Annotated in this window: 43 protein-coding genes and 1 tRNA gene (1 of these 44 running past the window's edge); 18 read left to right on the forward strand and 26 right to left on the reverse strand. The window is 66.6% G+C overall.

From position 1 onward, the window contains the following. Positions 1-178: 178 nt before the first annotated feature. From kduD to Q9Q95_RS11095, 4 genes are all read left to right on the forward strand, one after another. A complete protein-coding gene (gene kduD, locus Q9Q95_RS11080; RefSeq protein WP_306096965.1) occupies positions 179-934 on the forward strand; it encodes a 2-dehydro-3-deoxy-D-gluconate 5-dehydrogenase KduD in 756 nt (251 codons plus the stop codon). A gap of 157 nt (positions 935-1,091) precedes the next feature. Further along, the gene (locus Q9Q95_RS11085) at positions 1,092-2,099 is read left to right on the forward strand and encodes a sugar kinase (protein WP_306096967.1); all 1,008 of its coding nucleotides are present in this window, start codon (positions 1,092-1,094) and stop codon (positions 2,097-2,099) included. A gap of 36 nt (positions 2,100-2,135) precedes the next feature. Continuing rightward, positions 2,136-3,467, forward strand: a complete 1,332-nt coding sequence (locus Q9Q95_RS11090) for a methyl-accepting chemotaxis protein (protein WP_306096969.1) — start codon at positions 2,136-2,138, stop codon at positions 3,465-3,467. A gap of 10 nt (positions 3,468-3,477) precedes the next feature. After that, the gene (locus Q9Q95_RS11095) at positions 3,478-4,431 is read left to right on the forward strand and encodes an alpha/beta hydrolase (protein WP_306096970.1); all 954 of its coding nucleotides are present in this window, start codon (positions 3,478-3,480) and stop codon (positions 4,429-4,431) included. A 169-nt stretch (positions 4,432-4,600) separates the two neighbouring features. Here Q9Q95_RS11095 and Q9Q95_RS11100 read toward each other — a convergent pair whose 3' ends face one another. The 5 genes from Q9Q95_RS11100 to Q9Q95_RS11120 form a co-directional block, all read right to left on the reverse strand. Beyond that, positions 4,601-6,304 (reverse strand): DUF4157 domain-containing protein, encoded by a 1,704-nt coding sequence (locus Q9Q95_RS11100; protein WP_306096972.1) that lies wholly within the window; start codon positions 6,302-6,304, stop codon positions 4,601-4,603. 294 nt (positions 6,305-6,598) lie between these two features. Beyond that, positions 6,599-7,720 carry a glycosidase gene (locus Q9Q95_RS11105; RefSeq protein WP_306096975.1) on the reverse strand — a complete coding sequence of 374 codons (1,122 nt, stop codon included), beginning with the start codon at positions 7,718-7,720 and terminating at the stop codon, positions 6,599-6,601. Next, positions 7,717-8,475 carry an SDR family oxidoreductase gene (locus tag Q9Q95_RS11110; protein ID WP_306096977.1) on the reverse strand — a complete coding sequence of 253 codons (759 nt, stop codon included), beginning with the start codon at positions 8,473-8,475 and terminating at the stop codon, positions 7,717-7,719. Before Q9Q95_RS11110 ends, Q9Q95_RS11105 begins: the two co-directional genes overlap by 4 nt. Positions 8,476-8,507: 32 nt before the next feature. Beyond that, the gene (locus Q9Q95_RS11115; RefSeq protein WP_306096979.1) at positions 8,508-8,765 is read right to left on the reverse strand and encodes a hypothetical protein; all 258 of its coding nucleotides are present in this window, start codon (positions 8,763-8,765) and stop codon (positions 8,508-8,510) included. A 241-nt stretch (positions 8,766-9,006) separates the two neighbouring features. Then, positions 9,007-9,082 (reverse strand) — tRNA-Thr (locus tag Q9Q95_RS11120). A 192-nt stretch (positions 9,083-9,274) separates the two neighbouring features. Between Q9Q95_RS11120 and Q9Q95_RS11125 the strand changes: the two genes are divergently transcribed. Together Q9Q95_RS11125 and Q9Q95_RS11130 are read left to right on the forward strand one after the other, a co-directional pair. Continuing rightward, the gene (locus Q9Q95_RS11125) at positions 9,275-10,477 is read left to right on the forward strand and encodes a winged helix-turn-helix domain-containing protein (RefSeq protein WP_306096982.1); all 1,203 of its coding nucleotides are present in this window, start codon (positions 9,275-9,277) and stop codon (positions 10,475-10,477) included. Positions 10,478-10,685: 208 nt separating this feature from the next. Next, positions 10,686-12,311 carry an NAD(P)/FAD-dependent oxidoreductase gene (locus tag Q9Q95_RS11130; RefSeq protein ID WP_306096984.1) on the forward strand — a complete coding sequence of 542 codons (1,626 nt, stop codon included), beginning with the start codon at positions 10,686-10,688 and terminating at the stop codon, positions 12,309-12,311. Positions 12,312-12,549: 238 nt separating this feature from the next. Here Q9Q95_RS11130 and Q9Q95_RS11135 read toward each other — a convergent pair whose 3' ends face one another. The 3 genes from Q9Q95_RS11135 to Q9Q95_RS11145 all read right to left on the reverse strand — a co-directional run bounded on the left by Q9Q95_RS11135 (position 12,550) and on the right by Q9Q95_RS11145 (position 15,278). Then, the gene (locus tag Q9Q95_RS11135) at positions 12,550-13,320 is read right to left on the reverse strand and encodes a DUF1080 domain-containing protein (protein ID WP_306096986.1); all 771 of its coding nucleotides are present in this window, start codon (positions 13,318-13,320) and stop codon (positions 12,550-12,552) included. Positions 13,321-13,638: 318 nt separating this feature from the next. Continuing rightward, positions 13,639-14,577, reverse strand: coding sequence for an SDR family NAD(P)-dependent oxidoreductase (locus Q9Q95_RS11140; RefSeq protein WP_306096987.1), 939 nt, complete (start codon positions 14,575-14,577; stop codon positions 13,639-13,641). An 86-nt stretch (positions 14,578-14,663) separates the two neighbouring features. After that, complete coding sequence (locus Q9Q95_RS11145) at positions 14,664-15,278, reverse strand: TetR/AcrR family transcriptional regulator (protein WP_371876749.1); 615 nt, start codon at positions 15,276-15,278, stop codon at positions 14,664-14,666. 201 nt (positions 15,279-15,479) lie between these two features. On the opposite strand from Q9Q95_RS11145, the gene Q9Q95_RS11150 reads away from it, so the two are divergent. Then, positions 15,480-16,763 carry an MFS transporter gene (locus Q9Q95_RS11150; RefSeq protein ID WP_306096992.1) on the forward strand — a complete coding sequence of 428 codons (1,284 nt, stop codon included), beginning with the start codon at positions 15,480-15,482 and terminating at the stop codon, positions 16,761-16,763. Beyond that, positions 16,760-18,367, forward strand: a complete 1,608-nt coding sequence (locus tag Q9Q95_RS11155) for a carboxylesterase/lipase family protein (RefSeq protein WP_306096993.1) — start codon at positions 16,760-16,762, stop codon at positions 18,365-18,367. The genes Q9Q95_RS11150 and Q9Q95_RS11155 overlap by 4 nt, the downstream gene beginning before the upstream one ends. Before the next feature lie 39 nt (positions 18,368-18,406). Here the strand turns inward: Q9Q95_RS11155 and Q9Q95_RS11160 are convergent, their stop codons facing one another. The 4 genes from Q9Q95_RS11160 to Q9Q95_RS11175 form a co-directional block, all read right to left on the reverse strand. Next, positions 18,407-20,008, reverse strand: coding sequence for an AMP-binding protein (locus tag Q9Q95_RS11160; RefSeq protein WP_306096995.1), 1,602 nt, complete (start codon positions 20,006-20,008; stop codon positions 18,407-18,409). Between the two features lie 67 nt (positions 20,009-20,075). Then, entirely contained in the window at positions 20,076-22,301 is a 2,226-nt protein-coding gene (locus tag Q9Q95_RS11165; RefSeq protein WP_306096997.1) for a TonB-dependent receptor, read from the reverse strand. Positions 22,302-22,420: 119 nt separating this feature from the next. Then, the gene (locus Q9Q95_RS11170) at positions 22,421-23,602 is read right to left on the reverse strand and encodes an MFS transporter (protein WP_306096999.1); all 1,182 of its coding nucleotides are present in this window, start codon (positions 23,600-23,602) and stop codon (positions 22,421-22,423) included. Positions 23,603-23,612: 10 nt separating this feature from the next. Continuing rightward, positions 23,613-24,647, reverse strand: coding sequence for an aldo/keto reductase (locus tag Q9Q95_RS11175; protein WP_306097001.1), 1,035 nt, complete (start codon positions 24,645-24,647; stop codon positions 23,613-23,615). Between the two features lie 87 nt (positions 24,648-24,734). Between Q9Q95_RS11175 and Q9Q95_RS11180 the strand changes: the two genes are divergently transcribed. Further along, on the forward strand, positions 24,735-25,640 hold the full coding sequence (locus Q9Q95_RS11180) for a LysR family transcriptional regulator (protein WP_306097003.1): 906 nt from the start codon (positions 24,735-24,737) through the stop codon (positions 25,638-25,640). 31 nt (positions 25,641-25,671) lie between these two features. Here Q9Q95_RS11180 and nusG read toward each other — a convergent pair whose 3' ends face one another. From nusG to Q9Q95_RS11200, 4 genes are all read right to left on the reverse strand, one after another. Then, positions 25,672-26,211, reverse strand: a complete 540-nt coding sequence (gene nusG / locus Q9Q95_RS11185) for a transcription termination/antitermination protein NusG (RefSeq protein ID WP_306097005.1) — start codon at positions 26,209-26,211, stop codon at positions 25,672-25,674. 14 nt (positions 26,212-26,225) lie between these two features. Then, positions 26,226-26,423 carry a preprotein translocase subunit SecE gene (gene secE, locus Q9Q95_RS11190; protein WP_306097007.1) on the reverse strand — a complete coding sequence of 66 codons (198 nt, stop codon included), beginning with the start codon at positions 26,421-26,423 and terminating at the stop codon, positions 26,226-26,228. A gap of 320 nt (positions 26,424-26,743) precedes the next feature. Next, on the reverse strand, positions 26,744-27,007 hold the full coding sequence (locus Q9Q95_RS11195; RefSeq protein ID WP_306097009.1) for a hypothetical protein: 264 nt from the start codon (positions 27,005-27,007) through the stop codon (positions 26,744-26,746). 97 nt (positions 27,008-27,104) lie between these two features. After that, on the reverse strand, positions 27,105-27,683 hold the full coding sequence (locus Q9Q95_RS11200; RefSeq protein ID WP_306097011.1) for a YqaA family protein: 579 nt from the start codon (positions 27,681-27,683) through the stop codon (positions 27,105-27,107). Positions 27,684-28,016: 333 nt separating this feature from the next. On the opposite strand from Q9Q95_RS11200, the gene Q9Q95_RS11205 reads away from it, so the two are divergent. From Q9Q95_RS11205 to Q9Q95_RS11215, 3 genes are read left to right on the forward strand one after another with little or no spacing between them, the layout of a single operon-like run. Then, positions 28,017-29,150 (forward strand): 8-amino-7-oxononanoate synthase, encoded by a 1,134-nt coding sequence (locus tag Q9Q95_RS11205; RefSeq protein ID WP_306097013.1) that lies wholly within the window; start codon positions 28,017-28,019, stop codon positions 29,148-29,150. After that, positions 29,147-29,764, forward strand: coding sequence for a dethiobiotin synthase (gene bioD, locus Q9Q95_RS11210; RefSeq protein ID WP_306097014.1), 618 nt, complete (start codon positions 29,147-29,149; stop codon positions 29,762-29,764). Before Q9Q95_RS11205 ends, bioD begins: the two co-directional genes overlap by 4 nt. After that, a complete protein-coding gene (locus tag Q9Q95_RS11215) occupies positions 29,761-31,014 on the forward strand; it encodes an adenosylmethionine--8-amino-7-oxononanoate transaminase (RefSeq protein WP_306097015.1) in 1,254 nt (417 codons plus the stop codon). The genes bioD and Q9Q95_RS11215 overlap by 4 nt, the downstream gene beginning before the upstream one ends. Here Q9Q95_RS11215 and Q9Q95_RS11220 read toward each other — a convergent pair. From Q9Q95_RS11220 to Q9Q95_RS11245, 6 genes are all read right to left on the reverse strand, one after another. Beyond that, entirely contained in the window at positions 31,004-31,765 is a 762-nt protein-coding gene (locus Q9Q95_RS11220; RefSeq protein ID WP_306097017.1) for an AcvB/VirJ family lysyl-phosphatidylglycerol hydrolase, read from the reverse strand. The two genes, Q9Q95_RS11215 and Q9Q95_RS11220, sit on opposite strands and share 11 nt — an antisense overlap. Beyond that, a complete protein-coding gene (gene mprF / locus Q9Q95_RS11225) occupies positions 31,759-34,380 on the reverse strand; it encodes a bifunctional lysylphosphatidylglycerol flippase/synthetase MprF (protein WP_306097019.1) in 2,622 nt (873 codons plus the stop codon). The genes Q9Q95_RS11220 and mprF overlap by 7 nt, the downstream gene beginning before the upstream one ends. Continuing rightward, positions 34,377-34,778 carry a DUF2147 domain-containing protein gene (locus Q9Q95_RS11230; protein WP_306097021.1) on the reverse strand — a complete coding sequence of 134 codons (402 nt, stop codon included), beginning with the start codon at positions 34,776-34,778 and terminating at the stop codon, positions 34,377-34,379. Before Q9Q95_RS11230 ends, mprF begins: the two co-directional genes overlap by 4 nt. Before the next feature lie 10 nt (positions 34,779-34,788). After that, positions 34,789-35,133 carry a hypothetical protein gene (locus Q9Q95_RS11235; RefSeq protein ID WP_306097022.1) on the reverse strand — a complete coding sequence of 115 codons (345 nt, stop codon included), beginning with the start codon at positions 35,131-35,133 and terminating at the stop codon, positions 34,789-34,791. Between the two features lie 233 nt (positions 35,134-35,366). Further along, positions 35,367-38,852, reverse strand: a complete 3,486-nt coding sequence (locus tag Q9Q95_RS11240; RefSeq protein WP_306097024.1) for a calcium-binding protein — start codon at positions 38,850-38,852, stop codon at positions 35,367-35,369. A gap of 116 nt (positions 38,853-38,968) precedes the next feature. Further along, positions 38,969-40,975 (reverse strand): calcineurin-like phosphoesterase family protein, encoded by a 2,007-nt coding sequence (locus Q9Q95_RS11245; protein ID WP_306097026.1) that lies wholly within the window; start codon positions 40,973-40,975, stop codon positions 38,969-38,971. 392 nt (positions 40,976-41,367) lie between these two features. Between Q9Q95_RS11245 and Q9Q95_RS11250 the strand changes: the two genes are divergently transcribed. Then, positions 41,368-44,379: a TonB-dependent receptor gene (locus Q9Q95_RS11250; RefSeq protein ID WP_306097027.1), complete on the forward strand. Its 3,012-nt coding sequence runs from the start codon at positions 41,368-41,370 to the stop codon at positions 44,377-44,379. Between the two features lie 124 nt (positions 44,380-44,503). After that, positions 44,504-45,259, forward strand: coding sequence for a DeoR/GlpR family DNA-binding transcription regulator (locus Q9Q95_RS11255; protein ID WP_306097028.1), 756 nt, complete (start codon positions 44,504-44,506; stop codon positions 45,257-45,259). A gap of 159 nt (positions 45,260-45,418) precedes the next feature. On the opposite strand, the gene Q9Q95_RS11260 is transcribed toward Q9Q95_RS11255, so the two are convergent. Further along, positions 45,419-48,580: a TonB-dependent receptor gene (locus tag Q9Q95_RS11260; RefSeq protein ID WP_306097030.1), complete on the reverse strand. Its 3,162-nt coding sequence runs from the start codon at positions 48,578-48,580 to the stop codon at positions 45,419-45,421. A gap of 253 nt (positions 48,581-48,833) precedes the next feature. Here Q9Q95_RS11260 and galB point away from each other — a divergent pair, with 253 nt between their 5' ends. Then, positions 48,834-51,503 (forward strand): beta-galactosidase GalB, encoded by a 2,670-nt coding sequence (gene galB / locus Q9Q95_RS11265; RefSeq protein WP_306097032.1) that lies wholly within the window; start codon positions 48,834-48,836, stop codon positions 51,501-51,503. A gap of 217 nt (positions 51,504-51,720) precedes the next feature. Here galB and Q9Q95_RS11270 read toward each other — a convergent pair whose 3' ends face one another. After that, a complete protein-coding gene (locus Q9Q95_RS11270; protein ID WP_306097034.1) occupies positions 51,721-52,203 on the reverse strand; it encodes a carboxymuconolactone decarboxylase family protein in 483 nt (160 codons plus the stop codon). 11 nt (positions 52,204-52,214) lie between these two features. Beyond that, positions 52,215-52,934, reverse strand: a complete 720-nt coding sequence (locus Q9Q95_RS11275) for an SDR family oxidoreductase (protein WP_306097036.1) — start codon at positions 52,932-52,934, stop codon at positions 52,215-52,217. Between the two features lie 111 nt (positions 52,935-53,045). On the opposite strand from Q9Q95_RS11275, the gene Q9Q95_RS11280 reads away from it, so the two are divergent. From Q9Q95_RS11280 to Q9Q95_RS11290, 3 genes are all read left to right on the forward strand, one after another. Continuing rightward, entirely contained in the window at positions 53,046-53,939 is an 894-nt protein-coding gene (locus Q9Q95_RS11280) for a LysR family transcriptional regulator (RefSeq protein WP_306097037.1), read from the forward strand. Positions 53,940-54,110: 171 nt separating this feature from the next. Next, the gene (locus tag Q9Q95_RS11285; RefSeq protein ID WP_306097039.1) at positions 54,111-55,616 is read left to right on the forward strand and encodes a tryptophan halogenase family protein; all 1,506 of its coding nucleotides are present in this window, start codon (positions 54,111-54,113) and stop codon (positions 55,614-55,616) included. Further along, on the forward strand, positions 55,613-56,284 hold the full coding sequence (locus Q9Q95_RS11290; RefSeq protein ID WP_306097041.1) for a DUF6445 family protein: 672 nt from the start codon (positions 55,613-55,615) through the stop codon (positions 56,282-56,284). The genes Q9Q95_RS11285 and Q9Q95_RS11290 overlap by 4 nt, the downstream gene beginning before the upstream one ends. Positions 56,285-56,326: 42 nt before the next feature. Here Q9Q95_RS11290 and Q9Q95_RS11295 read toward each other — a convergent pair whose 3' ends face one another. Then, positions 56,327-57,671 carry the 3' portion of a hypothetical protein gene (locus Q9Q95_RS11295; RefSeq protein WP_306097043.1) on the reverse strand. The gene runs 737 nt beyond the window's last position, so the window shows 1,345 of its 2,082 coding nt (coding positions 738-2,082); the start codon falls outside the window, past its right edge; the stop codon is at positions 56,327-56,329.

Here is a 57,671-nt window from a genome sequence, read left to right on the forward strand (position 1 = left end):
ACCGACATGAACGTGCTCGACATCTGCCAGCTGGCGTAACCCATTTCGCTCCCCTCCCGCTCGCGGGAGGGGCGGGGAGGGGCGTGCCGCAAGCGATTCCCTCCCATATTTTCAGGCCCTCCCCGGGCCCCTCCCGCAAGCGGGAGGGGAGCGATGATGGAGAGGGATGGGAGTGAATATGCAGAATCCCTTCGACCTGACCGGCAAGGTCGCAATCGTCACCGGCGCCAACACCGGCATCGGCCAGGGCATCGCGCTGGCGCTGGCGGCGGCCGGCGCGCGCATCGCCGCGGTCGGCCGCTCGGCGGCGACCGAAACCGTCGAGAAGGCCCGCGCGCTCGGCGTGCAGGCCGAGATCGTCTCCGCCGACCTGTCGTCGATCGAGCCTGTGGGCAGAATTGTGGACGAGACTGTGGAAAAGCTCGGCGGGCTCGACATCCTCGTCAACAATGCCGGCATCATCCGCCGCAACGACAGCCTCGATTTCTCCGAAGAGGATTGGGACGCGGTGATCGACACCAACCTCAAATCCACTTTCTTCCTGTGCCAGGCCGCCGGTCGACACATGGTGGCGCAGGGTCGCGGCAAGATCATCAACATCGCCTCGATGCTGAGCTTCCAGGGCGGCATCCGCGTGCCGAGCTACACCGCCAGCAAGTCGGGCGTCGCCGGTCTCACCAAATTGCTCGCCTGCGAATGGGCATCGAAGGGCATCAACGTCAACGCCATCGCCCCCGGCTATATCGCCACCAACAACACCAGCGCGCTCCAGGCCGACGAGACCCGCAACCGCCAGATCGTCGAGCGCATTCCCGCGGGTCGCTGGGGCGATCCGGGCGATCTCGGCGGCGCTGCGGTGTTCCTCGCTTCCTCGGCTTCGGACTATGTCCAGGGCCATGTCCTCGCGGTCGACGGCGGGTGGCTCGCGCGATGATGGGACGGCTGCCCGAGCTTCACGCATTCCCCTCCCGCTTGCGGGAGGGGCCAGGGGAAGGGTGGATGTCTCATCGAGACCGGCGCCTGCCGCCAGCCCCTCCTACGACCTTTCCCGCAAGCGGGAGGGGAGCGATCCTCGCTGGCGGAGTAGCCGCATGACCATCGCATTCTTCGGCGAGCTGATGCTGCGCCTCTCGCCGCCCGGCCGCGAGCTGCTGCTCCAGACGCCCAGGCTCGAAGTCAATGTCGGCGGGGCCGAGGCCAATGTCGCCACCGGCCTCGCCTGTCTCGGCCACGCCACCCGAATGATCAGCGCGGTCGCCGGCAATCCGCTCGGCGGCGCAGTGATCGGCGAGCTGCGCCGGCGCGGTGTCGACACTTCCACGATCGCGAGCGAGGAAGGCCGTCTCGGCCTCTATTTCCTCACCCCCGGCGCAGGGCTGCGCGCGTCCGAAGTCGTCTACGACCGTGCCCGGTCGGTGTTCGCCACCCGCCCGGCCGACAGCTGGGATTGGGACCGGCTGCTCGAAGGCGCGACCCGGCTGCATCTGTCGGGGATCACGCCCGCGCTCGGCCCCAACACCGCTTCTGCGGCGATCGCCGCGGCCGAGGCGGCCTCCGCCAGGGGCATCCCGGTCTCGTTCGACGGCAATTACCGCGCGAAGCTGTGGGAAGCGTGGGACAGCGATCCGCGCGCAGTGCTCAACACGCTGGTCGGCCATGCCGACCTGCTGTTCGGCAATCACCGCGACGTCTCGCTGCTGCTCGGCAAACCCTTTTCGGGCGAAGGCTCGGATCGGCGGCGTGAGGCGGCGGAGGCTGCCTTCGCGCATTTCCCCAAGCTCCAGACGATCGCCTCGACCGCGCGGCATGTCGATGATGCCGACAGCCACCGCGTTTCGGCCCGGGTCGATACGCGCGGCGGTGCGCATCAGACCGACGAGGTGCTGATCGCCGGCATCGTCGACAGGATCGGCGCGGGCGACGCCTTTGCGGCGGGCGTGCTGCACGGGCTGATCGAAAGCGGTGGCGACGCGCGTGTCGCAGCGAAGGCGGGGCTGGCGCTGACTGCGCTCAAGCATTCGCTGCCCGGCGATGCAAGCCTGTTCACGCGTGCCGATCTCGCGGCCTTCGAAGGCGGCGGGCTCGACGTGCGGCGATGATGAGCGAGAGGCGCAAGGACGCCCGGGGGAGGGTGGATGATGAGGGAGAATATCGGCGGCGCCGATGAGGCGGCATTGCCGCGGCAGAACGCCGCGGCGTTACGGCAAAGCTATGCGATCGACGAGAGTTTCGAAGCGGAGCTGCGTGAGGCCTGGACCTTCATCGAGCCGCATATCGCCGGCATCGCCCGCGATTTGCTCGAGCGGCGCGCGGACGGCCCCGTCTCGGACGATCTGGTGGCGTCGCGCGTCGCTTACGCCCGCGCGAAATTGGCTCGGCCGATCGACCAATATTGGCTCGACGCGGTGATCGCGGAGGCCGATCGCATTGCACAGCGCGATCTGGATTTCGCGGTCGTCGCGGCATCGATGCTGGTGGCGCAGATGCGCATCCACGCCTTGTTCTTCGAGCTGACCCGGGATCCGGCGCAGCTCGAGCGGCTCACTCGCTCGACCCAGAAGCTCGCCGGCATCGAGTTCGAGATCATCGCCAGCCGGTTGCGGGCGATCGCCCGGGCGCGCAATCAGGCGGCGGTACGCGCCGAAGCAGCTTCGGTCCGCAAGCAGTTGGGCGAGGCGATCACCACCAGCGCGCGCGCCAGCCGCGACGTCGCGGGCTTCACCGAGCGGACTGCGATCGAGATGCAGGCGCTCAGCAAGCCCGCCGCCGAAGTCGCCACCGCGGCCGATCAGTCGGCGACCGCTATGGGGCAGTCGGCGGAGAGCGCCGCGGTGCTGATCTCGACCTTCGATCGCGCCCGTGAGGGCGCGCTGGCGGCGGCCGAAGTCGCCGGCCGTGCCGATGCCATTGCCGCGCAGGGCGCGGAGAACGCCACCAGTCTCGCATCGCACACCGCCCGGATCGAGTCGGTGTTGACGCTGATCGCCGGGATCGCCCAGCAGACCAAGCTGCTGGCGTTGAACGCCAGCATCGAGGCGGCGCGCGCCGGCGACAGCGGGCATGGTTTCGCGGTGGTCGCGCAGGAGGTCCGCAGCCTCGCCGATCAGGCCGCCGACGCCACCGGCGGCGTCACCATCACGATCCGCCAGGCGCAGAATGCCAGCGAAGTGATGGCGCATACCAATCAGGCGATCCTCGCGATCGTAGGCGAATTGATGGAGCGCGTGCGCGGCCTCTCCTCGGAGATGGAGGCGCAGGTGGCGACGGTGGGCGCGATCCTCGCCTCGATCGACGAGACGGCGATGTCCTCGCGTGAGATCGCGGTGCTGATCGCCCAGATCAGCAGTCGCGTCTCGGAACTCGCCGCGGCCGCGCAGGACGCCGGGCGTCAGGCCGCGCAAGCCGGCGATGCGCTTCACCATGTCGAGGAAACCGTCGGCCAGTTCATGGCCGAAGTGTCGCGATAGGGACCCGAACATGGATCGCCGTACCGTTCTCGCATCCGGAATCGCTCTCGGCGTCGCCGGCGCGGCGCGTGCTTCGGCCGCGCCCGAACCCGAACGGATCGCGCTCTGGCCGGGCACGCCGCCGGGCGGTGAGGGGCTCGCGATCCGCGACGAGACGGTTCCGCGCTCGCCGAAACCCGACGACATCGCCTGGCCGCATGTCGGCACCCCGGCAATGACCGTAGCGCGCGCGACACGCCCGAACGGCGCGGCGGTGCTGCTCATTCCGGGCGGCGGCTATGCGCGGGTCGCAGTGGGGCGGGGTCCCTCCAATCTCGCCCGGCGCTTCGCCGCGCAGGGCGTCACGGCGTTCGAATTGCTCTATCGTCTTCCGCATGACGGCTGGCGCGCGGGGCCGGCCGCGCCGGTGCAGGATGCCCAGCGCGCGATCCGGCTGATCCGCGCGGGCGCGGCTGCGTGGCGGATAGATCCCGCGCGCGTCGCGGCGATCGGCTTTTCCGCCGGCGGACATCTGGTCGGCCAATTGGGCGCGCGTGCCGACAGCGCCATCTATGACCCGATCGACGCGGCCGATGGCCTCCCGGCGCGCCCGCGCGCGATCGGCATGTTCTTCCCGGTGGTCTCGATGCTGCCGCCGGTCGCGCACGGCCAGTCCCGTCGCGAGTTGCTCGGCCAGAACCCGGGCGAAGCGCTCGCCAATGCCTGGTCGCTCGAGCGCAACGTGCCCGCGACGATGCCGCCGACCTTCGTCTGCCATGCTGCCGACGACAGGACGGTGCCTGCCGCCAACAGCCTTGCGATGTTTTCCGCGTTGCAGGCTGTCGGCATCCCCTCGGAGCTGATGATCGGCGAAAAGGGTGGCCACGGGCCGCCGCTGATCGGAGCCGACGGCAAACCGCATATCTGGCTCGACCTGTTCGCCGCGTTTGCCGCGCGCCACGGCTGGCCTGTGGGTCAGGCCTAGCCGAGGGGCCGTTGCCCATGCGTGCTTTCAGCCTGGGGAAGGTGACGCCGGATGCTCGACTCGAGCGCTCCGGGATATCTGATGGCTATCCTTATATCCTCGAAGTCGGGCAAAATCCCCTTGAGTCCAACTACGGTCTGGTCGCCTTCATACGGGTCTTCAGCCTGCTCTAACTGCCGAGCAGGATGGTCCGGATCGCGTCCGCATAGGCCTTCAACTCGAGCTTGCGAGCCGCCGCAGTGAGCTTGTCCAGCCGTTTCGGATCATCGCTCCGATAATTGAGCGGAGGCTCGACCGTGAACACCGATATGCCGCGCGGCGGCGCATATCGGCCCAGCGACACGCCCGGCTTCGTGCCGCCGCCCCAGAAGCCAACATCGAGATTGCCGCTCTTGCCGACATTGCCGGCCACCGAGGGATGTTTGGCGCGCTTCGCGGCCTTGTCTCCTTCGCCGAATCCGCGGCTCTCGCGCCCCTTGATCCCCGATGTCGCCTTGTCGATTTCGGCCGCTGTCTTCAGCGACAGATCGAGGTCGGTCTTCGATGCCGCCGCAAGCATTTCCGCCTCCCGCTGCTTGTGCAGCTCTCGCTCTGCGGCATTCCTCGCATCGCCATAGCCTTCGCTTTCCCAGGACGGCGAGCGGCGCGGTCCGGTGCGCCACGCCGCATTGCTCTCGTCCTCCCGGAGTGCGCGCGGGTCGTAGAACACGCCGGCGGCGCCCGGGTCCCAGGTGCCGTGAACGGTGATGATCCGCTCCGGCCGAAAGCGCTCCATCAGCTCCATCAGCATCTGATTTTCGGGGGAGATGTCGTTGCCGAGTGCGTCTTTCGGCTTGCCGCCGGCATCTCTCGATGCCGCCAGATCCTTCGAAGGCACAGGGAAATTGCGGTTGGTCTCCAGCGTCTTGCCGTCAAGGACGCTTTCGCGCGCCGCCTGCAGGTCCATGCCGCTCTTGCCCTTGCTGACCATGTCGTCCGCCTTCGCCTTGCTGTCCGGAAACAGCGTCGGAACGACGATCACGCTGAGGACGGGCGGCTTCGGCTGCTTGGCCAGGTCGGCGAGGAGCATTTCCACGACCTCCATGCCCTGCCGTTCGGAACCGTGGACGCCTGCGATCACCAGCGCCCGCCGGTCGGTCGAGCCACGGAAGAAATGTGCCTGGACCGGGCGCGCGACAGGTTTGCCCGACGGATCCTTCGGGCCCGCCTCGCCGGTGGTCTTGCCGAGCTCGCGGGCGCGAATCTTGCGCGCGACCCACAAATCGTCGGGGCGGCTGGCGAGCAGCCGCGCGATCTCCGCGTCGACGTCGGCATCGCCTTGCGCGGCCTGGACGTCCGGCTGGGACAAGCGGGCGAGCAAGGCCTCGAGTTTGGGCTCCGCGTCCCACGCGGCCTTGACCGAGTCCGACAGCGGGCTCCGCTGCAGCAAGCCGCGTTGCCCGCCCTGCTGGACGACATGGGTCAACTCATGGCCCAGCAATCTTCGTCCGCCGGCGGAACCCGGATGATATTGCCCTTCGCCGAAGACGATGTGGTGACCGCTGGTATAGGCGCGCGCCCCGAGCGCTCGCGCCGCTTGCCCGGCGCGCGCGTCGCAATGGACCCGCACCGTGCTGAAATCACGCCTGAAACGCGGCTCGAACCAGGCGCGCGCCTGCTGCCCGAGGGGATGGCCGGAGGATGCGAGGACATCCTGGACGACGGACGGCGGCTCGATCCGGCGGAAGCTGCCGGCATCGAGGGGCGTGGCGTGGACGGGTTTGTCGGCGCGATCCAGTCCGGCCGCGACCCCATCCGCCTCTTGTTCGGAGGCGTCCGCGGTGTCGCTGATCGCGAACCCGGCCGGCGCCGTCGGTTGCGCCGGGGCTGGCAACCGCGCGCGCGGACTTTCGGACCTTGGTAGAAATTGCGTCCGTGTCGCCCTGGACATTTCCCCGTTCCTCCCCCGCCACAAATGGCAATGGCCGTCGGTGCAATGTCCGTATAGAATACCCCCGTTCGTGATTTACTGGAAGCGTTCCGTCACCCTCGGCCTTATTGCGCCTCGCCTGACGTTGTCCGCCGCTGCTCTACTTCGGCAACGCAAAGGATTATCGGGCGCCACTGAAAAGCTGCCGGTTGGTGTGCTAGTGAACTGCGCTTGCATGACCCGCATGAAGGCCGAAGGTCACGCCGCGAACCGGCTCTTGGGAATGTGCGTGATGCGGCAGGCCAGATCCGCTTCGCCCGACGCGACGACGTAATGATCGCCGGCGTCGGCGATTCCAGTCGAGAACACTACGTCGCGAATGTACATCTTGTCCTCGAGCGGACGGGTCAGTTCGGGTGCGGCCTCCAGCAGCGGGGCATCGTCGGTACGCAGCACGCGCGAAGGGTCGTCCCTGTCGAGGATCGACCAATAGGTGCGGTAAATGCCGACGATCTCCTTGGGCTCGACGCCGTGCCACAGGGTCAGCCAGCCCTCGTCGGTCAGGATCGGCGGCGTGCCTCCGCCCATTCGCGCGGTGGCCACCGTGCCCGCATGTGGACGGATGCCGGGTTTGAGGTGCGGCCGCCAATGGCGGGCGTCGGGCGACGTTGCGAGATTGATCGACGGCCCTGCGCGCCATTCGCTGCCGGGCGGGTAGGCGAAATAGAGGTCGCCGAGCGGACGGGTCTGCGCCCAATATTGCCCGTCGATCAGGCCCTCGAAGATCAGCATGTCCTTGTTCTGATGATCCAGCACGATGCCGTCGAAGCGCCAGTCGAGCCCGTTGTCCGAGACGTAGAGCGTAGTCGAATGCCGCTCGGGGCTGACCGAGCAGGTCGTCATCAGCCATTCGTCGCCGACGCGGCTGATCCGCGCATCCTCGACGCCATAGCATTGCCAATCGCCCCCGGGGGCGACCGCGCGATCATAATGCACCGCGACCACGCCGAGGCCGTCCGGCGTCAATTCGACCGGGAGCAGCCAGGACAGCGAGGTCAGCGCCATGATCTTCCAGCCGCCGCCATGGAGCAGGAATTTACGTGGGTCGGCGGTATTGGCGTATTCGAGCGGCCAGGCGTCGAGAACATATCTGCCTTCCGCCCAGCGGATCGCGTGGACGTTGCCGCCCCGAACCGGCACCCGCAGCGCTTCCGCCACGCGCACCATCATCAGCAGATTGCCGTTGGGCAGCCGCGTCAGCGCGGGGTTGAACGCGCCGAGCACATAGGTCTCGGCATCGAACTGCCCGGCCAGGGGCGAGCGCGCAAGATCGACGTCGTCGGGCCCGAAGACGAGCCGGTCGACCGCAAACCCGGTCATTCCTCACCCCGCGCCCGCGGCGCGACGACGATCTGCTGGACGTTCGACCGGCGCGGCTGGCGCAGCATGAAGTGCGTAGCCACCGCGATGTCCTCGGCGCGCAGCATCGTCTCCTTGCGGATTTCCTCCGCCTGCTCCTCGGCGGTGAAGCTCATATATTGGAAATCTGCGCCGGTCTTGGCGGGCTCGATGAAGCCGACCTTGATCCCCTTGGGCGCAAGCTCGCGGCGGATGGCCTCGGAGAAGCCGGCGACGCCTGCCTTCATGCCGGCATAGACGCTGCCTTCCGCGCCCAGCAGGTGCGCCGAGACCGAGCCGATCAGGATGATGTCGCCTTTGTCTTTCAGCACTTCGGCGGCAGCATGCGTGGTGGTGAGATAGGCAGTGAAGTCCACGGCGATGGCGTAGCGCAATTCCTCCGCACGCATCGTGGTGATGCCCTTGGCGGGAATTGCCGCGTTGACCACGGCGATGTCGAAGTCGCCGAAATAGTCCTTCGCCGCACCGACGAAGCGCTCGACGGCGTCGGGCTCGGCAAGGTCGAGGCTGATCCCGTCGCCCTTGCCGACTTCGCGGATTCGTTCGAGCCCGTCCTGCAAATGCTGCGGATCGCGCCCGCAGATGAAGACATCGACGCCCTCCGATGCCAGCAGCACCGCGATCGCGCGGCCGATGCCGGTGGTACCGCCCGTAATGATCGCCTTTCGGCCCTGCAGGCTCGGTTGCTCGGTATGTGCGTCGCGAATGTCGGTCATTGGCTACTCCGGGGAGGGGTGGGTTGTACGCGTCACCGGTGCGGCAGGGCGCTGCCGTTGGCGGGGATGCGATAGTCGATCCGGTCGGCCTCGCCGTGCTGCGGGCGAAGCCGATCGCCATCGGCGATGCTGACGGTGAATTGGGGCAAGGTCTGCCGCGGCAGACGGATCAGGCTCGGGCGCGCGTCGCAGGCACCGCCGATGTAGCGATTCTCGAGCGGGAAGGAGCGCTTGAGATCGATATGTCCGTTGCGGGTTTCGGTCGCCAGCGCCTGCGTATCGTCTGCCACTCGCCCTCCGATGCGATGCCGTCTTCGGTCAAAGCCTGCCGCAGCCGATGGTTGCCGCGACTAAAGTAGATCAGCACGATTATGGCGGAGGAAGAGAACGGCACTCGCTTCGACGGATCCCCGCCTCCGGTCGGCGCCGAGGGCGAAGCCGCGGGCAGGGATGTCCAGACCGGCCCGGACGGGATCAGGCCTGTCAGCTCATGCGGGAGTGATGTCTGCCGCGGTATCAACAGGATCCGGGTGGTGCCGAGTGCAGGGATCGAACCCGCGACCTTCGGTTTACAAAACCGCTGCTCTACCAGCTGAGCTAACCCGGCAACCACGCAAAAAACCGCGGAAATCCGCGGGTTTCGTGCTTCTGATCGCAGCCGATGGCAACGTCAAGCCTATTTCGCCGCCGCCTCGAGGAGGATGCGATGCGCGCCGCCGGAACGCGAAAACAGGTGCATCGGTCGCCGCCTGGTCTAGCATCCGGTCCCGAACGGCGTGCGAGACAGAGGCGGAACATCGTGAAGGACACTCTCTCTGCCGCCGAGGCGCGGCGGATCGCCCTCGGTGCGCAAGGCTTCGGCAAGGCGCGCCCGCGCGCTGCAATCGGACCCGCGCATCTCGCCCGCACGATCGCACGCGTCCAGCTCCACCAGATCGACAGCGTCAACGTGCTGGCCCGCGCGCATTATCTGCCGCTCTTCTCCCGTCTCGGCGTCTATCCGCGCGATCTCCTCGACAAGCTCGCCTGGGGCAAGCCCCGGCACCTCTTCGAATATTGGGCGCACGAGGCGTCGCTGTTGCCGTTCGAGCTCCACCCGCTGCTGCGCTGGCGCATGGCGCGGGCCGAGCGTGGGGAGACGATCTGGGGTGGCCTCCGGCGCTGGGCAGGCGAGCAACGCGGCGAGGCCGAGGCATTGCTCGCACGCATCGCGGCCGAGGGACCGCTTGCCGCTTCCGACATTGCCGAGACGCGCGGCGAAGGCGGATGGTGGGGCTGGAGCGACACCAAGAGCGCGCTGGAATGGCTGTTCTGGGCCGGACGCATCACCACCGCGACCCGGCGCGGCAGTTTCGAGCGCGTCTACGATCTCCCTGAACGCGTGCTTCCCGCTGCGGTGCTGGCGCAGCCCACCCCGGACGATGCCGACGCGCATCGCGCGCTTCTCGCGCGGGCGGGTGCGGCGCTCGGCATCGCCACTGCAGGCGATCTGCGCGACTATTTCCGCCAGAAGCCCGACGACGCGCACCCGCGGATCGCCGAGTTGGTCGAAGCGGGGACGCTGGTGCCCGTGCGGGTGCGCGGCTGGGGTCCGCAGGCCTATCTGCACAAGGATGCGAGCGTGCCCCGCCGGGTCACCGGCCAGGCATTGCTCGCGCCGTTCGACCCGCTGATCTGGGAGCGCAGCCGCGCAGAGCGGCTGTTCGGCATCCGCTATCGCATCGAGATCTACACGCCGGCCGAGAAAAGGGTGCATGGCTATTACGTCCTGCCGTTCCTGCTCGATGGACGCATCGTCGCCCGCGTCGACCTGAAGGCGGATCGCAAGGCCGGCAGGCTCCTCGTGCAGGGCGCGCATGGCGAGCCCGGCGCGCCGGACGAGGCAGTGCCGCGACTCAAGGAGGAGCTCGACCTTATGGCGCAATGGCTGGAGTTGGATGTGGTAGAGGTCGCCGGCGGCGGTAGCATGGCGCAGGCGCTGAACGAGCTTGCCACACCATAGCGCGTAATGGGGCCCGCGCGTTCTGGCGCGAGGTGGGTTGGAGAAGCGTGGCGGGGTCCGGTTCTCGAGCCATGGCGGCGCGGTCGGGGTCTCGCGGCGCGCCTTGCGATTTCTAGATCGACGGCGTCGCGGGCCAGCAACATGTCGGTCTTCGAGAGTGGGGGGAGGGAGTTGGCAGCGGGGGCTGCCAATCGCTACAGGCGCTCGCATGTTGCGCATCACCGAATTGACGTTGCCGCTCCACCATCCGGAGGAAGCGCTGCCCGCCGCGATCTGCCGGCGGCTGCGCATCACGCCGCGCGAGCTCGTCCGCTATGTCGTCGCGCGGCGCGCCAACGACGCGCGCGACAAGACCGACATCCGATTGGTCTATTCGGTCGATGTGAACCTCAAGGACGAGGCGGCGGTGCTCGCCCGCTTCCGCAAGGATCGCAGCGTCCAGCGCACGCCCGATACCCGCTATCAATTCGTCGCGAAGGCGCCGGAGGGCGGCGTGTCGCCGCGCCCGGTAGTGATCGGCGCCGGCCCGTGCGGACTGTTCGCAGGGCTGATCCTCGCCCAGATGGGCTTCCGCCCGATCATCCTCGATCGCGGCAAGGTAGTGCGCGAACGCACCAAGGATACCTGGGGGCTGTGGCGGCGCAGCGTGCTCAACCCCGAGAGCAACGTCCAGTTCGGCGAGGGCGGCGCGGGCACCTTCTCGGACGGTAAGCTCTACAGCCGGATCAAGGATTCGCGCCATCTCGATCGCAAGGTGCTGACCGAGTTCGTCAAGGCCGGCGCGCCGCCGGAGATTCTCACCGAGGCGCATCCGCATATCGGCACCTTCCGGCTGGTGACGATGGTCGAGAGCATGCGCGAGACGATCGAGGGGCTGGGCGGCGAATATCGCTTCTCCACCCGGGTCGACGGCCTCGACATCGCGACCGATGCGCAGGGTCATCGTCGCCTCCGCGGCCTTCACCTTCACACCGGCGGCTATCTCGAGGCCGATCATGTCGTGCTGGCGATCGGACACAGCGCGCGCGACACCTTCGCGATGCTTCATGCGGCGGGGGTCTATGTCGAGGCCAAGCCCTTCGCGATCGGCGTGCGGATCGAGCATCCGCAATCATGGATCGATCGGGCCCGGTTCGGCGCCGATGCCGGCAATCCGATCCTCGGCGCCGCCGAATATCATATCTCGCACCACTGCAAGAACGGCCGCACCGTCTACAGCTTCTGCATGTGCCCTGGCGGCACGGTGGTCGCCGCGACCTCGGAGGAAGGCCGGGTCGCGACCAACGGCATGAGCCAATATTCGCGCAACGAGCGCAACGCCAATTCGGGCCTCGTCGTCGCGATCGATCCGGCACGCGACTATCCCGGCGATCCGCTCGCCGGGATCGCGCTGCAACGTCATTGGGAATCGGCCGCCTATGTCGCCGGCGGCTCGAGCTACAAGGCGCCCGCCCAGCGGCTCGGCGATTTTCTCGCCGGGCGCCCCTCGGAGGTTCTGGGAACGGTGATTCCCTCTTATCGTCCGGGCGTGCACCCGACCGATCTCGCGCAGTGCCTGCCCGATTTCGCCGTGACGGCGATGCGCGAGGCGCTGCCGGTGTTCGGTCGCCAGATCCCGGGCTATGATCATCCCGACGTCGTGATGACCGGGGTCGAGACGCGCACCTCTTCGCCGGTGCGCTTCACGCGCGGCGACGACTATCAGAGCCTGAACACCGCCGGCCTGTTCCCCGCCGGCGAGGGCGCCGGCTATGCCGGCGGTATCCTCTCCGCCTCGGTCGATGGCATCAAGGTCGCCGAAGCGGTGGCGCAGAGCCTGGGCCGCCGGGGCTAAGCTTGATCCGCGGGGGATCCGGGTCGGATCTAACGGTCCGTTCCGTAATCCCGGATGTTGGGCTTTCCCGGAAAACCGCAGGTTTTACGTCGGAAAGCCTTCAGTCCGGGATCCACCGCGCCGCTGAATATTTGCCTCGCGATGGGATGGCGACAATGGAGCCTGATGTCATGCCCCTTAAAGCCGCCGGTCTCGTCACATTCCGGAGAGCGCTGGCGCCACCCCTCGACGCCTGCCCTCAATCGAGAAGCTGCAGCTCGATATTCCGAAATTCGATCTGATGGCCTTCGCTCTGCAGGGCGATATAGCCTTGGTCGAGCTGCAGCTTGCCTCCCGCGGCGGCGATCAGCGGTTGTGCGTCCTTGTCTTGGGGGTCGAGCTCGGGCGCCGAGAAGCGCAGCACCGGCTTGCCTTCGATGCTCTGGGTGATCTCGCCATTCGGCAGCACTTCCAGCCCGGCACGCGTCCAGCGGCCGACCGGGAGCAATGGCGAGGAGGAAAGGATGCAGTGGCGCGGATCGCGCTTGCCCTCGAAGATTACCGTCGTGCCCGGGGTGCAGAGATTGCCTGACGGTTCGGCCGTCGGGCGCGGGACGCCCAACAACTGCATCTCGAGGCTGACCGGGAAATCCTGGTCGCGCCGCATCGTCTCGGGCGCCTGCGCATGGAACATCAGCCCTGAATTGCTGTTCTGCCAGACCTTGATGCCGGGCAGCGGCTCTCCGAACAGGCGATATTCGAAGCGGATGCGATAGGCCTTGAGCGGCGTCTTCCAGAACAGGTGGCCGAACTCGCCTTCGAATTTGGTGTAGTTCTTGTGCGAGACGCGGATCGCGCCGTCCTGCACGGTGAACATGGCCAGCGGATCCTCGCCCAATGCGCGGCCGGTGATTTTGGGCGTCCAGCCTGCGAGCGTCTTGCCGTCGAAGATGCGCTGCCACTTTGCGTCGGGGGCAGGGGCAGGGGCCGCGCCGAGCAGCGCGAGAGCGGGGAGAAGAATGAATCGCATGCGCCGGAGGCTCCCGTAGCTGGCTTACCGAGATGCCGGACATTAGCCGCGCCGCGGGCGAAGACCAGCCCGGACGGCGGCGACCTCGCTGCGCGATGCCGGAGGCAACCGTCATCCCGGAAGCCGATTTTCTTCAAATCTCTGACTTGATCAGAAAATCGAGCTGTCCGGAATCCACCGTGCGGCAAGCATCCAGCGGCGCGGTCGATCCCGGACTGAAGGCTTTCCAGCGTAAAACCTGTAGTTTGCCGGGAAAGCCTGACATCCGGGATGACGTGAATGGCTATTGGGAATGGAACTTTCCCCGGCGCACGTCGCTCAACGTGCCGCTACGACGACCAGCTCTGCAGATCCCGCGGCTGCCAGTTCGCGCTCGGCCTGGGTGAAGCCGTAGGCCGGCACGATCTCGCCGTTTCGGGCAGTGACGTCTGCCCAGTTCGCCGCGACTTGCTCACCGGCGTTTGCGCCGCCACCGATCTGGATCCCGTCGGTGAGCGTCACATGCGCCGCGGCGAAATGGCCGGCCCCGGCGCAGAGGATCGCGCGGGTCGGTGCGTCCTCGCCGACGAGCGCGAGCAGGCCTGGGCTCACCAATGCCGGCGCGAGCAGACCGAGGCTGTCGTCCGAGAGCACGCCGTGCGTCATTTGCGTCGCGGCGGTGGGGGCGAGGCAATTGACCCGGATGCCGTATTTCTCGCCCTCGATCGCCAGCGTCTGCATCAACCCGACCAGCGCCATCTTGGCCGCGCCGTAATTGGCTTGCCCGAAATTGCCGTACAGCCCCGAGGACGAAGTGGTCATCACGATGCGGCCATGGCGTTGTTCGCGCATCGTCTCCCACACCGCCTTGGTGCAGATCGCCGCGCCGATCAGATGGACGTCGACGACGAGGCGAAAGTCGGCGATCGACATCTTCGCGAAGCTCTTGTCGCGCAGGATCCCGGCATTGTTGACGAGGATGTCGATGCGGCCCCAGCGATCGAGCACGTCTGCTACCATTGCCGCAACCGCCGCCTCGTCGGTGACCGACGCCGCGATCGCCAGCGCCTCGCCGCCCGCCGCGACGATCTCGGCGGCGACACTGTCGGCGGCATCCTGCGACAGATCGTTGACGACGAGCCGGGCGCCCTGGCTGGCGAGATAGAGCGCGTGCGTCCGCCCGAGCCCGCCACCCGATCCGGTCACGATCGCCACGCGTCCCTTCAGCGGCGTGCCGCCCGATGCCCTCGCGACTGCTGCCTGCTCCGTCAACGTCATGGCGCCCTCCCTGATCTGTGTGATGTGGAAGGCTTCCTGCCACCCCATTCATTCACTCGCAAGATAGCGAATGAATGTCAGGTGCGTTATTTGTTGCAAATGGCGAGAAATCCCGCGGCCATGAACGACGCCATCCGCTCCTTGACCGCGCCGAAATCGTCCGAGTGGCACAGGCCGTGCGAGAGCTTGTCGATGCGGCCGGTGCGGGCGAGAGTGAGCATCAATGCGCCGGTGACGAAGTGATAGCCCCAGAAGATGTCCGCCTCGGCGCAGTCGGGCAGCGCCTTTTTGAGCAGGCCGATCAGGCGGAGCACCACCGGATCGAAATGCTGATCCATCAGGTCCGCGCCCCAGGCGGGGGTGTTGGCGACCTGCGCGCCGAGCTTGGCGTAATTCTTCCAGCCTTCGCCGCCTTCGATATAGGTGTCGAGATCGGTGTCGAGAAAGGCGCGCAAGGCACCCTCTACGGTCGGCTTGTCGCCGGCTTCGGCCTCGTAAGCGTCGAGCGCCTGCATCCGGCGCTCGCTGGTCACCACGGCGCGGCGGGCGAACACCGCATCGAACAGCGCCTTCTTGTCGGCGAAATAATAATTGAGCAGCGTGTGGTGGACGCCGACCTGCTTGGCGACATCCTTGAGCGTCACGCCGTACAGCCCGTGCTGCGAGAACAGCGCCTCGGCCGCGTCGTAGATCTGCTCCATCGTCTCGGCGCGCTGCTCGGCCTTGCGGGAGCGGCGAACGGGTTTGGCTATCTGCGTCACGCTACGTCCATCCGGTGTGGCGGGGCGAGCGTCAAGCCCGTGAAAAGATATTCACACGCGTGATAGTGTGTGTTGACACCGCCGCCGGCCTGCCCGCATGATGCTCCCAACGGCGGACAAAACCGCCGAGAGAGAGGATGCGTGGAACCTGAGGCCCCCGGCAACCGCCGCTGGATCGTGCTCGTCGCGCTGACCTTCGTCTATGTGCTCAACTTCCTCGATCGGCAATTGCTCGGCATCCTCGCCAAGCCGATCCAGGATTCGCTGCAGATCACCGACGGCCAGCTCGGGCTGATCGGCGGGCTGTATTTCGCCTTCTTCTATTGCTTCATCGCGATCCCGGTCGGCTGGCTGGCCGACCGCACCCACCGGGTCGGCGTGCTGTCGCTCGCCTGCGCGATCTGGAGCGGCGCGACCATGGCGTGCGGGCTGGCGGCGAACTACGCCCAGCTCGTCGTCGCGCGGATGCTGGTCGGGTTCGGCGAAGCGGGGGGCGTGCCGCCTTCCTATGCGATCATCACCGACACCTTTCCCCCGGGCAAGCGCGCCACTGCGTTCGGCATCTACAATCTCGGTCCGCCGATCGGCGCGGCGCTGGGCATTGCTTTCGGCGCGTCGATCGCCGCGGCATTCGACTGGCGGCATGCCTTCATCGCGATCGGCGCAATCGGTATCGTCACCGCGGCAATCGTCCCCTTCATCGTCCGCGAGCCCCGGCGCGGAGCCACCGACCCCGGGCGGGTGGAGGCCAAGGCCAAAGCACCGTTCTGGGCGACGATCGCAATGTTCTTCAGGCATCCGGTGCTCCTGCTCGCAGCGCTCGGCAGCGGCGCGACCCAGTTCGTCACCTATGGCCTCGGCAATTTCGCGGTCCTCTTCCTGATCCGCGAAAAGGGCATGAGCCTAGAGCAGGTCGCGCTGTGGTACGCGCTGGCCGTCGCGATCGGGATGGGGGCGGGGATGGTCGTGTCGGGCCGGGTGATCGACCGGCTGACGCGAACCTCGCGCGCCGGCTACGCGACCGCGCCGGCAGTATCGCTGGCAGTCGCCTTGCCTTTCTACGTCGCGTTCGTCTGGGCGCCCGGCTGGCCGCTGGCGCTAGCGCTGCTCACCGTCGTGATGTTCTTCAATTATTTCTACCTCTCCGCTGCGGTCGCGCTGGTCCAGGAGGAAGTTCGGCCCGATCAGCGCGTGCTCTCGGGAGCGCTACTGCTGCTGGTGATGAACTTCATCGGCCTCGGCCTCGGCCCGACCTGGGTCGGCGCGGCGAGCGACTGGTTCAAGGCCAATGGGTCGCTGCATTCGCTGCAGACCGCGCTCTATACGCTCACGCCTTTCTATCTGATCGCGATCGCATTGTTCCTCTCGCTCGCGCGCATCCTCCGCGCCGAGGCCCGTCCTGCCGGAAAGGTCGTCCCCGCATGAAGTCCTTCATCGCCGCTGTCGCCGCGCTGGCGCTGTCGAGCCCGGCATTGGGGCAGGCGCCTGTCGTGCAAGCGCCGTCGGGCTCGGTCCAGGGGACACGTGAGGGTGAGATGCGCGTCTTCAAAGGCATTCCCTATGCGGTGCCGCCGGTGGATGGGATGCGCTGGCGGCCGCCGGCGCCGATGCAGCCCTGGAAAGGCGTGCGCGCTGCGACCGATTTCGGGCCAGCCTGCGTCCAGCCGCAGGGCAAGACGCCCTCGGTCTATTCGCCCGCCGAGCCGCTGGCGGTGAGCGAAGACTGCCTGACGCTCAATATCTGGGCGCCCGCGAACGCGAAGAAAGCGCCGGTGTTCTTCTGGATCCATGGCGGCGCGCTCACCACCGGCTCGAGCCGCGAGGCCATGTACGATGGCAAGCGGCTCGCCGAACAGGGCATTATCGTCGTCTCGATCAACTATCGCCTCGGCGTGCTCGGCTGGCTCGCGCATCCGGCGCTGAGCCTCGAATCGCCGCAAAAGGTGTCGGGCAATTACGGGCTGCTCGATCAGATGGCGGCGCTCGCCTGGGTGAAGCACAATATCGCGGCGTTCGGCGGCGATCCCGCGAACGTGACGATCGCCGGCGAGTCCGCGGGCGGGCTCAGCGTGATGTTCCTGATGCAATCGCCGCTCGCGCGCGCGACATTCTCGAAAGCCATCGCCCAGAGCGCGTACATGGTCGCGATGCCCGAACTCAAGCAGAGCGCTTATGGCGCACCTTCGGCTGAGGCGGTGGGGCAGATGCTCGGCGCCGGCATGCAGGCGCCCGATCTCGCAGCGCTCCGCGGGTTGGATGCGCAGATGCTCACTGATGGGGCCGCGAAACTGGGCTACTTCCCGTTCGGGGTGGTCGACGGGCTGGTGTTGCCCGAGCAGATGGTCGCGACCTTCGACAAGGGGAAACAGGCGCCGGTGCCGCTGCTCGCCGGGTTCAATCAGGGCGAGATCCGTTCGCTGATGGTGCTCGCGCCCAAGGCGCCCGACAGCGCCGCCGATTACGAGAAGGTGATCCGCGAGCGTTACGGCGAGTTCGCCGATGCGTTCCTCAGGCTCTATCCGGCCGCGAATTACAAAGAGAGCATCCTCGCGACGACCCGCGATGCGCTGTACGGCTGGACCTCGGAGCGGCTGGCCCGCAAGCAGACCGCACTGGGGCAGCCGGCCTATCTCTATTTGTTCGACCACGGCTATCCCGCAATGGAGACGGCGGGCCTCCACGCCTTCCATGCGAGCGAATTGCCTTATGTCTTCGGCACGTTCGACGGCACCCCGCCGCGCTGGCCCAAAGTGCCGGAAAGCGACCGGCCGCTGTCGGACGCGATGATGGGCTATTGGGCGCGCTTCGCGAAGGATGGCGGGGCGGGCCCGGGCTGGCCGGCTTATGGCGAGCAGCGCAACTACATGCACTTTGCCGACATGCCGCAGGCGAAGACCCGGCTGATGCCCGGCATGTACGAGCAATACGAGGCGGTGGTCTGCCGCCGCCGGGCTGCGGGGATCGCGTGGAACTGGAATGTCGGGCTGGCTTCGCCCAGGCTGCCCGCGAAGACGACGGGGTGCGATTGAGCCATAACCGTCATCCCGACGAAAGTCGGACGACGGAAATTAGCGCGCCGCGCGGCCTCCCGCGATCCGTCCCTCGGCGTAGTCCGCGCGCAACCGCTGCTTGTCGATCTTGCCCGAGGCGGCAAGCGGCATCGCGTCTACCTCGACCACCTCTCCCGGGATCCAGAAGTCCGCCACCTTGCCGCGCAGCAACCCGACCAGCTTCTCTGGATCCTGCCCGTCGTCGGTTTCGACGATCAGCACGGGGCGCTCGCCCCATTTCGCGTCGGCACGCGCGATCACCGCGACATGACGGACGGCCGGGTGGCCGCCGACGATCGTCTCGATCTCGGTCGGGTTGATCCATTCTCCGCCTGATTTGATGAGGTCCTTGGCGCGCCCGCAGATCGTCAGACTGCCCGCCGCGTCGATCGTCGCGAGGTCGCCGGTGTCGAAATAGCCTTCCCCATCGAGCGCAGAGACGCCTTCGCGGAAATAGCGCTCGATCACGCTGTGTCCCTTGACCTTGAGATGGCCGAGCACGCCGCGCTGAGGGGCGAGGGCATTGCCGTCGGCATCGGTGAGCTTGAGGTCAATGCCCATCACCGGACGCCCCGAGCCTCTGTCGTTCGCCGCGCCGATGCCTGGCGGGGCGATGGCGCCGATCGGCGACAATTCGGTCATCCCCCAGCTGGTCTGGACTTCGGCGTCTAGTCGGTCCTCCATCCGGCGTAGGAGCGCATCAGGACAGTTCGATCCACCGATCAGCACGCGCTTCAGCGTTGGAAGGATACCTCCGGCCTGGTCGAGATGGTCGACCAAGCCGAGCCAGACGGTCTGCACGCCGACTGCGACGGTCACCCCCTCGTCGCGCACCAGCGCTGCGAGGCTGGGCCCGTCGATCACGCGCCCCGGCAACACCAGCTTCGTACCTGCCGCGGGCGCGGCAAAGGGGAGGCCCCAGCCATTGGCGTGGAACATCGGCACCGCGAGCAGCAGCACGTCCGCCGCGGTCAGCGCCACCGCGTCGGCCTGAAGCGCGCGCAGCGTATGGAGATAGTTGGAGCGATGCGTATAGACCACGCCCTTCGGGCTGCCGGTGGTGCCCGAGGTGTAGCAGAGCCCCGCCGGCACATTCTCGTCGAACGCGCCCCATACAAAGGGCGCGCCCTTTTCGGCGAGCAGCGCTTCATAAGTCCAGATACGCGCGGGGTGCGACCCGAGGGGGTGCGGTTCCGGGGGCGGGGCATCCAGCACGACGATCTGCTCGATCGTCGGACAAAGCGGCGCGATCTCGCGCATCAGTGGCAGCAAGTCCGCCGCCACTGCGACTATGCGATTCTCCGCTTCGTTGATCATCGCAGCGAGATGCGTTGGGGTCAGCCGTGGATTGAGCGTGTGGCAGACCAACCCTGCGCCCATCGCGGCATAATAGACTTCGAGATGGTGCCGGGTGTTCCACGCGAGCGTGCCCACCCGATCGCCAAACTTCAGCCCCAGAGCGGCCAGCGCGCCCGACATCCGATTTCCGCGCGCGCGCAGTTCGGCATAGGTGAAGCGCGCGACCACGCGCCCTGCTTCTGCCTCGACGATTTCGCGGTCACCGAACCATTTGGCGGCGTGATCGAGGAATTTGTCTATCGTCAGGCCGTAGGGCTGCATGAAACCATCGAATTCGAGGGAGAAATTGGCCGCCGGGGCGAGAAGCGCCCGACGGCCAGAGGGAGATTCAGAAGACCTTGAGCAGTTTGACACCGTACTGACGCGGCGGGCCGGCAAAATAGAGCCCGCTGTTGAGCGCCGCCGGGTAATGCTGGTCGGTGAGGTTCGTGCCGTAGAGCGTCACCGTCCACGTCTTGTGCTGCCACGCGAGCTGGGCATTGAGGATGTTGCGTGCCTCGATCCGGTCGCCGCGCGCCGGGTTCTGGAACAGGGTCGCCCATTGATCGCCGACATGGCCGAAATTGGCGCGTGGCGTGATCTTGTCGCCATTGCCGAGCGCGATTTCATATTGGCCGCCGAGATTGAAAGTGAGGTTCGGCGCATAGGTCTGACGCCGGCCTTCGAGATTGAGGCAGGAGACGCTCGCCGGCCCGGTTTGCGGGTTGCAGGGCAGGGCGCTCGCCGCGCGCGGATCGGTCGCGAAGAAGGTACCGAGTTCGCTGCGCAGCACATTGACGCCGGCATCGAGCGTCAGCCCGCCGACGCGGAACTCTACTTCGGCCTCACCGCCATAGATCTTGGTCTTGTCGGGCACGTTGAGCTCGATCCCGAAGGTCGGGAAGGTCGGGTAGCCGATGATGACCTGGAAATTCTTGTAGTCGTTATAGAAGCCGGTGATCGTCGTGCGGATCTTGCCGTCGGCCCAATTGGCCTTCCAGCCCGCTTCGTACGAGGTCACTTCCTCCGGCTCGAAGGGTGCCGGCAGGCCGAGGCCCACCGGCACGTTCAGCCCCCCCGGGCGGAAGCCGGTCGCGACGAAGGCATAGAGATATTGATCGTCGCTCGCCTTCCAGCCGAGCGACACCTTGTACGAGAAATTGTCCGACTTCACCGTCTGGTCCTGACGGATATAGGCGCCGTACTGGAGCACATCGACATGGTTGGTCGAGCGGCTGGCAGTGTAGCGGCCGCCTGCCTCGAGCTTGAGGTTGGGCGTCAGGTTGAACCCGATCTGGCCGAACCCGGCCAGCGAGCGTGTCGGGTTGGTTCCCTGGAGCTTGTACTGGGCGGTCGGCAGATTGAACGGGTAAGCCAGGTCGATGATGAACTGGTACGGCTTGCGGAAATAATAGTCGTTCCACACGCCGAACGCACCGACCAGCCAGGTGAAGCGCTGATTGTCGGGCGAGATCAGGTTGATCTCCGAAGTGATCTGCTGCTCGTCGACGGTGTCGTAAAAGGTGCTGATGCCGGTGGCGGTGCCGTCGAGATCGGCGCGGTACATGGTGTTGGCCCATTGATAGCTCGACACCGCCCGCAGCTTCACCCCGCCCGCGAATTCATATTCCCCCTTCAGGATCGAGCGGACGAACTCGTCGCGCGCCGCCTGCGGGGTGTTGAACGAGGCATCGAACAGATCGCGGTGATTTGGGTTGGGCGTGCTCGTGCCCGGCAACGTCTCGAAATGGTTCGCGAAGGGCGTTGCCGGATAGGCGCCCATGTCGAGATGGCCGAGATCGGTCTTCCACAGTATCGAGAGCCGATCACTGGGCTTCCACAGGAAGCTCAGCCGACCGGCCATGATCCCGACCTTGCCTTCCTCGAATCGATAGGGCGCCCCGCCCGGACCGGTGATGTTGTAGAAGCTGTCACGGCGCTGGCTGTAGAGCGCGATGCGCGCGGCGAAGGTGTCGCCGAGCGGCAGATTGACCGCGCCCTGGATGCCGGCGTCGTTGTAATTGCCGTAATTGGCATTGACGTAACCGTGGAAGCCGCCGCCGATCACCGGATCGTTGGTGTTGACGAACACCGCGCCGCCGGTGGCGTTCTGGCCGACGATCGTGCCCTGCGGGCCGCGCAGCACCTGGATGTTGGCGACGTCGTAATAGGGCTCGCCCTGGACGTATCCCGGAAAGGTCGGGACGCCGTCGCGATAGGTGATCACCCCCGTCGTGGTCTGGGTATTGTGCTCGGCCTTGCCGATGCCGCGCACGTTGAAATCGTTGCCTTGTCCGAAATTGTTGACGACGATGCTGGGCATCGCGAACTGCAATGCGTCGACATTGGCGACGCCCTTATTCTCGAGCTGGGTGCCGGAAAGCACCGAGGCCGACATCGCCGTGGTCATCAGATTCTCGGAGCGGCGCTGCGCCGTCACGACGATTTCGTCTTCAGTCTGCGGTGCTGCAGTCTCGCTCGACCCGTCCTGCGGCGCGGTGGTTTGCGCGGCGGCCGAGCCGCACCACGCCAATGCCAGCGCCGATGCGCCCAGCCATAACGCACGATTGTTCATGCTGCCCTCCCCAAGCTCGCTCTCCATCACGCGCTCTTCGGCGCGATGGAGAGAGGATGGCGCAAAGCAGCGGGGCTTTCAACACTAATTCTCTTACGAGTGAATGTTATTGCTGAGCTTCAGACGCCTTGGGCGCTGCAGAGCTGCGGCGTGTCGATCGCCGGCCGCCGGCTGGCGACGAGGATCGCGACCAGCCCGACTACCGAGGCCGCCGCGCCCGCCAGTGCGACGGCCGGGTAACCGAAGCCCGCAGCGATCACGCCGCCGCCCATTGCTGCGCCGATGGCATTGCCGAGGTTGAATGCGCCGATATTGACCGACGAGGCGAGGTTCGGCGCGTCGGCAGCGGCGGCCATTACCCGCACCTGCAGCGGCGGCACCAATGCGAAGCTCGCCACGCCCCACAGGAAGATCAACACGGCGGTCGGCCCGGCATAGGGCATCAGCAGTGCGAAGGCGGCGAGGATCGCGGCAAGCGAGGCCAGGGTGACGATCAGGGTGCGGTCGACCGAGCGGTCGGCGAACTTGCCACCGAGCCAATTGCCTAGGGTCAGGCCGACGCCGTAGGTGACGAGCATCGCGGTGACGAAGCCGAGCGACGCATGAGTCGCCTCGCGCAGGATCGGCGCGATATAGGTGAACACGGTGAACATCGCGCTCGATCCCGCGACGGTCAGCGCGAGCGCACCGAGCACCTTTCCGCGAGTCAGCACGCGCAATTCCGCCAGCGCGTTGCCGCCGGCCGGCGCGGGCAAGGCGGGGAGCGTCAGCCGCAGCGCGGCCATGGTCGCGACGCCCAAAGCGGCGATGCCCCAGAAGGACGCGCGCCAGCCGAGATGCTCGCCCGCCCATGTCGCCAGCGGTACGCCCACGACATTGGCGATCGTCAGGCCCATGAACATCGCGGCGACCGCACCCGCCCGGCGTTCGGGCGGCACGAGGCCTGCGGCGACGATCGAGCCGACGCCGAAGAAGGCGCCATGGTTGAACGAGGTGAGGATCCGGGCCGCCAGCAGCATGCCGTAACTGCCGGAAATCGCCGCCAGCAGATTGCCGGTAGTGAAGATGCCGGCAAGGCCGATCAGCAAGGTCCGGCGCGGCATGCGCCCGGTGGTGAGCGTCACCAGCGGCGCGCCGATCAGCACACCGAGCGCATAGGCGCTGATCAGCAGCCCGGCGGCGGGGATCGAGACGCGGAGGTCGCCCGCGATCACCGGGAGCAGTCCCATCGGCGCGAACTCGGTCACGCCGATGCCGAATGCACCGATCGAGAGCGCGATCAGTCCAGGATTGAGCTTCATTGTCATGTCCTCAGACCAGCGGAGGGGCCAGGCGGGCGAAGCCCTCTTGCTGGCGATAGGGCGTGTGCGGATAGGGCGGCAGCACATCGCTCGCCGCGTCGAGTTTCACGACCTGTTCGGGCGACAGCGCCCAGCCGACCGCGTCGAGATTCTGCCGGAGCTGCTCTTCGTTGCGCGCGCCGATGATCACCGACGAGACGGTCGGCCGCCGGAGCAGCCAGTTGATCGCGATCTGCGGCACCGTCCTGCCGGTTTCGGTAGCGATTTCCTCCAGCGCGTCGACGACGCGATAGAGATGCTCGGCGTCGACCGGGGGCGCGAACTGCTCGGTCTCGTGCAGCCGGCTACCTTGCGGTACCGGCCTTCCGCGACCGATCTTGCCGGTCAGCCGGCCCCAGCCGAGTGGGCTCCACACCAGAGCGCCCACGCCCTGATCCATGCCCAGCGGCATCAGATCCGCCTCATAGGCGCGGCCGATCAGCGAGTAATAGACCTGGTGCGCGACGAGACGCGGCCAACCGTGGCGTTCAGCGGCAGCCTGCGCCTTCATCAGCTGCCAGCCGGGATAGTTCGACACGCCGGCGTAGCGAACCTTGCCGGCGGCGATCAGCTGGTCGAGCGTGCCCATCAGCTCCTCGACCGGTGTCGACGCGTCGAACGCGTGGAGCTGGAGGAGATCGACATAATCGGTGCCGAGCCGGCGCAATGAATCGTCGACCGCGCGGCGCAGTCTTGCCCGCGACACGCCCCAATCCTGGGGCCCTTCGCCCATCGGCAGGCCGGTCTTGGTCGAGATCAAGACCGCGTCGCGGCGCCCGCGCACCGCTTCGCCGAGGATCTCCTCCGAGGCGCCGCCCGAATAGACGTCGGCGGTGTCGAACAGGGTCACCCCGGCGTCGAGGGAAATGTCGATCAGTCGGCGGGCCTCGGCCGCGTCGCTCTGTCCCCACGCGCTGAACAGCGGCCCCTTGCCGCCGAAGGTGGCGGTGCCGAGGCTCAACACAGGCACGCGCAGCCCCGAGGATCCCAGTTGCCGATATTCCATGGCTCGCTCTTCCCTTGCTATTCCTGTGCACAAATGGACAGGGGGCGACGGTCTCACTAGTGCCGGCAGACGCGGAGGATTTTTGCGATGGAAGCAAAGCTGACGGGTGGCGCGGACAGGGCGCGCGCGCTGACATTGTTCGCCGCGGTAGTGGAATTTGGCAGCTTTTCCGCCGCGGGGCGCGTGTTGGACATGAGTCCGTCGGCGGTGAGCCGGGCAGTGGACCGGATCGAGGCGCGGCTTGGCGTGCGCCTGTTGCTGCGCTCGACCCGCGCGCTCTCGTTGACCGCGGAAGGGCAATCCTATCTCCAGGCCGCCCGTCGCATCCTTGCCGATCTCGACGATGCGGAGCAGCAGATCGCCGATCAGGGCGCCCCGCGAGGGCGGCTCCGTGTCAGTGCAGCTCTGTCGCACGGCCGGCTATGCGTGGTGCCGCTGCTCGGTGACTTCGCTGCGCTCTACCCGCACATCCTGACCGACATCGCCTTGACCGACACGCTGGTGGACGTCGCGGCCGGGCAGGCGGATGTAGCGATCCGCTTCGGGCCGCTCGCCGACAGCACGCTCACCGCCCGCAAGCTGGGAGAGACCGGACGCGTGATCGTCGCGTCTCCGGAATATCTCGAGGCGCATGGCACCCCTCGGGTGCCGGAGGATCTGCACCGCTTCAATTGCCTCAACTTCAACTTTCGCCGCGCCGAACCGGTCTGGCCGTTCCGCAGGGAAGGTCGCGATTTCGCCTTGTCGGTGAAGGGGAGCATCGAGGCGAACAATGGCGAGACGCTGGGTCAGCTCGCAGCGGCCGGCGTCGGGATCGCGCGCGTGGGTAGCTTCAGCGTGGCCGCGGAGATCGCCGACGGCCAGCTCGTGCCGATCCTCGAGGACTATAATCCCGGCGATGTCGAGCTGATCCACGCCGTGTTCGTCGGTGGCGCGAGCATGCCCGCGCGCGTGCGCGTGTTCGTGGATTTCCTCGCGGCCCGCCTGCGCTGACCCCCGGTCCCGCAGGAAAGCCGCGAAGGGCTTACTTCACCCGTTCGACGTCCTCGAAGCCCAGCTCCAGCGGAGTCGCGCGGCCGAAGATCGAGATCGAGACCTTGACCCGGCTCTTGTCGAAGTCGAGCTCCTCGACCACGCCCGAGAAGGTTGCGAAGTTACCGCTGGTGACCTTGACCGTATCGCCGATGTCGTAATCGACATGGACGCGGGCCTTGGGCGCTGCCGAGGCGGCTTCTTCCTTGGTGTTGAGGATGCGGGCGGCCTCGGCCTCGCTGATCGGCTGGGGCTTGCCCGACGATCCGAGGAAGCCGGTCACCTTCGGCGTGTTCTTGACGAGGTGATAGACGTCGTCGTTCATCTCGAGCTTGGCGAGCACATAGCCCGGGAAGAACTTCCGCTCGGACTGGATCTTCTTGCCGCGGCGGACCTCGGTGACGGTCTCGGTCGGAACCTCGACCGATTCGACCAGCTGCTCGAGTCCCAGACGGGTCGCGTCGGCGAGGATCTGGTCGCGGACCTTGCCCTCGAAGCCCGAATAGGCGTGGATGATGTACCAGCGCGCCATGCGTATCGTATTCCTTACTGGGCCAGACGGAGGAGCGAACGGACGACGAGGTCGAAGAACGAGTCCACGCCGAGGAAGAAGAGACCGAGCAGAGTCGCCATGATCAGCACCATCACGCCGGTCATGATCGTCTCCTTGCGCGACGGCCATACCACCTTGGCGGTCTCGGCGCGCACCTGGCGCATGAACTCGAGGGGACTGGTTTTCGCCACCGGGGCATCCTCGTCAGAAAAAGGGTCTCTTCAGCGAGGCATGGGTCCGCCGCCGCTCCTTCCGGAGGAAGGACCGGCGTGTTCCCATCACGCTGTCGGATTGGGACGGGTATCTAGCGAGGGCAGGGGGCAAAAGCAAGCGGCGCGCTGCCGTTCGAAAGCCCCTCTCTTCGATGGAAGGTCGGGATCCGTAGTGCGGAGCGCGCGTCCCCTGGCGAGCGCCCCTCCGGCCCGGCATCGCGGGGGAGGCGCCCCGACACGAAAAGAGACGCCCGGCCGAGCCCGAGCGCCTCTCGTCGCTTTCACATTTGCGCCGAAGCCTAGGGGCTGTCGGGTTCGTCGTCGCCGAAGATGTTGATCACTTTGGTCACTTCGAGCAGCGCGACGACGGCAACGATGCCGATGATGGCGAACAAGGGGCCGCCCGGGAGCAATTTGCTGTCCTTTTGGGACATGGTGCTGGCGCGTGCCTCGGCAGCGGGTGCATTGCGCAAGCTGAGCGCCGAGGCGGAGTTCGCCTGTGCCGCGGTTGTCGCCAACATCATGGAAGAAGCGGCCGCGATGACCGCCAGTTTCTTGAACATATACCGTCCCCTTCTAGAAGCGCTGCAACCTTGACCGGGCAACCTTGAACTGCGGGAGAACCCGATCGCGTGGTCGCAACACTATTCGATCCATGGTCTAAAGCATTGCCACCGCGGCAAAACCGCCGACCAAGAGGATCAGGAAGCCCCAGGCGAACAAGTTCAACCTCTTTTCGATGAACGCTTGCACCGGCTCGCCGAACCGCTTTAGCAGCGCGGCGATGAGGAAGAATCGCGCGGCGCGCGTAATGGTTGCAAGCAGCACGAAAAGCGCGAAATTGAAGTGGAAAAGGCCGCTCGCGATGGTGACCAGCTTGAACGGGATCGGAGTCAGACCCTTTGCCAGGATGATCGCGGCGCCATATTGGTCATAGCCGTGGCGCAGCGTCTCGATCCGGCTTTCCATATGGTAAAGCTGGACCAGCCATTGGCCGACGCTCTCCATCAGATAATAGCCGATCGCATAGCCGAAGATTCCGCCCACCACGGAGGAGATCGTGCACACCGCGGCGATCAGATAGGCCTGCTCGCGCCGGGCGAGGACCATGGGGACCACCATCACGTCGGGCGGGATCGGAAAGAAACTGCTCTCGGCAAAGGAGACGAGCGCGAGACTGCGCAGTGCGTGGCGATGGTGCGCCATGCGCAGCACCCAGTCGTACATCGGGCGAAACATGCGATCTCCGGAGCTATTTGCGGCTCCCTGCCGTATTCGTCGGCCGGGCGAAAGCCCGAACGGGCTGATCTTCAGGGCGAGTGGGTCGGAAACGCGTCTTCCCGGCCCACCACGCAACTGGCTCGCGCTCCGGGGGGAGGAGGGGACGAGCGATGCCAGACTAGGCGATGTTTGAATCGGCGTCAGATCATCCGGACTCGGTCTGACTCAGATGGGCCACGATTCGGCGCAAAAGCGCGTGCCGCCCGTCCAGGTCGTAAGCGCGTGGCCGAACTTCGGCCGCAGCATCGATTGTCGACTGACGTTCCGGCGCAATTTGCGTAATCGCGCCGGATGGACTCGATAATCGCCAAGGCTCGCTTGTTCGACGATCATCACCGGCACCTCGATGCATTGGCCGCGAGCCATCGTGCCCGGGCGCTGGCGCCGCGGCGCGGACGGGACTTCGCCTCGAACGACTATCTGGGCCTCGCTGAAGATCCCGCGCTGGCAGAGGCGGTCCGAGCGGCGATCGAGCGCGGCGTGCCGCCTGGTTCGGGGGGATCGCGGTTGCTGCGGGGCAATCATCCCGAGCACGAGGCGCTCGAGAGCGAAGCGGCGGGGTTCTTCGGCGGCGAGGCGGCGCTCTATTTCTCCAGCGGCTATGCCGCCAATTCGGCGTTGTTCTCGACCCTGCCGCAGCGCGGCGACCTGATCGTGTACGATGCACTGATCCACGCCAGCGCGCATGAAGGCATGCGGCTCGGGCGCGCCGATACCATGGCCGCGGCGCATAACGACGTGGATGCCTACGCCGATGCGATCGTGGCGTGGCGCCGGGGCGGCGGCACCGGGACGGTCTGGCTGGCCGCCGAAAGCCTCTACAGCATGGACGGCGACCACGCGCCGCTTGGCGATCTGGCCGCGCTCGCGGAACGGCACGACGCGGTCCTGCTGATCGACGAGGCGCATGCGACGGGCATATCCGGCACCGGGGGGCGGGGACTGACCGCGGCGTTGCCGCGCAGGGACAACCTCGTCACGCTCCATACTTGCGGCAAGGCACTGGGTTGCGAAGGCGCGCTCGTCTCCGGGCCCGCAGTCCTGCGTGACTTTCTGGTCAATCGCGGCCGTGGCTTCATCTTCTCGACCGCGCCGTCCCCGCTGATGGCGGCGGCGGTGCGTGCGTCGCTGCAGATCGTCGCCACCGCCGACGATCGCCGGGCGCGCCTCGCCGCCCTTGTCGCACGCGCGCACGAGTTGCTGGTTCCGCTCGGCGCTGCGGCGACGGGCTCGCAGATCCTGCCAATGATCCTGGGCGACGAAGCCCGCACCATGGCGCAAGCGGCCCGGCTCCAGGCGGCGGGCTTCGACGTTCGCGGCATCCGGCCGCCGACCGTACCCGAAGGGACGTCGCGACTGCGGGTGTCACTGACCCTCAATGTCGACGAGGCGGATGTCGAGGCGCTGGCCGAGGCACTGGCATGAGCGGGCGCTTCGTCGTCACCGGAACCGACACGGGCGTCGGCAAAACGATTTTCGCGGCCGGGCTCGCGGCCGCCCTGGGCGCCAGCTACTGGAAACCGGTCCAGGCCGGAATCGATGACGGCGGCGACAGCGCCAATGCGCGTGCGCTCGGTGCGGGAGACATTCTCCCGGAGGCGTATCGGCTGAAGACTGCCTGCGCCCCGCATGTCGCCGCGGCTATCGAGGGAATCGCGATCGATCCCGCCGCGCTGAAGCTGCCCGAGGTCGCGGGCGCGCTCGTCGTCGAAGGTGCGGGCGGTGTCCTCGTGCCGCTTGCCGGAGAACTGTTGTTCGCCGATCTCTTCGCGATCTGGGGCGCACCAGTCGTGCTCGTCGCCCGCACGGCGCTGGGGACGATCAACCACAGCCTGCTCTCGATCGAGGCGTTGCGGCGCCGCGGCGTCGAAATACTCGGAGTCGCCTTTGTCGGCGACCCCGAACCCGAAAGCGAATCCGCGATCCTCCGCCTCGGGCGGATGCGGCGTATCGGGCGGCTGCCCTGGCTCGATCCGCTGAACCGTGAAACGCTGGCCGCGGCCTTCGCGGAACATATCGATCTGGCGGCGTTCCGATGAGCGGCTCTCCGATCTGGCACCCCTTTACCCAGCACGGCCTCGAGGTAAGGATCCCGACGATCGTGCGCACCGAGGGCGCCGCGCTCTACACCGCGGACGGCCGCCGGGTGATCGACGCGATCTCGTCATGGTGGGTCACCACTCACGGCCATTCGCACCCGGGGATCATGGCGGCGATCCGGGAGACGGCGGAGACGCTCGACCAGATCATCTTCGCGGGCTGGACCCATCCGCCCGCCGAGGCGGTGGCGGAGGGACTGCGCGCGCTGATGCCGCCCGAGCTTACCCGAATCTTCTTCTCCGACTCCGGATCGACCGCCGTCGAGGTCGCGCTCAAAATGGCGCTCGGCTATTGGCTGCACCGCGGCGAGCCGCGCGACCGGATCGTCGTGATGGAGCACAGCTATCACGGCGACACGATCGGCGCGATGTCGGTCGGCGCGCGGGGCGTATTCAACCGCGCCTATGCGCCCTTGCTCTTCGACGTGGCGACGATACCGTTTCCTGCCGCGGATTCGGAGCAGCAGACGCTCGATGCGCTCGAGCGCCATTGTCGCCGCGGCGCCGCAGCATTCATCGTCGAGCCGCTGGTCCTCGGTGCCGGTGGCATGTTGATGTATCCGGCCTCGGTACTCGCCGAGATGCGCCGTATCTGCGCGGCGCACGGCGTGCTGTTCATCGCCGACGAAGTGATGACGGCCTGGGGGCGGACCGGCACCCTGCTCGCTTGTGCGCAGGCGGGCGTCGTTCCCGACATATTGTGCCTCTCCAAGGGGCTGACCGGCGGCGCTGTTCCGCTCGCAGTGACGATGGCCGCGGAGCCGATCTACGCGGCGCATTATGCCGACGATCGCGCGCGGATGTTCTTCCATTCCTCCAGTTACACTGCCAACCCGATCGCCTGCGCGGCCGCCGCGGCGAACCTGGCGATCTGGCGGGAAGAGCCGGTGCTCGATCGCGTCGCGGCGCTTTCCGGGATGCAGGGCCGCCATCTCGCATCGATCGCGGAAATGTCCGGCGTTTCCAACCCGCGTCAGTCGGGAACGATCGTCGCGCTGGATCTCGAAACCCCGAATACGGGCTATCTTTCCGAGCTGGGGCCGAGGCTCCAGACGCAGTTCGTCGAACGCGACATATTGCTGCGCCCGCTCGGGAACACGCTCTACGTGATGCCGCCTTATTGCATCGGTTCCGACGATCTCGACAGGATATTCGACGCAATCGGCGAGGCCATCCGCGTCACCCGATGATTCCCGGATCGGCGGCGTGCAGGGCGTCGACGATCGTGGCGACGAGCAATTTGTCGTCGCGGTTGAGAAAATGGCCGCCGGGAAGGGCAATCACGCGCGCATGGGTGCCGTCGAGCGCGGGACAGAGACTTTCGGACTCGCGGACGCCGTAAATGCAGATAATCGGCGCCCAATCGAGCGCGCGCACCGCGAGCGCCGGCCGCGCGTCGGGCGTGCCGAGATAAGTGATTCCCGTCGGATCGGCGCGGAAGAAGACTGTCCGCGACGGCACCACCAGACCGATCGCGGCCACCCTTTCGCGCAGCTCGACCGGCAGATCGGGTGCGGCGGTGGCAATCATGTCGGCGCCAAAGGACTGGCCGATCAGCACGACTTTGCTTGCGCCGGTCCGGGCGACCGCGGCGCGGATCGCATCGGCAAGAATGGCATCGAGCTCGGCCCGGGTGCGATGGGTGGCGAAGTTGACCGCCGAACTGATCCCGAGCACCGGCAGGCCGCGCGCAGCCAGCGCCGGCGCCACCTTCGGCCCCATGCCGAAGCGCAGGCCCATGTCTCCCGAGAAATAGAGTGCGGCCACGCGTGGGTTCGGCCTGCCGGAGGCGAACAGGCGGACTGCCTGTCCGTCGAGAAGGTGCAGCGCAGGAGCCGCGAGACCGAGCGCCGCCGCGGCCGCACAAGCCAGCACGCCGATTCCGAGCGCACGCCCGATGCGTGATATCCCGCGCAACCGCGACATGCGACGGGTCAGCATGCGAGGGGCTCGAGGCGCGAGGCCTGCGCGGCTGGCACATCTGCCGGCGTGGCCGGTGCGCGCCGTGACGCGGGGCCCGTTTGGCCGATCAGGCGCGACAGGTCCCGCAGCGCCTGAATCAATCCGATGCCGCGGGGTCCTGCGATGTAGCGGGGTTCCCATTCCGGCGCGAACTTCTCCTTATAGCCGTGCAGGCCGCGAAAGCCGTAGAAATGCTCGCCGTGCCGGAAGGCGAGCGCCGCCACCTTGGCCCAGACCGGGGCGAGTCGTCTGCCGTCGATCCCGGCGAGCGGCGCCATGCCGAGCGTGAAGCGCCGATAGCCCTGCGCCTTTGCCCATCGCATCAGGTTCACGAGCAGAAAGTCCATCGTGCCGCGCGGGGCGTCGTCGCGATGCCGCATGAGATCGATCGAAGCCTCCTCCTTGCCCTGGGTCAGCCAGAGATTGGCGAAGGCGACGATCCTGCCCTCGACCGTGACGAGGCCCATGTCGAAGTTGCGGAGGTAGCCGCGGTCGAAACGCCCGAGGCTGAAGCTTTTCTCGCGATGTCCTTTGCTGCGGATCCATTCGTCCGAGACCGCCTCGAGCTGGTCAAGGAGAGGCGGCAGCCCGGCGGCGGGGACGATGTGGAATCGGGCGCCCGCGTTGGCGGCTGCGCGCTCCGAGCGGCGGGCGCTACGCAGACGCGGCGCCCCGAGCTCGAAGCCGGCGAGGTCGACAACCGCCTCCTCGCCATATTTGAGGATCTGGAGACCGAGGCCGATCGCGAGATCGAGCATCTCGGGCGATACTTCGTACAGCAGGATGCGTCCCTGCTGGCGATCGGCGAGGTCGCGCAGCGCCCAGAGCAATTCGGCCCAGGCGTCGCGGGCGCCGACGGGATCGCCCATCACGATCCAGCTGGCGCCCTTGACCTGAAACATGAGGAAAGCGTCGCTTTCTCGCGAAACCAGAAAGCGCTTGTCGCCGGTGAGCGCAAGCATCGCGTCGGTGCGTGTTGCGGAGGCGAGGAGGGGCCGGATCGTCGCCACGTCCGCATCGGTTGCGGTGCGGAGCGACGCCGGTGACAGCAGCCGCCAGATCGCCGCGCCCGCGAGCATGGTTCCCATCCCGACCGTCGCGCGCAGGAACCGCGGCGCATCGCCGTCGAGCGCGAAATGCCACCAGAGCTGGTCGGCATAAGCGACGTTGCGATAGGCGAAGAACCCGGCCCAGACCGCCAGCCCGACCACCACCGCCACCGAGGCCAACCAGCCGGCGGTCAACGGCGCCTGGGTGAGAGCCGTGCGTCGGTAAAAGGCGCTGCGCGTCCATTGCAGCAGTCCGGCGAGCGCGAGGCAGACGAATGCCTCCTCATAGTCGATGCCCTTGGCAAGCGAGAAGAGCGCAGCTGCGAGGAGGAGCAGGCGGGTCGCGTGAAAGGCGCCGTCGAGCCGCCGGTACAGCCCGGGTGCGAGCAGCAAGAGGCCGGTGCCGGCCAAGCTCGCGCCGACATGGCTGGCCTCTATGAAAGGAAGCGGCAGGATGCCCGCGAGCAGGCCCATCCGCGCCTTCAGCCCCGGCAACGAGCTCGAGAGCAGCAACATCGCGCCGCCGAGGAACGTCGCGGCACCGAGCACCAGCGGCGACAGGTTGTTCGCCAGCATCCGGGCATTCGCCAGCAATTGCCCGACACGGCGGTGGCGGCGGCCCTCATTCCATGCGAGCAGTACTACGGCCACGCCGAGCGGCAGTAGATAATAGATCAGGCGATAGGCGATGAGCGCCGCGAACAGGGTCGCGCGGTCGCCGGGCACCATCGCGAGGACCACCGCTTCGAACACGCCGATCCCGCCCGGCACGTGCGTCAGCACCGTCGCGACGATGGCGAGCGCATAGGCGAGAACGAAGCCCGGAAGCAGGGCCGGCCCGGCGCCCGGGATCAGCACCAGCAGCGCCGCGCTGGCGCAGAGAATGTCGAGCAGGGCAATGCCGATCTGGCCGGCGAGCTGGGGGGCATTTGGCACCGGCACCGGCACGCCGAGAAGCGAGAGGGAAGGGCGCGCCACGCGCACCGTCACGATCAGTCCGGCGATCAGGAGAAGGATGAGCAGGCCGGCGAGATGGGCCTGCGCCGCACCGAGCCTCAGACCGGCGATCGCCACGTCGCCCGAATGACTCAGCAGCGCCACGCCCGCGACGGTGACGACACCCGTCCAGAAAGTGGCGCCGGCAAGGGCGATGACCCGCGCGACGTCGATCCCGTCGAGCCCTGCTGCGGTGTAGATGCGGTATCGCGCCGATCCACCGGTGAGCAGGGAAAGCCCGAGATTGTGGCTGAGCGTATAGCTGGTGAAGGATGCGAGCGCCGCGGTGCGCCAGGGAAGCGGCCGGCCTATCACCCTCAGCGCCAGCACATCGTAGAAAGTGAGCGCCAGATAGCTGCCCGCGGTGAGCGCGAGCGCGAGAAGGCCCTGGCGAACCGACAGCGCCCGGACGGCGGCGCGAACATCGGCATAGCGAATCTCGCGGGTGAGCGCCTCGAGCGCAGTGAAGCCGAGCACGATCAGCAGGACGACCACCGTGACCGCAATCAGCCGGCGATACCGCCCGAAGAGCAGGCGCAGCCGGCTCATTGCGGCAGACGCGCGATACGGCTCCAGACCTGCGACTTGCAGATCAGCCCGCCGAGGATGCATCCTCTGATCTCGATCCGGGTGGGGGAGAGCGTGTCGATCCGCGAGGAGAAATGGCGTCCCAGGTCGGGCACGAACACGGTGCCGGACCAGCTCGCCTCGCCGTCCGGGCGATAATTCTCGAGGAGCTCGGTGCCGATCAGCGCGTCGACGCCGCTGTCCTTCGCATCCTTCTGCGCCGCACCGCTGGCCCAGACGATCCGTCCGCAGAATTTGTCGCCGCAGGGATCGGTACGTACGGCGACGGAGCCGTGTGGATTGAGCCACAGGCCCTGCAGCGGGCTCGAGGGCGCGGCGGCGGCCGAGGGCGCCGCCAGCACGGCCGCCAGCGCGACCATGATCCTGATCCTAGTGGCTGAGCGCATAGGTGATCACGAAGCAGGCGAGGGTGAGGAGCAGCATCGCCGCGATGAACGTCCGGTCGGCGATGCGCTCGAGCCAGTGAAGGCGGGCATGCGATTGCACGCGCAGCGCGAAATAGGAGGCCAGCGTCGCCGCGAGAAACAGCACGGCATCGAGCGAAAGCACGTCGTCGGCGATGGTGCCCTGGCGGCGCACCGCGGTTGCGACCCGCAAGAGGCCGATGCCGGTGAGGCATACACCGACCATCGCCGCGGCGATCGGGCAGATGAGCCGGCAAGTGCGTTCGTCGAGCGCATGCAGGCTGGCGGTCGGGGTCGCGGAATCGGGCATCGCGGGGCGCTCCCTTGCAGATGCCGTCTTTGTTAGGCGCCTTCAGCGAACGGGACGCTGAAGGAAAGATGAGCAAAAATTCATCTGAGCCCGGAGCGGGCGGAGGTGCCGACCAGTCGCGCGAGGATCGCCAGCGTGCCGTCCGCGGATGCGACGATTTGCGCGGCGCAGTCGAGCAAATGCCCAGGATCGAGCGCGCCGGTCAGGACCCCCGGCGCGTGAAAGCGGCGGCGTTAGAGAAGGAAGTCGTGGCTGCCGAGCCCGGTTGATCCCAGCGTCGTCACCGCGATGCTGAAATCCGCGACACGATCACCGTTCATATCCGCCTCGACAATCCAGCTGCTTCCGCTGCCATAGACTCGCAACTGCCCCGCCACACCGCCGAACGCGGCGCCGCCAATGAAGGCGAAGGCCAGATCGTTCGCGGCCTGGCCGTTCGCATCGATCGCGGTCAGATCGATGACGTCGCCCGCGGCGAAATCGGCGATCGTGTCTCGCGCGCCCATGGCTGCGCCCCCGAACACGAAGCGGTCATTGCCGCCGCCGCCGGTCAGCACGTTCGCGCCCGCGTCGCCCGCCAGCACGTCGCCGAACGCGGAGCCGATCAGGTTTTCGATGCTCGCCAAGGTGTCGATCCCGGCGCCGCCGGTCCGCTGCTCCTCGACGATCGCGAGGTCGACTGCGACTGCTCCGGCGGCACCGGCATAGCTCGCGGTATCGGTCCCCGCGCCGCCGAACAGCGTGTCGTCGCCGTCGCCACCCTCGATCCAGTCGTCGCCGACGCCGCCCCACAGGCTTTCGTTGCCGCTGCCGCCCGTGATCCAGTCGGCGCCTCCCGCGCCTTGCAGCCAGTCGGCAGTCGCGCCGCCCTTCAGGCTGTCGGCATGGGCCGAGCCGAGCAGCACCTCGACCGACACCAGCGTATCCACGCCGCCGCCATACGTGTTCTGCTCCTCGGCCGACAGATCGACGGTCACGCCCGATCCCGCCGCGCCATAGTCGGCGGTGTCGATGCCGTCGCCTCCGTCGATCGTGTCGTCGCCGGCACCACCGTCGAGCAGATCGTCGCCATCGCCGCCGAGCAGCAGGTCGTGCCCGTCGCCTGCACGGATCTGGTCATCGCCCGTGCCGCCATAGAGCGTATCGCGGCCGCTGACGCCGACCCCGTCGCCGAAGAGGACGTCGTCGCCGTCGCCGCCATCGATCAGATCGTCGCCGGCCTCGCCGCCGATCTGGTCGTCCCCGTCATCGCCATACAGCGCGTCGTTGCCGTCGAACCCGAACAGCCGGTCGCGGCCCGTACCGCCATGGACGATATCGTCCCCGCCATCGCCCTGGAGCAGGTCGTCGCCCGCGTCGCCCGACAGCAGGTCGTTACCCTCGCCGCCATAGAGCGTGTCGTTGCCTTCGTCGCCATGCGCGTCGTCGGCGCCGTCATTGCCGAAAATCTGGTCCGCGCCCGTGCCGCCCGAGATCAGATCGCCGCGCGCGCTGCCATAGACGGTGTCGTCGCCGCCGCGCGCCGTCGCGCGCCAGGCGATGCCGTCCAGATGGATGACGTCGCCTGCCGCGGCCGAGCCGACCTCCTCGCCTCCAAGATGGCTGCCGTGCAGCACGGTCGCGTCGTTGAAGCCCAGCGCCTGCGCCTGGAAATAATTCTGCAGGATCGTGATCGCGATCGGCGCGTCGCTCGCCATCAATGCGTCGAAGGTCGTGGGGTCCTGACGGTATTGGTTGGCGAAATGCGCCAGCCCGACCATGTTCTGGAGCAGCACGAACGCGTCGGGGGTGGCGAACGCCGACTCGCCGCCGCCGCTCGCTTCGATCTGCGCCTTCCACAAATCATAAGCCTTGGCGAGGATGGCGTTGCCGGTGTGGAAGTTCATGTGGTGGAGGACCGCGCCGATCCCGCCGAGCACCACCGTCGCCGGGTCCTTGCTCTGCACCAGCCGATTGCTCTCGGGGCCGGCAAAGGCGGCGTATTTCTCGTCGTAATGCTTCTTGCCCCAGACCATGGTGAGGCTGTCGTAGCGCGGGTCGAACGACGCTTCCTGACCGACGAAATCAATCACCGCGTTGAGGCGGACGGCGAAGGCGTCGGAAAGCGCGCGGACAGCGGCGCGCATCTCGTTGTTCGAATCCTTCGAATAATTCCAGTCGTCGGGCCCGTGGACGAAGGCGTCCTGCCCGGGATCGTAATGCACGCCGAAAAACGCCTGCGGGCTGTCGTTGCGGATCCAGTCGACGACCTTGTTGAAGAATCCCGATATCGCTCCGTCGAACAGATCGTCGAGCAGTTCGAACACCACCGATCCCGCCACCGCGCCGACGCCGGCGCCGAGGATCGCGCCCAGCCCGTTGAAGATGCTGGTGCCGATCGCGCTCCAGGCGGCGACGCCGAACAGGTCGCCTACCGCACCCATCGTGATCGAGCCGATCGCCTCGCCGAGCACGCTCGATCCGATCACCGAGCCGAGCTGGCTGACCAGCGCCTCGGGCAGGCTGTCGATGTTGACGAACAGCTGCGCCAGCTGGTTGCCGGCATAGTTGACGAAGAAGTCGCCGAGCATGTTCTGGATCTCGGCGAGCGAGAACTGGCCGGCAAATTCGTGGAACACCTGCTCGATGTCGAGCGAGTCGATCTCGCCGCCGAGGAAATCGACCGCACTGACGAACTGGTCGGTCACGAACTCGTTGATCTTGCCGTTGAGCAGCTTGGCGAGCCACTGCTCGATCTGGTTATCGCCGTCGAGCCCGAGGATGTCGTCGACGATCTTCTTGTCGAGCGCCTGGAAGTCCACCAGCAGATTGGCGACCGCGCCGCCCAGCACCTTGTTGAACTCGACGCCGTCGAGCACGTCCTTGTCGGGGACGACGTCGAAATAATTGTCGACGATGTTGTTGATGACCGGCGCCAGCACGCCGTTGCCGATCGTGCCGATCGCTCCCGTCCATGCGGGGCTGAGGCCCGAAGTCAGCGACGTCAGGATTTCGGTGAGACCGACCTTGGCATAGGTTTTCGCGATCTCGGGGACGAAGGCGGCGCGAAAATGGTCATAGACCGCGTCGAAGCCGTCGCCGAGGATTCGGCTGACATCGGCGCGGTCCGGCAACTCGAGGTCGAGCAGGCTGTCGGCGATCTCGTTCGACAGCGGCTGCAGGATCTCGCTGGCGAGCAATTGCCGCAGCGCGGTCCCCGCCGCCTGCGCGACGCCGTGCTCGAACCCCTCGATCTGGCCGACCGCGAGATCGACATAGCGACCGACAAAGTCGTCGAGCTTGTCCTGGATCTCGTCCTGGATCTTCAGCTGGTAGCTATGGTCCTCGCGCAGCTTCCTGGTATCGATATCGATCGAGAAGATGCTGTCCGGGAGTCCCTCGAGCAGTGAGCGTGGCCATCCGCCGAGCGCATAGTTGAAATCGAGGGTGAGGTGCGGATCGCCATTGGCATCGACGGTCGCGCCGCGCTGGGCGACGACCTGGACGAGCTTGCCGCTCCGATCGAGCCCGAGCACGTCGTCGAGCAGGTAGTTGATCGTTTTGAGCAGGTCGCCGGAGGGCGCCGCGGCCGCACCGGTCGGGCTTGCAGCCTGCGCCGCACTGGTAGCGAGATGACTGGTCGCGCTTAATACGACCCCGGCCAAAGCCGGTCCCAGTGCGGGTGCCCCGCCAGTATCACCCGAGGCATCCCCTGCATGCCCGGCAAACAGTGTAGCCACGATCACCTCCCCCAGTGCGAGCTGTCACCGTTGTGACGCATCGCCGGGGTCGTGTCGATCGAGTCGTGCACTGATTGTCACCACAATGGACAAAACGATGGCAATCAGCGGCGCCCTTATTCGCGTACCCGTTTTCCGTCCTCGAAGGCGTTCCAGACGTCGAAGCGGAAGCTGCGGGCAGGGCGCTCGGTGCGGACTTCGAAGACCAGCGACTCTTTCGAGGACGCACCCTGGGGGCGCCGCACGCTGACGGTGGCGATGTGGATTCCCGGCGCGATCCTGCCGGGGAGGCGATAGCGCCACAGATGCGAGCCGTGATCGGCGACCGAACCCTGCGGCTGGGGCGGCGCAGACGGATGGCGTTCCTGGCGCCCCTGAATGAAGCCCTGATTCTCGGGGATGCCCGATCTGCTCGCGATCGCGGTGCGCGCGACGGTGAGCTGGCGCTGGAGCGCAAACGGGTCGGCATAGTCCGGCCCCTCGCGGCCGGGTTCGCCGCGCGCGGCCTGGGTGCGCTCCATCGGAGTCGGCGTGCCGCCGTCGATCGATACCGTCACCTTGGTCCGCGTGTCGCCGAGCCAGACATTGGCGGTGAGCCAGCTGCCGGCGGTCAGATCGGCCGGGGTCAGCAGCTTCTCGTCGGGCAGATCCTGCACGCTGAGCGGCGGCACCGGATCGCGGGTCTTGCGGTCGGCATTGCGCCACGCGAGCAGCCTTGCCGCCCATTCACGGAAGGCGGGGGTGTTGACGGAGAGCCACATGGCTTTCTCCGGGCGCTCGCCGATCGCGCGATAATCCAGCTGATAGCCGCTGCCACGGACGCGCATGTCGATATAGCCCCGCGGCGATCCATCCCCCTGCAGGCTCATCGGGATCCCGGCGACGTCATAGTCGCCGCCCCACCAATCGCCTGCGACCGCGCCCGCCACGACATGGCGGAAGGGAAGGCTGGTCACGCCCACTGCCTGTTTCCAGCCCTCGAACGAATCTCCGGGGGCGAGATTTTCGAGCGTGTGGCTGTGCCCCGAAAGGTCGAGCGCCTTGCGGCCCGCGAGCATCGCATGGACCTCGGGCGCATTCTGGGTCTGGTGCGCCCATTCCTTGCGATTGTCGAAGCCGACGAGCGGGATGTGATGGCCGAGCACGATCAGCTTGGCGGGGTCGGTGGCGGCGACCAGATTGGCCATGAACGCCATCTGATCATCGGTGAAGCGGCCGTTATAGCTCTTCTGCGGATATTCGACGCAGAAGGGGCGGGTGCCGGCGCGGTTATCGGCTTCGCCGCAGGGATAGGAAACATTGTCGAGGCCGATGAACAACACGTCGCCGATCTCGAAGGCATAGGTTGCCGGACCATAATCGCGACGCCACGTATCCGAGCTGTCGGCGTCGCGATCGGCGTCCGAATCATAATCGTGATTGCCCTGCACCCACCATTGCGGGACCTTGAGCGCGCCCAGCACTTCGGCGAGCCGCGGGATCAGGCCGAGATCGTCGCCGACCAGATCGCCCAGCGCGAACAGACAGGCGGGAGGCGTGCCGCCGCGGTCGGCGAGCTCGCGCACCAGCGAATCGCGGGCATAGCCGATCTCGTCGCCCGAATAGACCTGGACGTCGCCGAGCACGGCGCAATTGAAGTCCTTGCCTGCCTTGCTCGGCGCCAGCGGAAAGTTGATCGCGACGGGCAAGGGGCCGGTCGGCGCCAGGCCGCCGAAGCGCATCCGTTTTGGCGAACCCGCGGGCTTGTGGGTATAGGCGAACTGGGGGACGAAGTTGCGATCGGTCGGGACGCGCCAGCCGCTCGGCTGGACGACGAAGACGCTCATGTCGCTGCGCACCGGCAGCGCATAGCGCCCGTCGGCGCCGGTCTTCACCACCTCGCGACCGTTGGAGACCTTGACCCCGGCGACGCCGCGTTCGCCGGCATCGAGCCGGCCGTCGCGGTTGCGGTCGTCGAACACCCTGCCGCGGATCGTCGCGGGGTCGGGAGCGTCGCCGCGCACCACGTCGATGCGCGCGAACCAGGGCGTGTCGACCGGCGATTGCGCCTCGGCGGTCGCGCTGCCCAGCGCCGCACTGCCGGCCGACGCGAGCAGCCCCGCACGCCGAACCCATTTCGTCATCGAATTCCTCCCACCCGTCACCGCCATAATGTGGCCGATAAAATCAACATTAAAAACACAAAACCCGCATGGCCTGTCGTGACCATGCGACGACTCCGATTCGCATCCCAATTGCGCTGGCCGGCTTGGCAAGGTTTTGAAATACGCGGAAAATATTGAGTTTCCGGTAGTGTTAGACGTGCTGGCCGCGCAGATCTGCATCAACCAACATCATGTTTCGGCGTCGTGACACCCGCACAGTTTTTCCGTGCCATCGTCAAAAATGTTGCCTTTGTGCCCGAGTGTCACAAAAACTCCACGTGCTGACCATAGGTGCCGATGCGAAGGCGGCGGCGCAACCGGGCGCCGCGCTCTCGCCGATCCATGCTCGAATCCAATCAAGGGGACTTATCGTGAAGTGCTTTTCGCGAAGCGCGCGGCCTGCCGCGCTGATCCGTGCTGCGTTGCTGCTCGGCGTGGCGATGCCGGCAGGGGCGATCCTCACGCCCGCCGCGCACGCCCAGGACTATACCAACGTCACCGCCTCGGGTCGGGTGACCGGCGAGGACGGCGCGCCGCTCGCCGGCGCCACGGTCACGATCACCTCGTCGGACCGCGGCGTCTCGCGATCGGTGCAGACCAACGACGCGGGTGCTTACAGCCTCGCCCAGCTTCCGCCGGGAGCGTACGACTTCCGCGTCACCGCGGACGGGCATGCGCCCTATGAGGAAGCCCGCGTCGAGCTCACCGCGAACAACGGCGCGGCCAACAGCTTCCGCCTCGCCCCCGAGGCCGCCGGTGCGGAGATCGTCGTCCGCGGATCCCGCGTACGCACCGCCGACTTCAACGACGCCACCACCGGCGCGGTGATCGAACTCGCCGAGATCGATCAGCGCGTGCCGGTCGCGCGCTCGCTGCAGGACGTGATCCTGCTCTCGCCCGGCGTCGTGCGCGGCGCCTCGGGCAATGGCGCCTTCGCCAATTCGGTCGCGGTCAGCGGCTCGGCGATCACCGAGAACGCATTCTTCGTCAACGGGCTCAACATCACCAATTTCCGCATGGGTCTGACGCCCGTCGAGGTGCCGTACGATTTCTACAAGACGGTCGAGGTGAAGACCGGCGGCTTCGCAGCCGAGTTCGGCCGCGCCACCGGCGGCGTGATCAACGCGGTGACCAAATCGGGCACCAACGAATATCACGCCAGCGTGCTCGGCACTTGGGAGCCCAACGGCCTGCGCGCGTCGTCGCCCGGCACGATCGAGACCGACAATGCCGACGCGACCGCCACGCGGCGCGAGTTGATCTTCCAGGCGAGCGGCCCGGTCATCAAGGACCGGCTGTTCTTCTACGGCCTGTACAATCTGCGAGACTTCACCTCCTTCACCCCCGATGCCGACCAGGACAATGCCACCGAGGTCAAGAACCGCAGTCCGTTCTGGGGCATCAAGCTCGACGGCTACATCACCGACGACCATCATCTCGAATTCACCTATTTCGACAGCACCAACGACACCCGCACGCGCAGCCTGAACTATGACCGCGCCAGCGGCGATCGCGGCGAGGTGGTCGGCGGCACCAACCAGCGTGCGGGTGGGATCAACTATGTCGGCCGCTATACCGGCACCTTCGCGCCCTGGCTGACAATTTCGGCGGCGTACGGCGTCAACAAATTGCGCGACGGCTCGCTGCCGCTCGACATCACCAACGAGAAGGTGCTCGACTATCGCAGCAATCCCGCGGGCACCGATATCGGCCTCAATCGCGTCAGCGACGCCTGGGGCCAGACCGACGACAAGCGCGACTTCTACCGCGCCGATGTCGACTTCAACTTCCAGTTGCTCGGCGGGCACCATCTGCGTGTCGGCTATGACCACGAGACCAACGAGTCGACCCAGATCCATCAGACGATGGGCGACGGTTTCTACAAGATCTTCACCGCCAATGCCGAAACCGCGACGCGGCTCGGCATCCCCGTGGGCAGCGATTATTATACCACGCGCGTCTACCGGAATAACGGCGAGACCACGGTCAAGAACGAAGCCTTCTACATCGAGGACGATTGGTCGCTGTTCGACGATCGCGTCAAGCTGCAGCTCGGCCTGCGCAACGATCGCTTCAGCAATCAGGGCGTCGACGGCAAATCCTATTACGAATCGGGCAACCAATGGGCGCCGCGCCTCGGCGCCTCGGTCGACATGTTCGGCGACGGGCGCACCAAGGCCTATGGCTTTTTCGGCAAATACGCGCTGCCGATGGCAGGCGACATCAACCTCAACGTCGCCGGCGGCCTCGTCACCTATACGCGCTACAATCGGTTCAACGGGCTGAATCCGGGGGACAATACGCCGGTCGCCGGCGCCGCGATCCTCGGCCCGACCAATTTCCGCGCCTGCCCCGACACCGGAACGGTCAATTGCGAGGTCTCGGCCGACGGCACGCCCGCCGACTATTCGGGGGCGATCGCGCATAATCTCGAGCCGCAATCGGTCAACGAGTTCATCCTCGGCGGCGAGCACCAGTTCAGCGAGAGCATCCGCGTCGGCGCCTATTTCACCCACCGGTCGCTGCAGAACGCGATCGAGGACATCTCGATCGATTATGGCGCGCGGGCCTATTGCGTCGACGCCGGCTTCACCGTCGCGCAGTGCACCGCGGCTTATCGCGGCGGCAGCAACTGGACGATCGCCAATCCGGGCCGCGACGTGGTGGTCCGCATCAATCCGCTGCCCGACGGCACTACGCCGGTGGTCACGCTGCGCGCCGAGGACCTGCGCTACCCGAAGCCGCAGCGGAACTATAATTCGCTCACCCTCACCTTCGATCGCAAGTTCGACGGGCTGTGGGGGCTTTCGGGCTCCTACACCTGGGCGATGGACAAGGGAAATTACGAGGGCGGCGTCCGCTCTGAGAATGGCCAGCTCGCGGTCAATCGCTCGGCCGACTTCGACTCGCCGGGCTTCACCAACGGCGCTTATGGCTATCTGCCGAATGATCGCCGCCACACGCTCAAGATGTTCGGCAGCTACCGGCCGTTCAAATTCCTCGACCTCGGCGGCAATTTGCTCGTCCAGTCGCCGCAGAATTACAGCTGCATCGGCACCGTGCCGCAGGCAGTCGACGAGGCGGCCTATGGCTATCACGGCTACAGCTATTATTGCCGCGGCGAGCTGATCCCGCGCGGCACCGCCTTCAAGGGCGACTGGCTCACCCAGATCGATGCGAGCGCCGTGGCGCGCCTGCCGCTGCCCGCCGGGCTCGAGGGATCGCTGCGGTTCGACGTGTTCAACCTGTTCAACATGAAGGCAGTGACGGTCTACAATCAGTCGGGCGAGTTGAGCGACGGCTCGGCCAATCCGCTCTATCGCACCCCGACGACCTACCAGTCGCCGCGCTATATGCGTCTACAGTTCCGCCTCGGCTTCTGAGGCGAAGTGACCGACGATGGGCCGGCGATCCGGCCGGCCCGTCGTCTGCGACCGCGATGCGATTGACGGGCCGGGCAGGCGGCTGCACCGTCGCCACATGCCAGACGAGGGGAGGACGGCCATATTGAAGCGATCGGCACGCCAGCGCGAGATCGTCGCGCGGCTGCGCGGCGGCATGACCCTGTCGGTGATGGGGCTCGCCGCCGACCTCGACGTTTCCGACGAAACGATCCGGCGCGAACTCCGCACGCTCGAGGAGCAGGGGGCGATCATCCGCGAGCATGGTGGCGCGCGGCTGGCGACGCGGGTGTTCGAAGGGCCGCTGATGCAGCGGATGGAAGAGAATGCCGACGCCAAATTGCGCATCGCCCGCGCAGCGGCGGAGTTCGTCAGCGACGGCGCGATCGTGTTCATCGATTCCGGTACGACCTCGTGCTTCGTCGCGCGGCAGTTGGTCGAGCGGCGGGCGCTCACGATCATCACCAATTCGCTGCAGGTCGCGGCCGATCTCGGCAGCATCAACAACAACCGGCTGTTCCTCGCAGCCGGTCAGATGGACTCCGACTATCGCGCCTTTTCCGACCACACCGCGCAGCAATATGTCGCGGGCTTCACGCCGCATCTCGCGATCCTTTCGGTGGGAGCGATCAGCACCGAGCGCGGGCTGATGGACTTCCATCCGGGCGAAGCGGCGATGAGCCGCATCGCCTATGCGACCGCGGAGAAAGTGTTGCTCGGCGCCGATTCGTCCAAGTTCGGCCGCTACGGTCTGATGCAGACCGCGGCGCTTGCAGACGTCGACATCCTCGTCACCGAAGCGCCGCTCGACGAGGAATATAGCGGAGCCTTCGCGCATGCCGAGGTGGTGATCGCGCCCTGAGGCCGGCGTCGCGCGTCAAGACGTCATCGAACGCCTCTCCTTCGCTCGAAAACCGGCGCCGTATCGCATTTCGTCCCGACAAAAAAGGAGCCGCCAAGGGGCGGCTCCAAAGCTGACCGGTCGAGGGAGGGGACTCGCTCGGCCTTCCCGAACCCGGGTTCAAAAGCGGCCGCGGATGCCCACCAGCACCGTGCGGCCGGGATTGTATCGGTTGAAGGTGGCGTTCTCGAACTGGAAGTAGCTGCTCTGGGCCTGCTTGGTGATGTTGATCACGTTGAGCACCAGCGTGGGCAGATATTTCCGGTCGAAGATCGAGCCCAGATCGAGGCTGCCGGAGAAATCGAGTTGGGCATAATCCCGCCCGAAGATCGCCGCGGCGGGAATGCCGTTCTGGTTGGTGCCGGACCCCTGCGACCCCTCATTATAGGTGTAGGTCAGCCGCGCCGACAGGCCGTTGCCTTCATAATAGCCGGTCAGCGTGTAGGTCGTCGGCGCGACGCCGATCGCGACGGCAGGAGCGCCCGCGCCTTCGCCCTTCTGGTCGATCAGCGTCAGATTGCCCTGGAAGCCGAAGCCGTTGATCCCGGCCCAATTGGTGAGGAAATCGAGCGGCTGGGTAATCTGGAACTCGAGGCCGTTGACCTTGAGCTTGCCGTCCGAATTGACCTGCTGCTGGACGACCACCGGCACGTCGTTGAGCGGGCCGCCATTGGCGCGGGTGGCCAGCGCGTCGCGCTGCGCCTGGGTGAGCGAGTCGATGGTGATGCCATATTGATTGAAGAAGGAGAACGGCACGGTGCGCAGGCCGTTCACGGTGAAGCCGGTGATCGACTTGCGGAACGCCGCGAACGCGATCACGCCTTCGCCGCCGGTATAATATTCGAACCCGAGATCGATATTGGTCGAGATATAGGGATCGAGCGCGGGATTGCCGACGGTGCCGACATCCGCCGACGGCTGGACGAAACTCGCGCCGGGCAGCATCGCGTTCGGATCGGGGCGCGTCATCGTCCGCGAAAACGATCCGCGGGCGACGGCTTTGCCGGCGAAGTCGAACGCCACGCTCGCCGAGGGAAGAAACTTCGAATAGAGCGTCGTGGTCGACGGGAAGGTCACCGTATTGGGGTAACGCCCGCCATCGGCGATCGTCGAGTTGCGTCCGTCGGGGACGCTCACCCGGCCACCGATGATCTGCTCGGTCCGGACGTAGCGGACGCCGGCGTTGAGGCGCAGGGTGTTGGCCCCGACATCGATTACGCCGTTCGCCTCGGCGAAGGTGCCGGTCACTTTCTCGCGGATCAGGCCGCCATTGGCACCACTGCTGCCGCTGCCGGTCTCGTTTGCGCTGGCGAGCAGGGCGTCATAGCCGGTGTCCGCCTTGAACTTGTCCCAATCGACGGTGATGAAGCCGTTGCTTCCCGGCGCCAGATAGTTCGGCACCGCCGCCGTGGGGATCAGCGAACCGGCATAGGTGATCGCCGGGCCGCCGGCGGTGAAGTTGGTGCCATAGCCGGGGAAAGCGGGGAAACCGGTCGGCGTCGCGGCGCCGGGCTGGTTCAGGCCGGTGCACGGCGTGGTGCTGGTGTTGGGCGCAGGCAAGGTGACGCTCGGTCCATTGCCGCAGATCGCGTTCTGCCAGGGATTGGTGTTGTCGAACGGCGTGATCCGGCGGCGGGTGTCGTCGTACGCGGCACCGACACGGACGCTGAACCGCGACGCATCGCCGAACAACAGGCTGCCGCGCACGCCCTTGGTCTCGGTCTCGCGCTCCTCGCCGTTGAGGTTGACGCGACCGCCGCCCGCCCAGCCGAAATTGGCGGGGTTGTTGAGGTCGACGCTGGAGGTGACGACGGGAATATCGCCGTCATTGACATAGGTCGCGGTGATCCCGCTGCTCGGCGGCGTGATGACGAGCACCGTCGGGCTCTCGCGACGGAAATTGCTCTTGGTGTAATTCGCCTGCAGGTCGCCCTTGATCCAGTCGTTGACGACGAAGTCCAGGCCGGGATTGACCCCCCAATAGTCCTGGGTGTCCTTGTACGGACGGTATTCGAGGAAGAATTGGGCATTGGCATAGGTGCCGCTGGTGACGACGCAGCCGGTGGCGCAATCGGTGCGGTCATAGGTCGTGTTGAGCGGGATCGCCGCGCCGTTGCGGCCGACCCAGTTCATCGAGGTGCGGGTGAATTCGGTGTCGCGCTTGCCGTACATTCCGTCGACATAGAAATGGAGGCTGTCGCTTGGGCGCCATTCGAGCGATGCGAGGTAGCTCTGACGATTGCGGCTGCCGACTTCGGTGCGCGGACGGCTGAGACGCGGGATCAGGCCATTGTCGATCTGATCGATCGTCGCGCCCGGATTATTGGCGAGCAGGAACGCCTGGTTGATCGCCGCACCGGTGGTGAGGCCATTGCCGGCATTGGCGGGGACAGTCCCCGGGATGCTGAAATTTCCGCCGCCAGTGGCATTGAGCGTGCCGCTGGTGCGCTGCGCGGCAGACAGGTTGGGATTGGTCCAGCCGATGGTCTCATAGCCGTCGATCTGAAACTCGGTCTTGGATACCGAAACCCCTGCCAGAATTCCGAAATTGCCGAACGTCGTGCTCGCCAGCACGTGTCCGCGATATCCCCATTTATCGGCCAGGCTGACCTTCGATCCTTGCAGGGAGTAGCTGAGATAGGTCTTCGGATTGTCGAACGGCCTTGCCGAGCGCAGGTTGACCGTGCCGGCCGCGCCGCCCTCGACCTGGCTTGCCACCGGCGACTTGCTGACCGTGAGCTGCGTGAACAATTCCGTGGGAAGCAGATCGAGATCGACCTCGCGATTGGTGCTCTGCGCGTCGAAACGGACCGACGCCACCGCTACCGGCGCGCCGTTCAGCAGTACGCGCGTGAAATTGGTGCCGAGGCCGCGGATCGCGACGTTGGTGCCTTCGCCGGTGACTTCGCGGCTGATCGTGACGCCGGGGATGCGATTCACCGACTCCGCGATGTTGGTGTCGGGGAATTTGCCGATATCTTCCGCGAAGATCGTATCGGTAAAGCCGATCGACGCGCGCTTGGCGTTGGTCTGGCTCTCCAGCGAGGCGCGATAGCCGGAAACGACAATTTCATCATTGGCGCCGGCAGCGGCATCTTCAGGCGCCTGATCCTGCGCGCCGGGTGTCGGAGCCGTCTGGGCTTCCTGTGCCGCGGCAGCGGCGTCGCCCGGTGCGGTTGCCGCGCCCGTCGTCTGTGCTGCCGCCAGCATCGGCACGGCGAGGCTCGAGGTCGCGACGGCGCCCATGAGCACGGCCCGAACGATTTTGACACGAGACTTCATTGCAAATCCTCCCACAAGTGCACCCCTGTTTTGCAGGTGGCGGCGAGACCGTTGGTAGCGCTAACTTCGGTTGATAATTTTTGAAGTGCCGTCTGTCAATCTTGTCTGAGTTATGATTAAAAATGCTGTCGGCGGGGCGGGTGAAGGCTTGCCCGGGACGATCCTGGCGAGGGGAGGGCGCGTCCCGCGCGCCGCCGGAAGCGCCGGTCGATGGATGATTAGGTGAGGAATGACGATGCCCGGCTTCCGCTGCTTGTTCACGCGTTCCGTCGTGGTCGCGTTCCTCCTGTCGTTGCTGCTGCCGATGGCAGCGCATGCGCAGCGCGACCGTATTCGCATCAGCGACGACTGGCGGTTTACCAAGGGGGACCCCGACGGTCTCAAGGTCGATTTGCGCTACGACGTCCGGCCCACCGTGCAAGCCACCGCGGATGGCAAAGCTGCCGACGCCCAGCCCGACGCGGCGGTCGCGGCCAGGGAATTCGGGGCAAGCGTGCTCAAGGCGTGGATTCTGCCGAGCGGCAATGCGTTCATTGCCGATCCGGCGCGGCGGCATGTGCGGCCGGCGGGCGATCCCGGGGGCGATGTACCCTATGTTCTGCCCGGTTTCGACGACAGCACATGGCAGCGCCTGTCGCTTCCCCATGACTGGGCGATCGCGGAGCCGTTTCTCGAAACCGGGCCTTATGGCGGCATGGGACGGCTGCCGAGCTGGGGGATAGGCTGGTATCGCAAGAATCTCGCGATCCCGGCAAGCGACCGGAACCGGTCGATCTTTCTCGATGTGGACGGGGCGATGGCATATGCGACGGTATGGCTCAACGGCCGCCTCGTCGGGGGGTGGCCCTATGGCTATAATGGCTGGCGGCTAGACTTGACGCCCTATGTCGCGTTCGGCGGAAAGAATCAGCTCGCGATCCGGCTCGACAATCCGCCCGAATCCGCGCGTTGGTATCCCGGAGGCGGACTCTACCGCGATGTCTGGCTGGTCAAGACCAACCGTATCCATGTCGCCCAATGGGGCAGCACCGTCACCACGCCGCAAGTCTCGGCGGCCGAAGCGGCGGTCGCGCAGCGGCTGCGCGTCGCCAATGATGCGTCGGTACCCGCGACGGTCGACGCGACCACCGAGATCTATGTGGCCGGGCCGGACGGAAAGCGCGCCGGTCGGCCGGTCACCCGGTTCGCGCTGGGAAGCGCGCGGATCGCGCCTGGGGAAACGGCAACGCTCGACGGGCTTGGCCGCCTCGCAAATCCGCGCCTGTGGGGACCGCCGCCCGCGCAGCGACCGAACCTCTATGTCGCGGTCTCGACGTTGCGTCGAGAGGGGCGCGTGATCGACACCTATGAGACGCCGTTCGGTGTGCGGACGATCCTGATGGACGGTCGGCAAGGACTGGTCGTCAACGGCGAGAAAGTGAAGATCCAGGGGGTCAACAATCATCATGACCTCGGTGCCCTGGGAGCTGCGTTCAATCTGCGCGCGGCCGAGCGCCAGCTCGAGATCATGCGCGACATGGGCGTGAACGCGCTGCGCATGAGTCACAATCCGCCGGCTCCCGAATTGCTCGACCTCGCCGACCGGATGGGCTTCGTCGTCATCGACGAGGTGTTCGATTCCTGGGAGCGCAAGAAGACGCCGCTCGATTTCCACCTGATCTTCAAGGATTGGGGCGAGCAGGATCTGCGCGCCATGCTGCGCCGGGACCGCAACCACCCGTCGGTCATCATGTGGAGCATCGGCAACGAGGTGGGCGAGCAATATACCGGCGAGGAGGGCGCGCAAATCGCCCGCCGGCTCGTCTCGATCGTCCGGGAGGAGGATCCGACGCGCCAGACGACGACGTCGATGAACTATGCCCGGCCCGAAATGCCGCTACCGACGACCATCGATGCCATCGGCATCAACTATCAAGGTGCAGGGGTGCGCTCGCTGCCGCCGCAATACCGGCCCTTTGCGGAGAAATTCCCGGACAAGATCCTGTTTGAATCGGAGAGCGCTTCGACCCTGAGCAGCCGCGGCGAATATCTGTTCCCGGTTTCGGGGAGCATCAGCGGGCCCGTGCGGCCGGGATCCGGCGGCGACCCCGCGCGGCAGCAGGTAAGTGCCTATGAGCTCCATGCCGCGGACTTCGGCTCCTCGCCCGATCGCGAATTCGCCGCGATGGATCAAAACCCTTCCGTCGCGGGCGAATTCGTGTGGACCGGCTTCGACTATCTCGGCGAGCCCACGCCCTATTACGGCGCACGCAGCTCCTATTCGGGCATCGTCGATCTCGCCGGTTTCCCCAAGGATCGCTTCTGGCTTTATCAGTCGCGCTGGCGTCCGGACCTGAAATTCGCGCACATCCTGCCACATTGGACCTGGCCCGGCCGCGAGGGTCAGGTGACGCCGGTGCATGTCTTCACTTCGGCCGACGAGGCGGAACTGTTCGTCAACGGCAAATCGCAAGGCAAGCAGAAGCGCGCACCCTTCGCCTATCGATTCCGCTGGGACTATGTCGTCTACGAGCCCGGGGAGGTGAAGGTCGTGACGTGGAAGGGCGGGCAGCCCTGGGCCACGCAGACCGTCGCCACGACCGGATCGGCTGCCGCGCTGGCGGCGGGTGCAGACCGCGCGCAGATCACCGGCGACGGCCGCGATCTCGCCTTCGTGACGGTGCGCGTGCTGGATGCGGAGGGTCGATTGGCGCCCCGCGCCGCGAACCCGGTGCGCTTCAGCGTGACCGGCCCTGGAGAATTGGTCGCCACCGACAATGGCGATCCTACCAGCTTTGTGCCCTTCGGGTCCGCTACGCGCCCGGCGTTCAACGGTCTCGCGCTCGCCATCGTCCGCGCGAGGCCCGGCCGGAAGGGGACCATCACCGTCCGCGCCGAATCGGACGGGCTCGTCGCGGGAATCGCGGAAGTGGTTGTGCGCTGAAGCGACGAAGTAGGACGACCAAGATCAACCTTCGAGAACCGCGTGTCGCACCGTGCGCGTCTCGATAGGGCGCCCTCGCCGTCACCCATCGCGCGGGTTCGGCGAGGACGCCCACGAGCGCGCGACGGAGCCGAGGGATCTGGGATGCCCGGTGCCGGCGATGTCGACCCGTATGACCGCACAAGCCGGTGTCGTCCCGACAAGAGGCCGACGCGGCTCAGGGCAGCGGTTCTCCCGCGCCGACAGCGCGCCGCTCGGCGAAGATCTCGGCCAGTGCCTGCGATGCAGCGATCGCCTTGGGGAAGCCGGCGGTGACCGTCGTCAGATAGACGATCTCCTTCAGCGCCGACTCGCTCACGCCGACGTTGAGCGCATAGCCGGCATGGACCTTCAGAAAGGCCGGCTCGCCGAGCGCCGCGAACGCGGCGACGGCGGCGAGCTGACGGGACTTGTCGTCGAGGCCCGGCCGGGACCAGACGTCGCCCAGGGCATAAGCCTCGGTCGCCTCCGCCAAGAATGGGAATTCTTTGCGCATGCGTTCGAGCACCGGCTGGGAAGCGCCGCCGTTGAGACTGCGGACGACGGCGTCGCCCCGCGCCTGACGCTCATCGGTCGTCTGCGCGAGCGCCGGTACGGAGGCCATAAGGAGGCAGAGCGCGGCAATTGCCTTGCGCAGCAGGGGATTGAGACCGATGTGCATCTCCGAACTCCTCAGGCGCTGGCAGTGGGACGTACGACGATGTCGCTGACATCGACGTCGCCGGGCTGTTCGATGGCGTAACGGACGGCGCGGGCGATCGCTTCGGGCTTGAGCGCAATGGCGCGATAGGTGCGCATCGCCTCGGCCGCCGTCGGGTCGGTGATCGTATCGGCAAGCTCGCTTTCGACCACCCCCGGATAGATGCAGGTGACGCGGATGCTGTCATTCTCCTGCCTGAGCCCCTCCGAGATCGCCCGGACCGCATATTTGGTGGCGCAGTAAACGGCCGCGGTCGGCACGACGGAGAGCGCGCCGATCGAGGCGATGTTGATGATGTGCCCGGCGCGGCGCTCGGTCATCTCCGGCAGTACGGCGGCGATGCCGTAGAGCACGCCCTTGATGTTGACGTCGACCATCCGGTCCCACTCGTCGACCTTGAGCGAAGCCATCGGCGAGAGCGGCATGACGCCGGCATTGTTGACGATCACATCGACGCGTCCGAACGCCGCGCGCGCTGCCTCGGCGAATGCGGCGACCTCGTCGCGGTCAGTGACGTCGAGGCTTTGCGCCAGCACTTCTCCGCCGTTGCCGCGGATTTCTGCGGCGAGCGCCTCCAGTCGATCGACGCGGCGGGCGCCGAGTACCAGCTTGGCGCCGGCTTTGCCGAGCTCGCGGGCAATGCCGGCGCCGATGCCACTCGATGCGCCGGTAACGAGAACCACCTTGTCCATCTTGCGTCTCCTTTGGAGAACCGCGTCGCAGCGGTTGCCGTGGAGATAGGTCTGCGCCATTGTTGCGATAAGTCGCCTATTTATTCAAACGATGGAAAGTACATCTAACCAATGCAGCCTGACCTGAATGCCTTGGCGGTCTTCGCTCTGGTTGCCGAGGAACGGAGCTTTCGCGCGGCGGCCGAGCGACTCGGAGTGACGCGCCCGGCGGTCAGCCAGACGGTAAACCGGCTCGAGCAGAGCGTCGGCATCGCGCTGCTGCGGCGCACGACGCGCAGCGTGAGCCTGACCGAAGCCGGCGAACGCCTCTATGCCCAAATTGCCCCTGCAGTCGCTGAAATGCGGAGCGCCGTCGAGGCGGCAGGGGATCTCGGCACGCACCCGCGCGGCCAATTGCGGCTGGCGGTGTCGTCGATCGCGGAAGGTTTCGTGTCGGGTCCGTTCCTCGCGCGCTTCGCCGAGGCCAATCCAGAGATTCAGCTCGACATCAACGTGACCGACGAGGCGTTGGACATCGTCGCCGAAGGGTATGACGCCGGCGTGCGGCTGGGCGAGGTGATCGAACAGGACATGATCGCGGTGCCGATCGGGGGAGACGAACGGCAACTCGCAGTCTGCTCGCCCGGCTATCGCGACCGCTTCGGCATACCGGCCCATCCGCGCGAGCTGGCGAACCATCGCTGCATCGGCTGGCGTCCTGCGCCGAAGACGGCCCCCTATCGATGGGAGTTCGCCGAAGCCGGCAAGGAATTCAGTGTCTCGGTCGAACCCGAGATCACGACCAACGATATGGCGCTGATGATCAAGCTCGCGGTCGCCGGCGCCGGCATTACGTTCGGAATGGAGGAGAGCTTCCGTCCGGCGATCAGGCGCAACGAGCTCGTCCCGGTCCTGCAGGACTATTGTCCGTACTTCGCCGGCTTCTACCTCTATTATCCGAGCCGCAGGAATCTCGCGCCCAAATTACGCGCGCTCGTCGAGCATGTTCGACGGCACGAATGGTAGCTTTCCCGGCATCCTGGCGCGCGCGACGCTTTCAGTTGCTACTTTGCCGTGATGCCGTGAATCGACCTGGTTGGCGGAGACGCCTTTGAGATCGCCAGGTGTGCATGGCTTGGCTAATGAGTCCCTGGCTGAAGCAAAGGCGACCGCATGTCCGTATTCCGCGAGCATAGGATGAACGACACGAAGCGGGTGCGCTCGGTCGTCATTCTCGGCGGGGGAACCGCGGGGTGGATGACCGCCGCGGCGCTGGCACGCCAGTTCGGCGGTGCACTCGACATCAAGTTGCTCGAGTCCGAGGAGATTGGGGCGGTCGGTGTCGGCGAAGCGACGATCCCGACGATTCACTGGTTCAACGAGCTGATCGGGCTCGACGAGAGCGCTTTCCTCCGCGAGACCAAAGCCAGCTTCAAGCTGGGCATCGAATTCGTCGATTGGGTGCGGCCGGGTCATCGCTATTTCCATCCGTTCGGCGAATTCGGGGTGCGTCTCGGCGGCGTCGCGTTCCATCACCGCTGGATCAAGGCGCAGGCCGAGGGGCTCGATTTGCCGCTTCCGGCTTTCTCGCTGGCGGAGCAACTCGCCGCACAGGGCCGCTTCGCCAAACCGGCTGGGGATGCCCGTTCGATCCTTTCGACGCTCGGTTATGCCTATCATTTCGATGCGAGCCTCTATGGCAGGCATCTGCGCGGCATCGCCGAGGCGAACGGCGTGACGCGGGTCGAAGGCCTGCTGGAGGATGTCGAACGCGATCCCCGGAACGGGATGGTCACGGCGCTCACCACCCGGCGCGGCGAACGGCTGGAAGGCGAGCTGTTCATCGACTGCTCGGGATTCCGGGCGTTGCTGATCGATGGGGTGATGCAGAGCGGGTTCGAGGATTGGTCGCATTGGCTGCCCTGCGACCGTGCCGTGGCGGTGCCCTGCGAACGGCTGGAGGATACCACGCCGTTCACGCGTTCGACCGCGCGGGCGGCAGGCTGGCAATGGCGTATTCCGCTCCAGCACCGGATCGGCAACGGGCATGTCTTCTCCAGCCGCTTCATGAGCGAGGACGAGGCGACGGCGACTTTGCTGGCCAATCTGGACGGCGCGGCGCTGGCCGAGCCGCGGACCCTGCGCTTCACCGCGGGCACGCGGCGCCGGGCGTGGATCGGCAATGTCGTGGCGCTGGGGCTTTCCTCGGGCTTCCTCGAGCCGCTCGAATCGACCTCGATCCACCTGATCCAGAGCGGCATCGCCAAGCTGCTGACATTGTTCCCCGACCGCGACATGGATCCGATGCTGGCCGATCGCTACAACGCGCTGCTGAATGCCGACATGGACACTATCAAGGACTTTCTGATCCTCCATTATCACGCCAATCCGGGGCGGACCGAGCCGTTCTGGGTCGAGCGGCGCGAGATGCCGCTGCCCGAGAGCCTGGTGGCGCGCGAGGCGCAATATCGCCGCTCGGGCCGGCTGATGCTGGGCAATGAGGAGCTGTTCCGCGAGGCGAGCTGGCTGGCGGTGCTCAACGGCCAGGGAATCCTTGCCGAGGACTATAACCCGCTTGCCGACGTGCTCGACAGCGCGACCAACCTCGCGCAACTCCGCCAAATTGCCGAGGTGATCCGCCGCGCCGCTCCGACGCTGCCGATGCACGACGCTGCGCTCGCGGAGGCGATGGAGCAGGGGTGAACCGGCCCGACATCGTCGCGCGACGGATCGGTGCCGAACGCCAGCCGATCGCCATCGTCGACGGCTTCCATTCCGATCCCGATGCGCTGCGGGAGAGCGCGATCGCGGCAGCGTTCGCGCCGGGGCGGCATCATTATCCGGGAATCCGCGCGCCGCTGCCCGGCGACTATTTCGCGCAGGTGCGCCCGGCGCTGGCACCGGTATTGCGCGCCGTGTTCGGGCTTGGCGCGGGCGTCGAATTGCTCGATGCGAGCTTTTCGATCGTCACGGCGCCGCCGGGCGACCTTGCCGTCGAGCAGAGGCTCCCGCATGTCGACGCGGTGCAGCCCGGACGGATCGCATTGGTGCATTATCTCGCGCCCGAAGGCGGCGACGGCACCGCCTTCTTCCGCCATCGCGCGACAGGGTTCGAGACGATCGATGCGGCGCGCTCGGGCGACTATCTCGCCGCGCTCAACGCCGAGCTACGTGCCAATCCGCCGGCTGCTGCCTATCCTTTCGGCGACACCGTTTTGTTCGAGCGGATTGCGCATGTCGAGGCGCGGTACAATCGCGCGGTGATCTATCGCAGCGCATTGCTCCACAGCGGCGCAATTGCGCCCGACGCAGTGCTCGATAGCGATCCTGCGACCGGGCGGCTGACCGTCACCGCGTTTCTCTCGGCGTAATAGCGGCATCCCGGCTTTCGCCGGAATGACGATGGGCGCGCGTCAACGCCGGCGTGGCTTTCCCGGCCCTGCCTTGGGCGGCCGTACCGCGAGATACACCGTGCTCCACAATTGCGCGGCGTTGGACTCGTCGACATCCGCCTTGCCTGCGCCGAACGCCACCACCTTGTAGCGGCCATTCTCGAAGGCCCAGGACCAGAGCTCCGAACTCTGCGTGGCGCGCGTCGCCTCGATCGCGCGCCACAGCTTCGTCTGCGCATCCTTCAGCACCGCGCGCGTCGCGGGAGACAGGTCGGTGCGCGCGAGCTGGCGCGCGAGCCCCGCGGCGAACATTGCCTGCTGCCACGACCACACCACCGCGCCATGATAGGCGGCGGGGGTGAAGCGATCCTGCACCTCCGGAGCAGCGAGCGCGGGATTGGCGACGAGCAGGCCGATATCGGTCATCAGACCCGCCGGGAACGGCCGCGCCAGCGCGCCGACATAGGTCTGCAGCGCGGCCGGATCGGGATGGCCGAACAGCAAGGCGAAGCCCTCGTCCGAGTTGAGGATCGGCACCGGCTTGCCGTGATCGTCGAGCGCGATGGCATGATAACGCAGCGGCCGACCGTTGAGCGCGGCAAGCGCCGGCGCGGCGGGAACGCCGACGCGGGCGGCATATTCGCGGACTTGCGCGGCGGCGCGGGGTGCGGGGGTCTCGACTGCGAACAGATCCGGCGCCGTTTCGCGCCAGATGGCGGCCATCGCGGCGGCGCGCGCGAGGGCGGCACGGTCGGCCGACGTCAGATAGCGATCGAGCAGCCCGGCGCGCAGCAGCTTGTCCGCCGCCTCGAGCGCCGCGGGAACAAGCGCGGCGTTGACGTCATAGGGGTAGCGGCCGCGGCCGATGCCTTCCTCGCTGTCGCGCCATTGGCCGGTCATGTGGCCCTGATGGATTCCGACCAGCCTGTTCCAGCGCGGATCGCGCGCGAAGGGCGTGGCCTGATCGATGACGAAGCGGAGATTGCGCACCAGCAGCACGCCTGCGGGATCGGCGGCGCCGGGCCGTGCCTCGCTGGCGATTCTCGACGCCAGGAAGGCGCGCGCTGCGGCCGGGGTGGCGTGGCCGAGCAGATACTCGGCTGCGACGGGGCCGAGCATATAATCGTCGTCGATCATGCCGTAATCGAGCGTCGCCGCGGCGCCGCCCGGCTGGCTGTGTCGGGCGTGATCGATCAGCGCGAATTCGGCGAGTCCCTCTTCATGCGCGACTTCGCCGCCGGGGTTGAGCCGGGCGAGCACCGAGCCGAGCCCCGCCTCGACCGCCGCACCCTTGAGCGCCGGCATCAGCAGGCGGACCGACATCAAGGTGTCGCGGCCAAAATAGGTGTCGAACCGCCACGAGCCG

Source organism: Sphingomonas sp. DG1-23 (genome assembly GCF_030730875.1).
Taxonomy (GTDB): Bacteria; Pseudomonadota; Alphaproteobacteria; order Sphingomonadales; family Sphingomonadaceae; genus Sphingomonas.

Excerpts from the sequence above, each read along its gene's own strand:
- kduD (WP_306096965.1), top strand. The coding sequence starts at position 179 with ATGCAGAATCCCTTCGACCTGACCGGCAAGGTCGCAATCGTCACCGGC.
- Q9Q95_RS11085 (WP_306096967.1), top strand. The coding sequence starts at position 1,092 with ATGACCATCGCATTCTTCGGCGAGCTGATGCTGCGCCTCTCGCCGCCC.
- Q9Q95_RS11090 (WP_306096969.1), top strand. The coding sequence starts at position 2,136 with ATGATGAGGGAGAATATCGGCGGCGCCGATGAGGCGGCATTGCCGCGG.
- Q9Q95_RS11095 (WP_306096970.1), top strand. The coding sequence starts at position 3,478 with ATGGATCGCCGTACCGTTCTCGCATCCGGAATCGCTCTCGGCGTCGCC.
- Q9Q95_RS11105 (WP_306096975.1), bottom strand. The coding sequence starts at position 7,720 with ATGACCGGGTTTGCGGTCGACCGGCTCGTCTTCGGGCCCGACGACGTC.
- Q9Q95_RS11110 (WP_306096977.1), bottom strand. The coding sequence starts at position 8,475 with ATGACCGACATTCGCGACGCACATACCGAGCAACCGAGCCTGCAGGGC.
- Q9Q95_RS11130 (WP_306096984.1), top strand. The coding sequence starts at position 10,686 with ATGTTGCGCATCACCGAATTGACGTTGCCGCTCCACCATCCGGAGGAA.
- Q9Q95_RS11135 (WP_306096986.1), bottom strand. The coding sequence starts at position 13,320 with ATGCGATTCATTCTTCTCCCCGCTCTCGCGCTGCTCGGCGCGGCCCCT.
- Q9Q95_RS11140 (WP_306096987.1), bottom strand. The coding sequence starts at position 14,577 with ATGACGTTGACGGAGCAGGCAGCAGTCGCGAGGGCATCGGGCGGCACG.
- Q9Q95_RS11145 (WP_371876749.1), bottom strand. The coding sequence starts at position 15,278 with ATGGAGCAGATCTACGACGCGGCCGAGGCGCTGTTCTCGCAGCACGGG.
- Q9Q95_RS11155 (WP_306096993.1), top strand. The coding sequence starts at position 16,760 with ATGAAGTCCTTCATCGCCGCTGTCGCCGCGCTGGCGCTGTCGAGCCCG.
- Q9Q95_RS11160 (WP_306096995.1), bottom strand. The coding sequence starts at position 20,008 with ATGCAGCCCTACGGCCTGACGATAGACAAATTCCTCGATCACGCCGCC.
- Q9Q95_RS11165 (WP_306096997.1), bottom strand. The coding sequence starts at position 22,301 with ATGAACAATCGTGCGTTATGGCTGGGCGCATCGGCGCTGGCATTGGCG.
- Q9Q95_RS11170 (WP_306096999.1), bottom strand. The coding sequence starts at position 23,602 with ATGAAGCTCAATCCTGGACTGATCGCGCTCTCGATCGGTGCATTCGGC.
- Q9Q95_RS11175 (WP_306097001.1), bottom strand. The coding sequence starts at position 24,647 with ATGGAATATCGGCAACTGGGATCCTCGGGGCTGCGCGTGCCTGTGTTG.
- Q9Q95_RS11180 (WP_306097003.1), top strand. The coding sequence starts at position 24,735 with ATGGAAGCAAAGCTGACGGGTGGCGCGGACAGGGCGCGCGCGCTGACA.
- nusG (WP_306097005.1), bottom strand. The coding sequence starts at position 26,211 with ATGGCGCGCTGGTACATCATCCACGCCTATTCGGGCTTCGAGGGCAAG.
- Q9Q95_RS11195 (WP_306097009.1), bottom strand. The coding sequence starts at position 27,007 with ATGTTCAAGAAACTGGCGGTCATCGCGGCCGCTTCTTCCATGATGTTG.
- Q9Q95_RS11200 (WP_306097011.1), bottom strand. The coding sequence starts at position 27,683 with ATGTTTCGCCCGATGTACGACTGGGTGCTGCGCATGGCGCACCATCGC.
- Q9Q95_RS11205 (WP_306097013.1), top strand. The coding sequence starts at position 28,017 with ATGGACTCGATAATCGCCAAGGCTCGCTTGTTCGACGATCATCACCGG.
- bioD (WP_306097014.1), top strand. The coding sequence starts at position 29,147 with ATGAGCGGGCGCTTCGTCGTCACCGGAACCGACACGGGCGTCGGCAAA.
- Q9Q95_RS11215 (WP_306097015.1), top strand. The coding sequence starts at position 29,761 with ATGAGCGGCTCTCCGATCTGGCACCCCTTTACCCAGCACGGCCTCGAG.
- Q9Q95_RS11220 (WP_306097017.1), bottom strand. The coding sequence starts at position 31,765 with ATGCTGACCCGTCGCATGTCGCGGTTGCGCGGGATATCACGCATCGGG.
- mprF (WP_306097019.1), bottom strand. The coding sequence starts at position 34,380 with ATGAGCCGGCTGCGCCTGCTCTTCGGGCGGTATCGCCGGCTGATTGCG.
- Q9Q95_RS11230 (WP_306097021.1), bottom strand. The coding sequence starts at position 34,778 with ATGGTCGCGCTGGCGGCCGTGCTGGCGGCGCCCTCGGCCGCCGCCGCG.
- Q9Q95_RS11235 (WP_306097022.1), bottom strand. The coding sequence starts at position 35,133 with ATGCCCGATTCCGCGACCCCGACCGCCAGCCTGCATGCGCTCGACGAA.
- Q9Q95_RS11245 (WP_306097026.1), bottom strand. The coding sequence starts at position 40,975 with ATGACGAAATGGGTTCGGCGTGCGGGGCTGCTCGCGTCGGCCGGCAGT.
- Q9Q95_RS11260 (WP_306097030.1), bottom strand. The coding sequence starts at position 48,580 with ATGAAGTCTCGTGTCAAAATCGTTCGGGCCGTGCTCATGGGCGCCGTC.
- Q9Q95_RS11270 (WP_306097034.1), bottom strand. The coding sequence starts at position 52,203 with ATGCACATCGGTCTCAATCCCCTGCTGCGCAAGGCAATTGCCGCGCTC.
- Q9Q95_RS11275 (WP_306097036.1), bottom strand. The coding sequence starts at position 52,934 with ATGGACAAGGTGGTTCTCGTTACCGGCGCATCGAGTGGCATCGGCGCC.
- Q9Q95_RS11280 (WP_306097037.1), top strand. The coding sequence starts at position 53,046 with ATGCAGCCTGACCTGAATGCCTTGGCGGTCTTCGCTCTGGTTGCCGAG.
- Q9Q95_RS11285 (WP_306097039.1), top strand. The coding sequence starts at position 54,111 with ATGAACGACACGAAGCGGGTGCGCTCGGTCGTCATTCTCGGCGGGGGA.